Source organism: Streptomyces melanogenes (assembly GCF_014649795.1).
GTDB classification, from domain to species: domain Bacteria; phylum Actinomycetota; class Actinomycetes; order Streptomycetales; family Streptomycetaceae; genus Streptomyces; species Streptomyces noboritoensis.
Genome location: NZ_BMTS01000007.1, coordinates 115,344 through 173,014, shown reverse-complemented (window position 1 = coordinate 173,014; position 57,671 = coordinate 115,344). Strand labels below are relative to the sequence as shown.

General features: G+C 71.2%; 46 protein-coding genes (2 of these 46 cut by a window edge). 30 read left to right on the top strand and 16 right to left on the bottom strand.

Going from position 1 to position 57,671, the window contains the following annotated elements; translation table 11 throughout:
- Both IE252_RS17390 and IE252_RS17385 read right to left on the bottom strand, forming a co-directional pair.
- Window positions 1–692: the 5' portion of a condensation domain-containing protein gene (locus IE252_RS17390; RefSeq protein WP_190090336.1), read on the bottom strand. 742 nt of this gene lie to the left of the window's left edge; the window shows 692 of its 1,434 coding nt (coding positions 1–692); the start codon lies at window positions 690–692; the stop codon falls past the left edge of the window.
- Between the two features lie 388 nt (window positions 693–1,080).
- On the bottom strand, window positions 1,081–1,707 hold the full coding sequence (locus IE252_RS17385; RefSeq protein WP_190090335.1) for a helix-turn-helix transcriptional regulator: 627 nt from the start codon (window positions 1,705–1,707) through the stop codon (window positions 1,081–1,083).
- Window positions 1,708–2,560: 853 nt separating this feature from the next.
- Here IE252_RS17385 and IE252_RS17380 point away from each other — a divergent pair.
- From IE252_RS17380 to IE252_RS17370, 3 genes are read left to right on the top strand one after another with little or no spacing between them, the layout of a single operon-like run.
- Window positions 2,561–4,420: an ABC transporter ATP-binding protein gene (locus IE252_RS17380; protein ID WP_190090334.1), complete on the top strand. Its 1,860-nt coding sequence runs from the start codon at window positions 2,561–2,563 to the stop codon at window positions 4,418–4,420.
- Window positions 4,420–6,330: an ABC transporter ATP-binding protein gene (locus tag IE252_RS17375; protein ID WP_190090333.1), complete on the top strand. Its 1,911-nt coding sequence runs from the start codon at window positions 4,420–4,422 to the stop codon at window positions 6,328–6,330. The genes IE252_RS17380 and IE252_RS17375 overlap by 1 nt, the downstream gene beginning before the upstream one ends.
- Window positions 6,314–7,849: a class I adenylate-forming enzyme family protein gene (locus IE252_RS17370; RefSeq protein ID WP_190090332.1), complete on the top strand. Its 1,536-nt coding sequence runs from the start codon at window positions 6,314–6,316 to the stop codon at window positions 7,847–7,849. The genes IE252_RS17375 and IE252_RS17370 overlap by 17 nt, the downstream gene beginning before the upstream one ends.
- Here the strand turns inward: IE252_RS17370 and IE252_RS17365 are convergent.
- The 4 genes from IE252_RS17365 to rph form a co-directional block, all read right to left on the bottom strand.
- Entirely contained in the window at window positions 7,846–8,592 is a 747-nt protein-coding gene (locus IE252_RS17365; protein WP_190090331.1) for an endonuclease/exonuclease/phosphatase family protein, read from the bottom strand. The two genes, IE252_RS17370 and IE252_RS17365, sit on opposite strands and share 4 nt — an antisense overlap.
- Window positions 8,593–8,726: 134 nt before the next feature.
- Window positions 8,727–9,095, bottom strand: coding sequence for a DUF6247 family protein (locus IE252_RS17360; protein ID WP_190090330.1), 369 nt, complete (start codon window positions 9,093–9,095; stop codon window positions 8,727–8,729).
- A 212-nt stretch (window positions 9,096–9,307) separates the two neighbouring features.
- On the bottom strand, window positions 9,308–9,538 hold the full coding sequence (locus IE252_RS17355) for a DUF7489 domain-containing protein (protein WP_190090329.1): 231 nt from the start codon (window positions 9,536–9,538) through the stop codon (window positions 9,308–9,310).
- A 158-nt stretch (window positions 9,539–9,696) separates the two neighbouring features.
- Complete coding sequence (rph, locus tag IE252_RS17350; RefSeq protein ID WP_190090328.1) at window positions 9,697–12,303, bottom strand: rifamycin-inactivating phosphotransferase; 2,607 nt, start codon at window positions 12,301–12,303, stop codon at window positions 9,697–9,699.
- A gap of 644 nt (window positions 12,304–12,947) precedes the next feature.
- Between rph and IE252_RS17345 the strand changes: the two genes are divergently transcribed.
- The 22 genes from IE252_RS17345 to IE252_RS17240 all read left to right on the top strand — a co-directional run bounded on the left by IE252_RS17345 (window position 12,948) and on the right by IE252_RS17240 (window position 42,025).
- Entirely contained in the window at window positions 12,948–13,799 is an 852-nt protein-coding gene (locus IE252_RS17345; RefSeq protein WP_190090327.1) for a class I SAM-dependent methyltransferase, read from the top strand.
- A gap of 729 nt (window positions 13,800–14,528) precedes the next feature.
- Entirely contained in the window at window positions 14,529–16,007 is a 1,479-nt protein-coding gene (locus tag IE252_RS17340) for a sugar transferase (protein WP_190090326.1), read from the top strand.
- 73 nt (window positions 16,008–16,080) lie between these two features.
- Window positions 16,081–17,397, top strand: a complete 1,317-nt coding sequence (locus IE252_RS17335) for a nucleotide sugar dehydrogenase (protein WP_190090325.1) — start codon at window positions 16,081–16,083, stop codon at window positions 17,395–17,397.
- On the top strand, window positions 17,387–18,637 hold the full coding sequence (locus IE252_RS17330; protein ID WP_190090324.1) for a glycosyltransferase family 4 protein: 1,251 nt from the start codon (window positions 17,387–17,389) through the stop codon (window positions 18,635–18,637). Before IE252_RS17335 ends, IE252_RS17330 begins: the two co-directional genes overlap by 11 nt.
- Complete coding sequence (locus IE252_RS17325) at window positions 18,627–19,994, top strand: Wzz/FepE/Etk N-terminal domain-containing protein (protein ID WP_190090323.1); 1,368 nt, start codon at window positions 18,627–18,629, stop codon at window positions 19,992–19,994. The genes IE252_RS17330 and IE252_RS17325 overlap by 11 nt, the downstream gene beginning before the upstream one ends.
- Window positions 19,991–21,526, top strand: a complete 1,536-nt coding sequence (locus IE252_RS17320) for a Wzz/FepE/Etk N-terminal domain-containing protein (protein ID WP_190090322.1) — start codon at window positions 19,991–19,993, stop codon at window positions 21,524–21,526. The genes IE252_RS17325 and IE252_RS17320 overlap by 4 nt, the downstream gene beginning before the upstream one ends.
- 3 nt (window positions 21,527–21,529) lie before the next feature.
- Window positions 21,530–23,464, top strand: a complete 1,935-nt coding sequence (asnB, locus tag IE252_RS17315; protein ID WP_190090321.1) for an asparagine synthase (glutamine-hydrolyzing) — start codon at window positions 21,530–21,532, stop codon at window positions 23,462–23,464.
- A gap of 18 nt (window positions 23,465–23,482) precedes the next feature.
- Entirely contained in the window at window positions 23,483–25,651 is a 2,169-nt protein-coding gene (locus IE252_RS17310) for a bi-domain-containing oxidoreductase (protein ID WP_190090320.1), read from the top strand.
- Complete coding sequence (locus IE252_RS17305) at window positions 25,651–27,609, top strand: alginate lyase family protein (RefSeq protein ID WP_190090319.1); 1,959 nt, start codon at window positions 25,651–25,653, stop codon at window positions 27,607–27,609. Before IE252_RS17310 ends, IE252_RS17305 begins: the two co-directional genes overlap by 1 nt.
- Before the next feature lie 9 nt (window positions 27,610–27,618).
- Window positions 27,619–29,157, top strand: coding sequence for a right-handed parallel beta-helix repeat-containing protein (locus IE252_RS17300; protein ID WP_190090318.1), 1,539 nt, complete (start codon window positions 27,619–27,621; stop codon window positions 29,155–29,157).
- Window position 29,158: 1 nt separating this feature from the next.
- A complete protein-coding gene (locus IE252_RS17295; RefSeq protein ID WP_373298562.1) occupies window positions 29,159–30,451 on the top strand; it encodes an O-antigen ligase family protein in 1,293 nt (430 codons plus the stop codon).
- A gap of 2 nt (window positions 30,452–30,453) precedes the next feature.
- Window positions 30,454–31,698: a glycosyltransferase gene (locus tag IE252_RS17290; RefSeq protein WP_190090317.1), complete on the top strand. Its 1,245-nt coding sequence runs from the start codon at window positions 30,454–30,456 to the stop codon at window positions 31,696–31,698.
- Window positions 31,695–32,930 carry a class I SAM-dependent methyltransferase gene (locus IE252_RS17285; protein WP_190090316.1) on the top strand — a complete coding sequence of 412 codons (1,236 nt, stop codon included), beginning with the start codon at window positions 31,695–31,697 and terminating at the stop codon, window positions 32,928–32,930. The genes IE252_RS17290 and IE252_RS17285 overlap by 4 nt, the downstream gene beginning before the upstream one ends.
- On the top strand, window positions 32,927–33,721 hold the full coding sequence (locus tag IE252_RS17280; protein ID WP_190090315.1) for a glycosyltransferase family protein: 795 nt from the start codon (window positions 32,927–32,929) through the stop codon (window positions 33,719–33,721). The genes IE252_RS17285 and IE252_RS17280 overlap by 4 nt, the downstream gene beginning before the upstream one ends.
- Complete coding sequence (locus IE252_RS17275) at window positions 33,718–34,365, top strand: PIG-L deacetylase family protein (protein ID WP_190090314.1); 648 nt, start codon at window positions 33,718–33,720, stop codon at window positions 34,363–34,365. The genes IE252_RS17280 and IE252_RS17275 overlap by 4 nt, the downstream gene beginning before the upstream one ends.
- A 3-nt stretch (window positions 34,366–34,368) precedes the next feature.
- A complete protein-coding gene (locus tag IE252_RS17270; RefSeq protein ID WP_190090313.1) occupies window positions 34,369–35,394 on the top strand; it encodes an NAD-dependent epimerase/dehydratase family protein in 1,026 nt (341 codons plus the stop codon).
- Entirely contained in the window at window positions 35,382–36,665 is a 1,284-nt protein-coding gene (locus tag IE252_RS17265) for a DUF4910 domain-containing protein (RefSeq protein ID WP_190090312.1), read from the top strand. The genes IE252_RS17270 and IE252_RS17265 overlap by 13 nt, the downstream gene beginning before the upstream one ends.
- Window positions 36,666–36,669: 4 nt before the next feature.
- Window positions 36,670–37,980, top strand: coding sequence for an MATE family efflux transporter (locus IE252_RS17260; protein ID WP_190090311.1), 1,311 nt, complete (start codon window positions 36,670–36,672; stop codon window positions 37,978–37,980).
- Window positions 37,977–38,924 carry a glycosyltransferase family 2 protein gene (locus IE252_RS17255; RefSeq protein ID WP_190090310.1) on the top strand — a complete coding sequence of 316 codons (948 nt, stop codon included), beginning with the start codon at window positions 37,977–37,979 and terminating at the stop codon, window positions 38,922–38,924. Before IE252_RS17260 ends, IE252_RS17255 begins: the two co-directional genes overlap by 4 nt.
- Window positions 38,921–40,144, top strand: a complete 1,224-nt coding sequence (locus IE252_RS17250) for a polysaccharide pyruvyl transferase family protein (RefSeq protein WP_190090309.1) — start codon at window positions 38,921–38,923, stop codon at window positions 40,142–40,144. Before IE252_RS17255 ends, IE252_RS17250 begins: the two co-directional genes overlap by 4 nt.
- Window positions 40,141–40,692 (top strand): dTDP-4-dehydrorhamnose 3,5-epimerase, encoded by a 552-nt coding sequence (rfbC, locus tag IE252_RS17245; RefSeq protein WP_190090308.1) that lies wholly within the window; start codon window positions 40,141–40,143, stop codon window positions 40,690–40,692. The genes IE252_RS17250 and rfbC overlap by 4 nt, the downstream gene beginning before the upstream one ends.
- A 7-nt stretch (window positions 40,693–40,699) precedes the next feature.
- Complete coding sequence (locus IE252_RS17240; RefSeq protein ID WP_190090307.1) at window positions 40,700–42,025, top strand: glutamate-1-semialdehyde 2,1-aminomutase; 1,326 nt, start codon at window positions 40,700–40,702, stop codon at window positions 42,023–42,025.
- A 7-nt stretch (window positions 42,026–42,032) separates the two neighbouring features.
- Here IE252_RS17240 and IE252_RS17235 read toward each other — a convergent pair whose 3' ends face one another.
- The 5 genes from IE252_RS17235 to IE252_RS17215 all read right to left on the bottom strand — a co-directional run bounded on the left by IE252_RS17235 (window position 42,033) and on the right by IE252_RS17215 (window position 49,136).
- Complete coding sequence (locus IE252_RS17235; RefSeq protein WP_190090306.1) at window positions 42,033–42,827, bottom strand: phosphatase PAP2 family protein; 795 nt, start codon at window positions 42,825–42,827, stop codon at window positions 42,033–42,035.
- A gap of 83 nt (window positions 42,828–42,910) precedes the next feature.
- Window positions 42,911–43,804 carry a glycoside hydrolase family 19 protein gene (locus tag IE252_RS17230; protein ID WP_190090305.1) on the bottom strand — a complete coding sequence of 298 codons (894 nt, stop codon included), beginning with the start codon at window positions 43,802–43,804 and terminating at the stop codon, window positions 42,911–42,913.
- A 130-nt stretch (window positions 43,805–43,934) separates the two neighbouring features.
- The gene (locus IE252_RS17225) at window positions 43,935–44,603 is read right to left on the bottom strand and encodes a helix-turn-helix transcriptional regulator (RefSeq protein ID WP_190090304.1); all 669 of its coding nucleotides are present in this window, start codon (window positions 44,601–44,603) and stop codon (window positions 43,935–43,937) included.
- Window positions 44,604–44,745: 142 nt separating this feature from the next.
- Window positions 44,746–45,993: a lanthionine synthetase C family protein gene (locus IE252_RS17220; RefSeq protein WP_190090303.1), complete on the bottom strand. Its 1,248-nt coding sequence runs from the start codon at window positions 45,991–45,993 to the stop codon at window positions 44,746–44,748.
- Window positions 45,990–49,136 carry a lantibiotic dehydratase gene (locus IE252_RS17215; protein WP_190090302.1) on the bottom strand — a complete coding sequence of 1,049 codons (3,147 nt, stop codon included), beginning with the start codon at window positions 49,134–49,136 and terminating at the stop codon, window positions 45,990–45,992. The genes IE252_RS17220 and IE252_RS17215 overlap by 4 nt, the downstream gene beginning before the upstream one ends.
- A 217-nt stretch (window positions 49,137–49,353) precedes the next feature.
- On the opposite strand from IE252_RS17215, the gene IE252_RS43970 reads away from it, so the two are divergent.
- On the top strand, window positions 49,354–49,485 hold the full coding sequence (locus IE252_RS43970) for a hypothetical protein (RefSeq protein WP_268248408.1): 132 nt from the start codon (window positions 49,354–49,356) through the stop codon (window positions 49,483–49,485).
- A gap of 72 nt (window positions 49,486–49,557) precedes the next feature.
- On the opposite strand, the gene IE252_RS17210 is transcribed toward IE252_RS43970, so the two are convergent.
- The 3 genes from IE252_RS17210 to IE252_RS17200 all read right to left on the bottom strand — a co-directional run bounded on the left by IE252_RS17210 (window position 49,558) and on the right by IE252_RS17200 (window position 52,147).
- The gene (locus IE252_RS17210) at window positions 49,558–50,349 is read right to left on the bottom strand and encodes a JmjC domain-containing protein (protein ID WP_190090301.1); all 792 of its coding nucleotides are present in this window, start codon (window positions 50,347–50,349) and stop codon (window positions 49,558–49,560) included.
- 275 nt (window positions 50,350–50,624) lie between these two features.
- The gene (locus IE252_RS17205) at window positions 50,625–51,578 is read right to left on the bottom strand and encodes a DUF4349 domain-containing protein (RefSeq protein WP_190090300.1); all 954 of its coding nucleotides are present in this window, start codon (window positions 51,576–51,578) and stop codon (window positions 50,625–50,627) included.
- Between the two features lie 194 nt (window positions 51,579–51,772).
- The gene (locus tag IE252_RS17200) at window positions 51,773–52,147 is read right to left on the bottom strand and encodes a hypothetical protein (RefSeq protein ID WP_190090299.1); all 375 of its coding nucleotides are present in this window, start codon (window positions 52,145–52,147) and stop codon (window positions 51,773–51,775) included.
- A gap of 223 nt (window positions 52,148–52,370) precedes the next feature.
- Here IE252_RS17200 and IE252_RS44265 point away from each other — a divergent pair, with 223 nt between their 5' ends.
- Window positions 52,371–52,667 (top strand): response regulator transcription factor, encoded by a 297-nt coding sequence (locus tag IE252_RS44265; RefSeq protein WP_190090298.1) that lies wholly within the window; start codon window positions 52,371–52,373, stop codon window positions 52,665–52,667.
- Window positions 52,664–53,845 (top strand): sensor histidine kinase, encoded by a 1,182-nt coding sequence (locus tag IE252_RS17190; protein WP_190090297.1) that lies wholly within the window; start codon window positions 52,664–52,666, stop codon window positions 53,843–53,845. The genes IE252_RS44265 and IE252_RS17190 overlap by 4 nt, the downstream gene beginning before the upstream one ends.
- A gap of 95 nt (window positions 53,846–53,940) precedes the next feature.
- On the opposite strand, the gene IE252_RS17185 is transcribed toward IE252_RS17190, so the two are convergent.
- Window positions 53,941–54,111 (bottom strand): hypothetical protein, encoded by a 171-nt coding sequence (locus IE252_RS17185; RefSeq protein ID WP_190090296.1) that lies wholly within the window; start codon window positions 54,109–54,111, stop codon window positions 53,941–53,943.
- A 12-nt stretch (window positions 54,112–54,123) separates the two neighbouring features.
- The gene (locus IE252_RS17180) at window positions 54,124–55,320 is read right to left on the bottom strand and encodes an FAD-dependent monooxygenase (protein ID WP_190090295.1); all 1,197 of its coding nucleotides are present in this window, start codon (window positions 55,318–55,320) and stop codon (window positions 54,124–54,126) included.
- Between the two features lie 85 nt (window positions 55,321–55,405).
- On the opposite strand from IE252_RS17180, the gene IE252_RS17175 reads away from it, so the two are divergent.
- Both IE252_RS17175 and IE252_RS17170 read left to right on the top strand, forming a co-directional pair.
- The gene (locus IE252_RS17175; RefSeq protein ID WP_190090294.1) at window positions 55,406–56,020 is read left to right on the top strand and encodes a TetR/AcrR family transcriptional regulator; all 615 of its coding nucleotides are present in this window, start codon (window positions 55,406–55,408) and stop codon (window positions 56,018–56,020) included.
- A gap of 343 nt (window positions 56,021–56,363) precedes the next feature.
- Window positions 56,364–57,671: the 5' portion of a M4 family metallopeptidase gene (locus IE252_RS17170; protein ID WP_190090293.1), read on the top strand. 861 nt of this gene lie beyond the right edge of the window; 1,308 of the gene's 2,169 nt are visible here — the first part of the coding sequence; the start codon lies at window positions 56,364–56,366; the stop codon falls past the right edge of the window.

The following is a 57,671-nucleotide window of genomic DNA, read 5'->3' as shown; positions in this document are numbered from 1 at the left end:
CCGGCTCCGTTCCGGGGCGGGAACAGGGTGGCGGGCGCGCTGGCGAGCTGGCGGCTCCAGTAGGCGCGCGCCCGCTTCAGCAGGGCCCGGCCGCGCGGAGAGTGCTCCAACTCCGCCTGCTCGACGAGCTGCCGTGCCGGTGCGGCGGGTGGCAGGGGGCGACCGGCCACCCGGGCGTCGAGCAGCCGGGTCACCTCGTCGGCCAGGAGGCGCAGGGACGTCAGGTCCACCACGAGGTGGGAGACGCAGTACGCGGCGAACACTGGTGCGCCGTCGGCGACGATCACCATGAACCGGATCAGCGGGGCCCGCGCGGGCTCGAAGGGGGTGTGCCGCATACGGCTCTGCCAGGTGTGCAGCACACTGTCGGCGTCCTCGTCGCGCGTGAGGGTCCACACCTCCGTCTCGAACTCAGCTGAGTCCGTGACCTGTTGGACCAGAGAGCCGCCTGCGTCCCGATGGAATGAGGTACGCAACGACTCGTGGCGCCTGAGCAGTTCGGCGAAGACGTCGAGCAGGTCCTGTGCGGTGCCGTGGCCGGACAGCGGCACCCAGTAGCACACGTCGTAGAACGCGGCGTCGGGTAGTTGACGCTGCATCAGGTTCCAGATGTGCCGCTGCGCGCAGGTGGCCGGCGCTGTGACGGCTCGTCCTCCACTGAGGGGGGTGCAGTACCGGACGAATTCCGCCACGGCTCGCTCCTTTCCAGCACGGTCAGGCGTGGTGAGGGGAGGTGGGGGTGTGCGTGCACCGCCCCGCCAGGCCGGTGCGGCCGGCCTGGATCCGGGCGATGTCGCGCAAGGGGTTTCGGCGGGCTCCGCGCCCGAACCGGCGGTGAGCCGCCGCGGACCGCACGCCCGGGATCACCGTAGCGCCGGCGCCGCGAGAGCGTCACCCGGCGCTTCGGGTCTGCCCGTTCGGGCACACTCGCCTCCATGGGACTGCCCGTTCGGGCACACCGAACGGGCGCCCATGGGAGGCTTCACAGGCCGCTCGGGCACGGTGAACATCGATACATGCGGCTTTCCATTCCACCGAGCGGGCAGGGACATCGCGACCCTCGGACGAGCGCGGGGCCGATCAGTAGGCAATGAGACCGTTCTGTATGGCGGTGACCACCGCGGCCGTCCGGTTGGGCGCTCCGAGCTTGAGCAGCAGGCTGGCGACGATGCGCTTGACGCCATGACTGGAGATGCCGAGGCGCCGGGCTATCTGCTTGTTGCTCAGTCCCTCGGCGAGCATCGGCAGCACCTCGTTCTCCCGGCCGGTCAGGGGGACGTCGCGGCGCCAACGCTGCTGTTCCGGCTCACGGACGCGATCCAGCAGGGCCCGGGTCACCGAGGTGGGCATGGGCACCTCCCCCACCACGATCCGCTGGAGCGCCTCCTCGACCGCGGTGGCGGTCAACTCGCTCTCGACCAGAAATCCATCGGGGACCGAGGGCCCCGCGAGGACCTCCTCGGACACGTCGCTGCTGCTGAGCAGCAGCAGTATTTTGGGGCGCCGGCGTCGGGCGTCGGCGAGCACACCTCGATCAGGGCTGCAGTCCTTCTCGTGCAGGACCAGGACGTCGACCTTGTTGGCACACAGCGTGTCCTCCAACTCGCTCCAGTCACCGCAGTGTCTGACCTCCCTGACCAAGGGGGTCGTCGACAGCACGGCTCGCAGCCCGAGCTGCAGGAATCCGTTGCGCACCAGAGTGATCACACCGAGCTGTTCTCCTTGAGACGGGGGGTGGCACAGCGTCTGGCTCACTCTCACTCCTCCTCACTGTCGCCACGCGCTCCGGCGTAGCCAGCACGGGGAGATGCCGCCGCCCCGTGCCGTCCACTGTCAGGCTGTGGCCGACTCGCCATCGCGTACATGCAATAGCGGCTCACTTGAACACCCGTTACAGCACTGGAGCTCATCACAGTACCCACACGATTCGAGTGAGATCAACCATTCAACTTGACGCATCCCATTCAGGCCAGGCGGCCCGAAAATGTCGATTGGGCGCCCCTTCGGGTATTTATTTAATTTTCAACAACTAGCTGTTTGCGCAACCCGGGGGCGGACTTTCGTTTCGCCCTGAAAACAAGTAGCTTCCATGCCACGGCACGCCCCAAGACCGTTCGCGTGCCAGGGAAATCCATGATGCCGAAGATACGACCTCCGCCCTCAATGCCACTTCCCTGAACAGGGACGATCCTCATCCGACCGAGCTCGCCGAAGACTTCGGCCACACCACCTCAATGCCTCGGTCACACCGCCTCAATACGCGCCGGGTGCGCACACGTGCACCTATACCCGGGGCAGCCCCTTTGCCCGAACCGTACGCCCGTATGCCCCATCCGCACGCCCGTTTCCTGCCCGCGAACACGCCTGCGGCGCACCGATCGCTTCCCCGTGGCACCCCTCTGCCGACCCAGCCGAATTCACACGACGGCCCGGAAATCACCAGCGCGCCACGCACCCGGAAATTCGTTAAACCCTGGCCGAAAACCATGCGCCGATTGTCTTTACCGGCCCCCTCCGGGTCCGAGGACACCACGGCCCCCGACACAGACAAGGAGAGCCGATGACCGCCGAGACCATCCCGGGCGGGGAGGATCCGGCCGACACCAGTGCCCCTCCCCGACCGGCGTCCGGCGCAGGCGCTCAGGACAGCGTGCCCCGCTGGCTGCTCGCGCAGATGCGGCCCTTCAGGCCGTACATCGCCCTGTTCCTGCTGGGCAGCCTGGCCTGGCAGTCGCTGACCGCGGCGATCCCCCTGGTCACCGGTCTGGCCTTCGACGCCATCCTCGACCAGGACGACGGGACGCCCGACTTCGGCTCCTTCCACGCCATCGTCGCCGCACTCCTCGCCCTCGTGGTCGTCCGGGCGCTCGGCGGCATCATGGCCACCTACTGCCTGGAGTCCTTCGCCAGCGGACTGGAACGCAACGCGCGCGCCCAGGTCTTCGCCAGCCTGCTCCGCAAGGGCCAGAGCTACTTCAACCGGCGGCGGGTCGGCGACCTGTCGGCCCGGGCCACCGGCGACGCCGAGTCACTCAACCTGATGGTGTCGCCCGGCTTCGACCTGGCCGTCGACCTCGGGCTGAACATCCTGATGCCGATCGTCTTCATCGCCCTGGTGGATCCGCGGCTGCTGGTCTCCCCCGTCGCCTTCGTCCTGCTGTTCGCCGTGGCCCTGGCCGAACACGGACGGCGCCTGGAGCCCGTGTCCGATCTCGCGCGGGAGCGATTCGGCGATATGACCGCCCAGGCCTCGGAGAGCATCGCCGGGATCGAAGTGGTGGGGTCGACCGGCGGAGCCGACGAGGAGCGCGCCCGGTTCGCCGCACTGGCCAGGGCCTACCGGGACGCCTCCGTCCACCAGATCCGCACCCAGGCGCTGGCCCTGGCCCCGCTGCTGCTGACCTTCGCCACCGTCGGCGCCCTGGTGCACTCCGTGATCCTGCTGCACGCGGGCTCCCTCACCATCGGCGAACTCGTCGCCGTCCTGGGGCTGATGGGCACCCTGCGAGCCCCCACCCAGCTGGCGTCCTTCAGCCTCGGGCTCATCTACCTCGGCATGGCGGGAGCACAGCGCATCAAGGAGGTCGTCGACGACCCCGAGAACGAGGACGAGCGGGGCGGCCGGCACATCGCGCCCATCGCCGGCGAAGTCGCCATGGACAACGTCACCTTCGGCTACGAACCCGGCAAGCCCGTGCTGCGCGACGTGTCGTTCCACGTGGCCCCGGGCACCACCGTGGCCATCGTCGGCGCCACGGGCAGCGGCAAGTCCACCCTGCTGCACCTGCTGAACCGCACCTACGCGCCGGACGAGGGGCGCGTCCTGATCGACGGCGTGGCCACCACCGACTGGGACACCACCTCGCTGCGCTCGCGCATCTCCGTCATCGAGCAGGACGTGGTGCTCTTCTCCCGCACCATCGCGGACAACCTCAGCCTCGGATCGGACACCGGCACCGACCACGCCCGCCTGGAAGCCACGGCCCGCATCGCCCAGGCGCACGACTTCATCATGGCGACCGAGGACGGCTACGACACCGTCGTCGGCCAACGCGGTGTCACCCTCTCCGGCGGACAGCGCCAACGCCTCGCCATCGCCCGCGCGTTGGTCGCCGATCCCCGGATCCTCGCCGTGGACGACGCCACCAGCGCCGTCGACAGCGCCACCGAATACGAGGTGCAGCGCGCCATGCGCCAGGCCTCGGCCGGGCGCACCACGTTCCTCGTCACCCCCCGGCTGTCCCGCATCCGGGCGGCCGACCACATCCTCGTCCTGGACGCCGGCCGGATCGTCGACCAGGGCAGCCACGAACACCTCCTGCGGGACTGTCCCCTCTACCGCCGGATCTTCGCGCCCTACCTGAGCAAGCCGGCGCCCACCGGCCCGGACACCGCGGGCGCCAAGGAGGAGAGCCACTGATGGCCCATCTGCTGGAGGGCATCGAGCCGGACGGCTACGACCGCCGCTACGGCGACCGCGAGCTGACCCGCCGTATCGCTCCGTACTTCCGCGGCAGGGGCGGGGCGGTGACCTTCGTGACCATCGCCGTGATCATCGCGGCGACGGCGGGCAGCGCTGTACCCCTGCTGCTGGCCCGGACCGTGGACTCGGCCGTGGACGACGACGGCGACGGCCGGCTGACACTGCTGGTCACGGCCATCCTCGTCGCGGGCATCACCGCCTGGCTGCTCACGCTCCTCCAGGAGCGCACGACCGGGACGCTGGCCGGGGACGTGGTGCTCAAGCTGAGGGAGCAGGCGTTCGCCGCGGCCATGCGCCAGGACATGACGTTCCACGACGCCCACCCCACCGGTGTGGTGGTCAGCCGCGTCACCAACGACACCCAGGCGTTCGCGACGCTGATCAGCCTGGCGCTCAGCCTGCTCGGCCAAGTACTGATGATCGTGATCCTGCTGACCGCCCTCTTCGTGATCAATGTGCCGCTGGCCCTGGTGACGGCGCTCGTGGCGGCGCTCATCGTCGCCGTCAGCCTCGCCTTCCGCCGTGCCGCGCGCAACGCCTCAAGGCAGCAACAGCAGGCACTGGCCGAGGTCAACGGATACGTCCAGGAGACCCTGCGGGGCATCGCCGTGGCGCGCAACCACAGCCACCAGGAATCCGCGCAAGCCGAGCTGCACGCGGTCAACCACCAGTGGTTCCGGGCCAGTGTGCGACTGAACCGCCTGTTCAGCGGTATCTTCCCGCTGCTGATCTCCCTCACGGGTCTGGGCACGGTCGCCGTGGTCCTGGTGGGCGGGCACGGCGTCGACGCGGGGTCCGTGTCGGCGGGCGAGTGGGTGCTGTTCCTGGAGGCCCTGGCCCTGTTCTGGTCACCGCTCACCAGCATCGCCTCCTTCTGGAGCCAGCTTCAGCAAGGCCTGGCCGCGGGAGAGCGGGTCTTCGCGCTCGTCGACCGCGAGCCGTCGGTGCGCCAGCGCGACCGGGTCCCGGTGCCCCGCCTGCGCGGTGAATTCACGCTGCGCGACGTCCACTTCGGTTACGACGCCGACCATCCCGTACTCAAGGGCGTGAGCCTCACCATTCCGGCGGGCCGCACCGTGGCGCTCGTGGGGCACACCGGGGCGGGCAAGTCCAGCGTGGTGCGGCTGATCATGCGCGCTTACGAATTCCAGCAGGGCAGCATCGACGTCGACGGCCTCGACGTACGCACTCTGGACCTCGAACAGTACCGGCGCCGCCTCGGCGTGGTGACGCAGACGCCGTTCCTCTTCTCCGGGACCGTGGCGGACAACATCGCCCGTGGCCGGCCGGGCGCCGGGCGGGAGGAGATCGAGGCGGCCGCGCGCGCGGTGGCGGGCGGCGACTGGCTGGCACCGCTCTCGCAGGGCCTGGACACCCCCATCGACGAGGGCGGGCGCAACCTGTCCACCGGCCAGCGGCAGATCGTCGCCCTCGTCCGCGTCTTCCTCCAAGACGCCCCCGTACTGATCCTCGACGAAGCCACGGCCAGCATCGATCCCCTGACGGAGGCCCAGATCCAGGAGGGCCTGGAGGCACTCGCCGCGGACCGTACGACCATCGTCGTCGCCCACCGGCTGCCCACCGTCCGCAAGGCGGACACGATCGTCGTCGTCGACGACGGCCGGATCATCGAGCAGGGCGACCACACGACCCTGCTGGCTCGCGGCGGAGCCTACCGCCACCTCTACGACCGCTACTTCCGCCACCAGCAGCCCGACGACGACCCCGCCGACGACCCCGAGCGTCCGGTCCACACCCCCGCGCCGTACGCACGAGCGGTGACACCGGCGAACGGACTCGCGGACCGGAACGGAGAGGAGAGCGTGATCGATGGCCACCGCGTCTGACACCGAAGTGAACCAACTTCCCACCACCCTGGGGGCGTTACTCGACGACGCCTCCCGAACCCGCCCGCACGCCGTCGCCGTGCGCTGCGAGGACGACGTCCTCACCTACGGTGAACTGCACGCGAAGGTACGAACCACCGCGCGCCGCTTCCGCTCTCACGGCCTCACCGAGCAGGTCACGACGGGGTTGCTCCTGGAGAACACCCCGGACTGCGTCGTCGCCTTCCTCGCCGCCGCACACCTCGGACTGCGCGTGGTCCCCCTGGAACCAGGCACACCCCATTCTCAACTAACCCTCGTACGAGACAAGTTGGGCCCCATGCCTGTCGTCGGTCACGCGGCGAGGCTCACCGCGCTGAACGGCTTCAAGGACCAGGACCCGCTCGACCGCGCCTTCGTCCCCGTGGAGGACCCGGGCGACACACCCTCGCGGGAGGCCGACGGCAACGAGCCACCGACCAGCGCCGCGCCCGACGCTCCTTTCCTCCACCAGTACACCTCCGGCTCGACCGGAGAGCCGAAAGCCGCCGTCCACACGCAGCGCAACCTCGCCAACGGCGGCGACCTCTACACACGCGCCTACGGCATCACCGAGGACGACCGCATCCTGGCCGCCGTCCCGCTGCTGCACTCCTTCGGCATGGTCGCCGGACTGGTCACCGCCCTGCGGGCCGGGGCGCAGCTCGTCCTCCTCCGCCGCTTCTCCCCCGCACAGCTCCTGCGGGCCCTGGACCAGCACGGCTGCACGGTGCTGGTCGCCGCCCCCATGGTCTACGACCTCACGACGCGCGCGGCGGCAGCGGGCTCGTCTCCCCCGCGCCCGCCGGACGCCCTGCGGCTGTGCCTCTCCTCGGGGGCGGCCCTGCCACCCGCCGTGGCGCAGCGGGCCAGGGAGCGGCTCGGGCTGGACATCCAGCAGGTCTACGGCTGCACGGAAGCCGGAGTCATCGCCGCGCGGCGACCCGAGGACGGCGTCGGCGCGGACCTCGGCGTGGGCCGCCCCATGCCCGGCGTGCGGGTCCGGGTCGTCGACGAGCAGGGGCACGAGGTGCCACGAGGCGAGGAGGGGGCGCTGCTGGTACGGACACCCGCGATGTTCACGCACTACCTCGGCCACCCCGAGGCCACCCGGCGGGCCTTCCGCGACGGCTGGTACAAAACCGGCGACGTGGCTCGCCTCGGCCCCGAAGACCATCTGCATCTGGTCGGACGCAAGGACTCCTTCATCAATGTGGGCGGCAAGAAGGTGAACCCTCTTGAGGTGGAGCAGATCCTGCTGGCCCACCCGTCGGTCGCCGAGGCGGTGGTGTGGGGCGAGACGACCGACGACACCGGCGAGCGTGTACGGGCCACCGTCGTCGCGGGAGCCCCGCTCTCCGCGACGGAGCTGACGTCCTACTGCCGCGCCCGGCTCCTGCCGCACCAGGTTCCCACCGAGGTCCACTTCGTGGCTTCGCTGCCGAAGAGCTCGATGGGCAAGGTCAGGCGGGCCGCGGTGCCCGGCGAGAATCCGCGCTAGGTAGGGGGCACCCTCAAAGCAGCCAGCACCGGCAAGTGATCGGTGGCTGCCCGCAGGTCCCGTTCCTCGACTCCGCTGAGCCCCATCGGCACCCCGCACCCCAACACCTGAACCCCCTCCGTGGCGAAGACGACGTCGATCCGCTGCAACGGATCGCCCAACCGGGTGGTGTGCTCCCGCCCCCACGGCTTCGTCGCCCAGCCGTCCTGGAGAGTCTCGGCGAGTAGGCCGAAGGTATGCCCGTCGGGCCGGTCGTTGAGGTCACCCGCGGCGACGGCGTGCGGCACGTCCATGGCGGCCAGCTGGTCGAGGAGCAGCCGACCCTGCCCGTAGCGCTCCCGGTCGTCGATGCTCAGATGACAGCTGAGCACACCGAGCCGGACCCGCCCGAACCGCAGCACGGCGGTCGCGAAGCCGCGCTGGTGCAGGCCGGGGGTGCGGGGCAGCAGGACGTCCTCGGTGCGCTCCACGTGGGCGCGGAGCGAGGACAGGATCATGGGGCCGGAGGCAGTGGCACCGCCCGTAACGTAAACAAGCCCAGAAGTCCTCGCGAGACGGGCAGCGGCCTTGCGCCAGCGAAAGAACCGCGGCGCCTCCTGAACACACACCACGTCGGGCCGACAGGCCCGGATCACCCGGGCGAGCGCGCCGACGTCGTCGCGCATCGAGCGAACGTTGTAACTGAGCACGCGCACGACCACACAGCCGTCAGGCTCGGAAGCCGACGTGGGCAGATCCTCCACGCTTTCCCTCTCCACGCTTGTCTCTCCCACCGCGACGGACCCGGCCTTGACCTCTCCGAGAATGTCCTCCGGCACAGAACCCGGCAACCACGACGGGCACGATCCCCGTCACGATGGGCCGGGAAATGCATCGGTCACTGGCCGGGCTCCACTGCAGCCGCCTGGCGGCGCAGACGGCTGTACTCGGCCAGCATGCGGGTGGACTCGGCAGGATCCTCGGACGTCGCCGCGCGGGCCTCGAGGTCGCGCAGGTGGGCTTCCAGGTCGGGGTCACGGGCGATGGCGTACTGGGTCCGCCACAACCGCATGAAGGCCGGGACCGGGGTGAGGTCGAAGGCGTCGCCGATCGCCCGGCGCCAGTGGGCTTCGAAGTCCGGCAGCAGGTGGGGGGCGTGCTCCTGGATGGCCAGGCGCAGCGCCTGGGGGGTGCGTTCGGGCATCGGCGGCACCCGGCGGGGCTCGTCGCCGCCGGGACCGTCGAAGTGCAAGGGCTGAGCGGTCATGACGCAGGCTCCCTCTTCGCGCGGCCGGGCGAACCGCACGGCGCGCAGGCTCTGGACGAAGCCGACGCCACGCGCGCGACGTAGCTGGCGCGTCGTCGGCGCGGCCGGACGTTCAGCGTCATCGCCTCCGAAGCCTGTCGTTGGCTCGCCGAACCGGTCAGCCAACCTGCCTCATCGCCGACCGGCACATCCAAGGCCCGTGTCGCGAGCTCCTATTGAGGTGCCTTTGCCGGAGCCGGGGAACCTGGTTCCTTGACGAGATGGTCGCCCGTGTTGAGCGTTTCCCAGAGGGCCTTCTCGATGCGGGCCTTCTTGGTCGTGCCGTCCTGCAGGCGGACCTCGACGTAGTGGTACAGGTTGGAGCCGTCGGTCATCCCACGGGTTTTGTCGATGACGACGCCGTCCCAGGCGTCTCCTTCGTGCACTTTGCGAGACTTGAACATATCGCCAGGGTAGCCCTCTAGCCTTGATGTCTGGTGCGACCTGGCGCTGTTCGCCAGGCCGTACCACCGGCGCGCAAGCGGCGACCTCGCTGCCCCCGATCGCATGTGCACGTCCGGCACCCCGTGCCAGAGGTGGCACCTCCCTCCGGTGTGACCGGTCAAGGCAGGATCTCGACGTACCCGTCGGTCCCGTGCACGCGGATCCGCTGCCCGTCCCGGATCAGGCGAGTGGCCTGCTCCACGCCCACGACGGCGGGCAGGCCGTACTCCCGGGCGATCACCGCGCCATGGGTCATCAGGCCGCCCACCTCCGTCACCAGGCCCGCGATTCCGACGAACAGCGGTGACCAGCTGGGATCCGTGTAGGCCGTGACCAGGATGTCGCCCGCTTGGAGATCGGCCTCCGCCATGTCGAGGATGACTCGGGCCCGTCCCTCGATGGTTCCCGCGGAAACCGGTAGGCCGACCAGGGCGCCGGTCGGCACGTCGTCGCGCCGGTACGCCCCGGTGAGGGCCTCGCCGTCCGAGGTGAGCACACGGGGCGGTGTGAGCGCGTGGTACGAGCGGAACGCGTCCTTGCGGTCCTGGATCAGCTGGTCATCCACCTGATTCGCACACACGGCCTCGTGGAACTCCTGGAACGTGAGGTAGAAGACGTCCTCCCGCTCAGGAAGCACACCGGCCTGTACGAGGCGTTCGGCCTCCTTCAGCAGGGCCTGCTTGTAGACGAAGTAGCGGCTGATGATGCCGTACTTCGGGTACTCCCGGTACCCGATGAAGGTGCGGACCCGGTCGATCATCCGCTTGGCCTCGTCGGCCTTCCGGTCCCCGTCCGGCAGGGCACGCAAGCGTGACAGCACGTCCTGTTCCTTCTGCTGCGCCTTCTGGCGGCCTTCCTCGAAACGCCGCTCGGCGGCGCCCTGCTCGAAGTTCCTGACGTTGTCGAGGATCACGGGCACAAGTGTGGTCGGGCGCTCGCGCCAACGCGGCCTCGTGATGTCGATCTCGCCGACGCAGCGCATGCCGTACCGGTCGAGGTAGGCCTCCACGGCGTCGCGCGCTTCGGTGCCGCCCGCGAGCTTCGCCAGTTCCTCCAGGAAGGCCGTGTCTTCGAGGTACTCGACGCCCTGCAGGAACTCCACCACCTCCGGCCGCCGACGGATCACGTCCGCGACGTCCAGCAACGCCAGTCCCATCTCCGACGTGACGTTGCCGGGAGCCGAGAGCGTGAGCGTGTCCGCCGCGTTCTTCTCCCCCAGCCATTCCCCCAGCTTGTCGTTGAGCCACCAGGTGGCCTCCATCCCCGCCATGATCGCCTGCATGCTCAGCGGATCTCTGAGGACCCGCTTGTGCTCCTCGAAGGCCTCCGGCAGGAAGTCGAACAGTGCCGGTCCGGTCTTCGTATGGATGTCGCGCCGCAGGGTCTCGATGGACGTCTGGCTGCGCTCGATCAGCTGGGTGACGATGGCCGGATCGGTCTCGATCGGGGCGGGCGCGCCACTGGTCGGCGGCCCGCCGGGCCCCGCGTCAGGGAGCGACGGGACGAAGTCGTCGCGGTCGAGTACGGTCTCCAGCGCGTCCCGCACCAGCGGATCGCCCCTCCCCATGAGGTCCAGGAGGGCGGCGCGGCTCGCGGGCGAGGCCAGGCGCCGGGTGACGTCGACGAACAGCCGCCCGCCGGCCTCGTGCATCGGCGCCATGGCCGTCAGCTGCCAGATGGAAAGCCCCAGGGGCTTCATGGGGTCGGTCATCATCTGCTGATGGCCGACGGAGACGTAGAGGTGATTCTCCTGGTCGTCGGTCTCGGGGACGGGGAACAGCGTCGTGATCGGCCGGCTCTGAACGATCTGGAAGCCGTCATCGGCCAGGCACCATTCGATGTCCTGAGGACGGCCGAAGTGCGCTTCGATCCGCCGCCCGAGCCGCACGAGCTCCACTGCCTGCACATCCGTCAGCGCCGGCTGCTCCTGCCGCTGCGCGTCGATCGCCACCTCCTCCGTGCCACCGACCGGAAGGGCGTGAACGGCACACTTCTTGGCGGCGATCGCTTTGGCGACGACCTCGCCGTCTCGCACCTTGAACACATCCGGGTTCACCAAGCCGGAGACCAGGGCCTCGCCGAGGCCCCAACCGGCGTCCACCGTGGCGACCTTCCGGTTGCCCGTGACGGGATCGGCCGTGAACAGGATGCCGGCCGCACGCGGGAACACCATCCGCTGCACGACCACGGCCATGTGGACCGCGCGGTCCTCGATGCCGTTCCGCCGACGGTAGGTCACCGCCCGCTCGGTGAACAGCGAGGCCCAGCACCGGCTGACGTGCTGGAGGATCGCCGTCGCTCCCATGACGTTCAGGTACGTGTCCTGCTGACCGGCGAAGGAGGCCGTCGGCAGGTCCTCCGCCGTCGCGCTGGACCGGACGGCGTACGCGGTTTGCTCGCCGAACGGGGTGAGCGCGCCAACGATGGCCGCCGAGAGATCACCCGGGATGGCGATCCCCTCGATGCTCCGGCGGATCTGCGCGCTGAGTGTGCGGATCTCCTCCCGGTCGTCCGGGTTCAAGCGCGACAACTGATCGAGCCGGTCCTCGATCGACGGCACCTGGGCCATGACCCGCCGGAAGGCGTCCGTCGTCACGCAGAAGCCGCCCGGCACGCGAACGCCTTCGATCCCCGACAGACCGCCCAACTGCGCGCCCTTGCCACCCACGACCGCGATCTGCGTCGCGTCGACCTCTTGGAGATCCACCACGTACTGCTCAGTCATTGCGATACCTCCGAGGCGGCGTGTTCCGTTGCACTGCGGTGGCCCATCGAATCACCAACGCCTCCAGATCCGTCGAACTTGCCGAGCACGTCCTCGTCGCCGGTTGCCTTCCCACCGACGGGTCGGCCGACCCACCCCCTCGGCCCGGAGGTCGCGTTGAGGATTTCGGCGATATTCACCAGTCGTTTGGAGGCTGCCGTGCCAGACCCATCCCGGTGTGGTGAGGCGGGGTCATGTTCGCGGCGGATGCACAGTAGACACCGAGGCGGCATTTTCCGGCCGGGTCGTATTCGTGGGTCGAGCATGAGTGAAACACCAATGCGCCGTTGACCTGCTTGGACCATCTACCGCTCTAACGCCCCATCAGTCGCGGCATCCTCACCAAATCCCAAGCCCCGCTGTTCATCAAGTCAAGACCCGACAAAACCCGCTGGAGTAACCCTGACCGAAGGCTCACATAACGACTTCTCGCCACCAGGCGACGGTCTCGCCCTGTACGCTCACTCCCCGGAAAGGTGCTTCGACTCTCGCACCGGATACGCACTCAACTCCCCACATCCTTGCAGGTCAGCGGCGCCTTTCGTGCATCGCAGCATCCGATCAACGGATTCAGCGCAATACCCGAGGAATGAAGGGGAGCAGCAATGGCGCCATCCAGGATTGCATGGGCAAATCGCAGTACCGGAAGTCCGGCACGCGACGCCGCCGTAGTCGCGCAGTATCTGACCTCCGACAACGCGACAAGTTATGCCGCGTCATACGAGGGCTGGCGGCCGGCGGCACGGTACTACCGTTCCCGACTGTACGCGATCGACGAGGCACTTCGCGCCGGACCGCAGGGCCGTCTGCTCGACGTGGGTTGCGGGCCCGGCATGCTGGTGCGGCATCTCCTCGACACCCGCCCCGAGAAATTCCAGATCACCGGATGCGACCAGTCCCCGGCAATGATTGATGCCGCCACCGCTCGCTCGAAAGGCTCCAGCAACGTCGAGTTAACCGTGGCGCGCGTCGAGAAGATGCCTTTTCCCGACAAACACTTCGATGTCGTCGTCGCGATGGGCGTGCTCGAGTACGCCGACGCCGCCGACGGGCTGCGCGAGATAGCGCGCGTGGTGCGGCCGGGCGGGCTGGTCGCGGTGACGATGCTCAACCCGCTCAGCCCGTACCGCCTGGTCGAGTGGTGCCTCTACTGGCCGTTACTGCGTGTGCTCGGCCGCGTCGAGCGACTCCTCGGCACACCGCGGCACGCCGCGGACGTGTCCGGTATCCGAGCGATCCGGTTGGCCCGACTGCGCCGGATGATGCGCGAGACCGGGCTGGCACCGCAGGACGCGGTGCACTACGACGTGACACCCCTGGTGCCGCCACTGGACCGGCTGGCCCGCCGCTGGAGCCGGACGTGGCGCGACCATCCCGAACGGACAGTGAGAAGGGGAGCGCGCCCCTGGCCCGGCACCGCCTACCTGGTGACGGCACGGCGCCAAGCCGACGCGTAGCTGGTGAGCACCCACGGCGGGTGGCGTTCATGGAGCACGTCGCCATGGAGGATTGACATCATTGCACCGGCCGTTCATGTCCTGTGCGCGCTTTTGGACATGCCGCCGAACACCGACGCGATCAAGTCAATCACCCCACCCGCTTCGGGCGCCGTCCAGCGGTACGTCATAGTGCGCGAGCAGCGGGAAGTCGTGGTCGAACTCGGCTCCGTAGAAGCCTCGCCGCAGCTCAATGCCCCTGCCGGGCAAAGGCTGTGCCCGGGACCGGGCAAGCCGCCGGAGCGAGCGATGGCTTCACGTCACCTTCCGGTGCTCACCGGTCGGTTGATCCAGTCTCAAAGGCGAGCACAAATTACACACATCCTCTCTACACAACGGCTGCGATGGTCTAGAGTCCGTGCGTCAGCTGCTCAGGTACGAGGCGACCAATAATGATCTTTAGGTCGGGCGCTGGGGACAGCCAGAAGTCGCGTCCCCGGCACCGGACCAGGGGGGATCAATTCTCGGCTCCCGACAGGGACTTTGGGTGCGGGGAGCACCCGGGGTTTCGACGGGTCCCGTGCACCCAGAGAATCCGGCAGGACCCATGGGTCATGCCGCCGGGGTGGGTTGTTCGCATAGCACTTGGAATAGCCGGGATGTGATGCGCGGGAGGCGGGGGGCTGCCTTCCGAGGGGGAGGAACAGTGTTTGACGAACCCGTCGAACCACTGGTGACCTGGGGGGGCCTGTGCGCCAGGAGGGATTAGTCAGCCCGTATCCACCGGCGCGAAGACGCCTGGAGAACGGGACAATCAGCCAAACCGAGATCGACTGGGAACAGCGGTACCGCCGCGCTGTGATCACCAGCGACACCCTGGCAACCGCTTTCGTGGTGGCGGGGATCGGTATCTTCTTCGGAGCCCGCGACGCGGCCAACTGGCACGAGAAGTGGAGAATTCTCGCCTTCGGCACCGAGTTGCTGGTCCTGGGGGCGCTCGCGGTGAGCCGGGCATGGGCTCCGGCCGTACTCGGCCAGGGCGCCGAGGAATTCCGCAGACTCGGGCGCTCACTGTGCACGGCGGCCGTCGTCCTGTCGCTCGGCGGGATCGCCCTCGCCTCGCGCAACATCAAGCTCTGGATCTTCGTCGCGATCCCCGCGATCGCACTCGTCACCATGACCACGCGCTATCTGCTGCGCCTCTGGCTGCACAAGCAGCGCAAAGACGGACGGTGCCTGCGACCGGTGCTCGCCGCCGGCAGCCCGGACACCGTACGCGACCTGATCACCCGCACCCGCAAGTTCCCGCACCTCGGCTGGCGCATAGACGCGGTGTGCACGACCGACGGTCGCGGGCTCGACACCGACCAGCTGGACGGAGTGCCGGTCGTCGGTCAACTGGGAGACGTCGCCAAGCACGTCCGCCACGACGGCTACCGCGTCGTCGCCGTCACACCGGACCCGCACTGGTCACCGGACCGGCTGCAGCGGCTGGCCTGGAACCTCGAAGGCAGCGACGCCGAGATGGTCGTGGCCCCCGTACTGATGGAGGTGGCCGGCCCGCGACTGCACGTCGACGCGGTGCTCGGGATACCGCTGCTGCGGGTCAGCATGCCGACCTTCACCGGAGGCCGCCGAGCGGTCAAGGGAGTCGTCGACCGGCTCGGCGCTGCCCTCCTGCTGCTGCTGTTCGCACCACTGATGGTGTTCGTGGCTCTGGTCGTGCTGGTGGACAGCCGGGGTGGGGCGTTCTACCGCCAGCGCAGGGTCGGCAAGGACGGCCGCGAGTTCACCATTCTCAAGTTCCGCACCATGGTCGCCCGGGCCGACGAGGCACGTGCCGAGCTGGCCGACCGCAACGAAGGCGCGGGCCTGCTGTTCAAACTCCGCCGGGACCCGCGGGTGACCCGGGTGGGAGCGGTGCTGCGCCGGTACTCGATCGACGAACTCCCACAGCTGTTCAACGTGCTCACCGGATCCATGTCGCTCGTCGGCCCACGGCCTCCGCTGCCGGAGGAGTCCGCCGCGTACGGCCCGGACATCCGGCGGCGTCTCCTCGTCAAGCCCGGGCTCACCGGCCTGTGGCAGATCAGCGGACGCAGCGACCTGCCGTGGGAGGAGGCGGTCCGCCTCGACCTGCGGTACGTCGAGGACTGGTCGCTCGCCCTGGACACCGTCATCTTGTGGAAGACGCTGCGTGCGGTGCTCTACGGACAGGGGGCCTACTGATGCGCGGGAACCACTGTCCGGCCGACGCAGGGACCGCAGGCCGCAAGGGTCTGCGCGGGGGGAGGAACGGGTCATGAGGGTCAGCGTTTTCGGGCTCGGCTACGTGGGCTGCGTGTCGGCCGCGTGCCTGGCCAGCTTGGGGCACGAGGTCATCGGGGTGGACGTCAGCCAGGTGAAGGTCGACCTGGTCAACGACGGCAAGGCCCCGGTGGTCGAGGAGCGGATCGGCGAGCTCACCGCCGAGGTCGTACGCAGCGGTGCGCTGCGCGCCACCGGCGACGTCCGCGAGGCGATCATGGGCAGCGAAGTGTCGCTGATCTGCGTGGGCACACCGTCGGAGCCCAACGGCAGCCTGTGCACCACGTACTTGGAGCGGGTCACCGAGCAGATCGGCGCCGCACTGGCCGAGCGGGGCGGGCGGCACACCGTCGTGTTCCGCAGCACCATGCTCCCGGGCACCTGTCTGAACCTGCTGGTCCCGATCCTGGAGAAGTACGTCGGCGGCACGGCCGGGGTGGACATCGGGGTCGCGGTCAACCCGGAGTTCCTGCGCGAGGGCACGAGCGTGCGGGACTTCTTCGACCCGCCCAAGACCGTCATCGGCGAACTCGACCGAGCCAGCGGCGAAGCGGTGGCGGCGCTGTACGACGGCCTGCCCGGCGAGGTGTTCCGGGTGCCGGTCCCGACGGCCGAGGCGATCAAGTACGCGGACAACGCGTTCCACGGCCTCAAGATCGGCTTCGCCAACGAGCTGGGTGCGGTGTGCCAGGCGCTCGGGGTGGACTCGCACCAGGTGATCGACGTGTTCCTGGCCGACCGCAAGCTGAACATCAGCCCCGCCTATCTGCGGCCCGGCTTCGCCTTCGGAGGCTCCTGCCTGCCCAAGGACCTGCGCAGCCTGGTCCACGCGGCGCAGCGGGCCGACGTCTCGGTGCCCATCCTCTCCCACGTGCTGCCCTCCAACTCCGACCATCTGCAGCGCGCGGTGGACCTGGTCGAGCGCACCGGCAGACGCCGGGTGGGCCTGTTCGGTCTGTCCTTCAAACCCGGCACCGACGACCTGCGCGAGAGCCCGCTCGTCGAGCTGGCGGAGCGGCTCTTCGGCAAGGGATACGACCTGCGGATCTACGACGCCAACGTGAGCCTCTCCCGGCTGATCGGCGCGAACCGCGAGTACATCGAGTCCCGGCTGCCGCACCTCGCGCAGCTGCTCGCGGACTCCGTCGACGAGGTCCTCGAACACGCCGAGGTGTGCCTGGTCGGGACCAGGGATCCGGCCGTCCTGTCGGCGCTGCCCCATGGCGACGGCCCGGTGCTGATCGACCTCATCCACCTTCCCGACGCCGATGCGCGCCGGACCGAACCTGGGTACGTGGGCCTTGCTTGGTAACACATCGTCCGAAGACACCACCGCCGGCGCGCGGCCGGGCCGGCGCGCGCTGATCCTGGTGGAGAACCTGTCGGTGCCGTTCGACCGGCGGGTGTGGCAGGAGTGCACGACGCTGCGCGACGCGGGCTGGGACGTGCACGTCATCTGCCCCCGGGGGGAGAAGCGGGACACGGAGGCGGAGGCGGAGATCGACGAGGTGCGGATCCACCGCTACCCGCTGCGCGCGGCCACCGGAGGTCCGGCCGGGTACCTTCGGGAGTACGGATCGGCGCTGTGGCACACGGCCCGGCTGGCCCGCAAGGTCGGCCCGGTCCACGTGGTCCACGCCTGCAACCCGCCCGACCTGCTGTTCCTGGCGGCGCGGTGGCTCAGGCGGCGTGGCGCGCGGTTCGTCTTCGACCAGCACGACCTGGTGCCCGAGCTGTACCTCTCCCGGTTCGACCGCGGCGAGGACCTGCTCTACCGCGCCGTGTGCGCGCTGGAACGGCGGACCTACCGGGCCGCGGACGTCGTGCTCGCCACGAACGAGAGCTACCGCAACGTCGCGATACGCCGTGGTGGTATACGGCCGGAAGACGTCTTCGTGGTGCGCAGCGCACCCCAGGTCGACCGGTTCCAACCGGTGCCGCCCGAACCGGAGTTGAAGCGCGGCAAGCCCCATCTGCTGTGCTACCTCGGCGTCATGGGCCCGCAGGACGGCGTCGACTACGCCTTGCGCTCTCTCGCCAAGCTGCGCGACGAGTTCGGGCGGGACGACTGGCACGCGGTGTTCGTCGGCGCGGGCGACGCCTACGACGCGATGGTGGAGCTGTCCCGGCAACTGGGCCTCTCCGACCAGGTGCAGTTCACCGGGCGTATTCCGGACGCCGATCTGGTGCGCTACCTCTCCACCGCGGACGTGTGCCTCTCCCCCGACCCGCGCAACCCGCTCAACGACGTGTCGACCATGAACAAGGTCCTGGAGTACATGGCGATGGGCCGGCCGATCGTCTCGTTCGACCTCCGGGAGGCGCGCGTCTCCGCAGGGGACGCCGCCGTATACGCACCGGCCAACGACGAGGCCGAATTCGCCAAGCTCATCGCGCTGCTCCTGGACGATCCGGAGAGACGGGCCCGGATGGGCAAGATCGGCCAGGAGCGGATCAGCGGGCAGCTTTCCTGGCGCAACTCCCAGGAATCGCTGCTCGCCGCCTACGCCGCTGCCTGCGCACAGGTAGGAGGCCGCACCATTGAGCGATGACACGATACGCCTGGTCACCATCGGGCGGATTCTCCGTCGGCGCTGGCGGCTCCTCACCCTCCTCACCGTGGTGGGCGCGCTCCTGGGCTACGGCACCTCCATGCTCAATCCGCCCAGTTACACGGCGTCGGCACCGGTCCTGCTGCCCGGGCAGTGGGAGGAGCGCGAGCTGCTCACCCAGGCACAGATCGCGACGAGTTCGGCGGTGGTCGACCGCACGGCCGCCGCGCTCGGCTGGAAGGGCGTCAAGGGCAACGACCTGCGGGGTCGGGTGAGCGCCAAGGCCGCCGACGGAAACATCATCAAGATCTCCGGCACGGCCGACACCCCGGAGCGCGCCCAGCGGCTCTCCGACCAGCTGGCCAAGGAGTTCGTCACGTTCGCCGCGCGGATCTCGGGCAGCAACGCCGACACCGACGCCGCCACCAACTCCGAGGCACTGCGGCAGAAGGTCGCGGAGGCCAGCCGCCGCATCACCGACCTGTCCAACGCGGCCGACCCGGGCAAGACCGTGGAGAGCGTGCAGGCCCGCACCGAACTGGAGAAGATGCGCACCGCGCTGCAGGACGCCATGAAGAAACTCGACGAGGCCAACCCGACGGCCACCAAGGCCGGCATGGTCGTCATGGGGCCCGCGCCCCGGCCGACCAGCGAGGCACCGCCGACGAGGACGCAGCTCATCGCCGGCGGGGCACTGCTGGCCTTCCTGCTCGCGGTCATCGGCCACCTCACCGCCGCGCGGATGAACCGCCGGCTGCGCACCGAACCGGACATCACCGCGGCCCTGGGCGCAACCCTCCTCGGCACCGTCGACGTACCCGGCGAACGGCCCGCGCACCGGGCGGAAGAGCGCGGCCCGCGGGCCGTGGTCCGCCGGCTCCTCGGCCTCGACACCCGGTGGGACGTACCGGTCCCGCAGATGTCCGGCGACGAGGACAGCAGACGGACCCGCTACCGGCGGGTGTGCGCCCGTCTGCGGGACCAGTTGCCTGCTCCCCGGCGGCTGCTGGTCGTCGTACCGCACGGCGACGCAACCGCCCGGCTGGCGGCCGAACAGCTCGTCGCCGAGGCCGAGCACGGTCCGCTGCTGCGGGTGGTGGGCGTCGAGGTGGCGCAGCCCCTGGTGCCGGACCGCGACACCGAATCCGGTGCCCTGGTCGTGCTCAGCGCGGGCAGCTGGACCGCGGACGAGCTCGCCGGCATCGCCGAGGCGTGCGCGGACGCGGGGCACGAGGTCGTCGGCACCGTCGTCGCCGTCACCGTCCGGACCCGGACGACGCGAACCACCGCTCCGTCTCCGGACGACGCCGCTCCGGAGCCCGCGGTGCACGGCCATTCCTCGGGGGGTTCCGCGTGACGACCAGCAAGACTTCGGAGCCGTCGGCCGCCGCTCCGCTGATCGACCTGCAGCCGCTGGTGGTGGCGGTGCGCAGGCGCCGCCGCCTCTGGGCCACCCTGGCGCTGCTCGGGCTGCTGATCGGCGCGGCGATGTCGGTCGTGATGGTGCCGCCCCCGACCGCGGTGACCAAGCTGCTGGTCGCGCATCAGGAGGACCAGCCCAACGACTCCGGAACACTGATCCGTACCGACGTCCAGCTCCTGGGGACCACGCGGATCGCCGCCAAGGCCCTGCAGTCCCTCAAGTCCCATGACAAGCCGGAAGACTTCATCGCGGACTACCGGGGCACCGGCGTGACCAACAACCTGATGCAGATCGAGGTGAAGGGCGCCAGCGACACGGAGGCCGTGGCCCGGGCCAAGGCGCTGGCCGACGCGTTCATCGCGGACCACGTGCAGCGGATGCAGGAGACCGCGAAGGCCGAGGCCAAGGCCCTGCTCGACCAGCGCGACCGGATGAAGGACGAGCTCGCCCAGGTCAACAAGTCGATCGGGAACCGCCCCCCGACCAGCGACCCGAAGGCGTCGGCGAACAGCGAGTCGCTCTTCGCCCGCCGGGCCGAACTCACCTCGCGCATCTCCGACTTCGACCAGCGCGCCGCGGAGGCGCGCACCGGGGCGCCCAAGGTCATCTCCGGTACGCAGATCGTGGACGCCCCGCGCGCGGTGCCGCACTCCGTGCCCAAGGCCGCCGCCACCAACGCCTTGATCGGGCTCGTCCTCGGGCTCGTCGTCGGGCTGGCGATCTCCGCGGTCACCGCGGTGGTCGCGGACCGCCCCGTGCTGCGCCGGGACATCGCGGCGAACCTGGGCGCCTCGGTCATCGCGGAGCTGCGCCGCACGGCCTTGCGCCCGCGCCGCCCGTGGCAGCGCAAACGGACCCGGGCGGCGCGCGAACGGCTCACCACGAGCCTGGCCCGTACCGTACGCGGCTCCACGGAACCGGTGTCGCTGCTGGAACTGGGCTGCGCGCGCAGCACGAGCGTGATCGCCCTGGACCTCGCCGAGGCACTGGCACCGGACGGGCCCGTGGTGATCATCGACGGTCTGCCCGGCCCGCAGCTGGCCGATCACGGCAACAAGCCGGACGGCCCGACCGTGGTCAGCGGCAAGGACGCCGCCGAGATCGCGCCCACGCAGCGCCGCTTCGGCGTCGGCTCGGTCGCGCCCGGCACGGCGTGGACCGACCTCCAGTACCTCGGTGACCAGACCGTGCTCGTCGTGCGCGCCGGGCACGGCAGCGCCGCCTGGCTGCACACCGTGGCGCGGCAGCTAGCGGACCTGAACATCCCGGTGATCGGCGTGGTGCTGATCGACCCCGATCCGCGTGACCGCACCGACGGCACGCTCTGGGACGGGCTGCACACCGCGCTGCGCGGCCACACCGAGCGGCTGTCCCGGCAGAAGCAGAACGGGACGGGCCAGCGGTGGTCGGAGCGACTGCAGATGTGGGCCACCCGGGTCCCGGACAGCGGCCAGGAGGCGCACTAGAGCATGTGTGGCATAGCAGGCACCTACCAATGGCCGGACGGGAAGGCCGTCACCGACCGGCTCACCGACACCCTCGCCCACCGCGGACCGGACGGGGCGGGCCGGTACAGCCATCGCGCCGGTGACGGCGAGGTCCACCTCGGACACCGCCGACTGGCCATCATCGACCTGTCCGAGACCGGCGCCCAGCCGATGGTCTCTGACGGCCTGTCCCTGACGTACAACGGCGAGCTGTACAACGCCCCCGAACTGCGTGCCGAACTGGAAGCCGCCGGGGTGCGCTTTCGCGGTACCTCCGACACCGAGGTGCTTCTTGAGGCCTGGCGGCGCTGGGGCACGGACTGCCTGCCCAAGCTGCGCGGCATGTTCGCGCTCGGGATCTTCGACGAGCGCACCGGTGAACTGGTGCTCGCCCGCGACCAGTTGGGCATCAAACCGCTGTTCCTGCTCCGGCGCGGTGCGGGCCTGGTGTTCGCCTCCGAGCTCAAGGCGCTCGCCGCCGCCACCGGCGGATCCCTTGAGGTGGACCATGCGGCGCTGGTGGCCTCGCTGCTGTACTACTGGGTGCCGGACTCGCGCTGCGCGTTCCGCGAGGCGGAGAAGCTGCCACCGGGAAGCTGGCTGCGATGCCGGCCCGACGGCCGGGTGGAGCGCGGCGGGTTCTGGAACCTGAAGGACGTCGCCGCCGAGGGCCAGGAGCGGGCCCGCAGCGGCGAGCGGCCGGACGTCGCCGCCATCGTCGAGGAGTCGACCCGGCGCCACCTGCTCTCCGACGTCCCCGTGGCGACCTTCCTCTCCGGCGGGCTCGACTCCAGCTATCTGACCGCGCTCGCGGCCCGCGACCGGCCGGGGATCTCCGCCTATACGATCGGGTTCCGCGCCGAGGACGCCAAGTTCGAGGCGATGCCGGACGACCTGCGCTATGCCCGGCAGGTGGCCGAGCGGTTCGGCGTCGACCTGCACGAGATCGAGATCGCGCCGAACGTGCTCGACCTGCTGCCGCAGATGACGTATCACCTGGACGAGCCGATCGGCGACCCCGCCGCCATCAACACGTACCTGATCTGCCAGGCCGCCCGGGAGGCCGGGGTCAAGGTGATGCTCTCGGGGATGGGCGCCGACGAGCTGTTCGCCGGTTACCGCAAGCACCTGGCCAACCTGATCGCGCTGCGCTACCAGCGCGTCCCGCGGCCCCTGCGGCGCGGCCTGTCCAGGGCCGTGGACCGGCTGCCGGTCGCCACGGCCCGCCGGGGGTACCGGTCGGTGCGGTTCGCCAAGCGGTTCCTCTCCTTCGCCGATCTGCCGGAGGAGACCGCGTTCCGGCGCAGCTACACCATGTACGACCAGGACGAGCTGCTCGCCCTGGTCAACCCGGACCTGGCCGGGACGGTCGACGACGTACTGACCGAGCACGCGGACATCTACGAGGACAACGAGCTCGACGACTTCGTCAACCGCATGTGCCTGGGCGACGCCCGGATGTTCCTGCCGGGCCTGAACCTCGCCTACACGGACCGCTCCAGCATGGCCGCCTCGACCGAGGTGCGGGTGCCGTACGTGGACGTCGAGGTGGTCAAGGCGGCGTTCGCGGTGCCCGGCGACCGCAAGATCGTCGGGCGGCAGGGCAAGGCCGTCCTCAAGGAGGCGGCCACCTCGATCCTGCCCCGGGAGATCGTCTACCGGCCCAAGGGCCTGTTCAGCGCACCGCTGCGGGCCTGGATGAGCCGGGATCTGGCGCCGCTGGTGCGCGAGGTGGTCAACGACGGGGTGCTCGTCAGCTCCGGGTTCCTGCGCCGCGACGCGCTGGCGCGCATGGTCGCCGAGGACGCCGCCGGGCAGCGGGACTTCTCCAAGCATCTGTGGCATGTGCTGACCCTCGAGTACTGGTATCGCGATGCGGCCTCTGGGTCCGGCCAGAGCACTCGGTTAACGGCTTAGGAATTCAGAGGAGTTCGGGTGAAGCAGGTTGTTCAGAACTACAAGAGCGGCGAGCTGGCGGTGCTCGACGTGCCCGTACCGGGGTGCAAGCCGGGCGGTGTGCTCGTCCGCACCGCCTACTCGCTCATTTCCACCGGGACCGAGCTCATGAAGGTGTCCGAGGCCGGCATGTCGATGCTGGGCAAGGCCCGCTCCCGCCCGGACCAGGTGGCCAAGGTCATGCAGAGCGTGGCCACCAACGGCGTGCCCGCCACGTATCGCAAGGTGATGGGCAAGCTCGACTCCTACACACCGCTCGGCTACTCGCTGTGCGGGGTGGTGGAGCAGGTCGGCGCCGGGATCGAGGATGTGAAGGTCGGCGACCTCGTGGCCTGCGCGGGCAACGAGCATGCTTTGCACGCCGAGTTGAACTGGGTGCCGAAGAACCTCTACACCCCGCTGCCGGACGGCCTCGCGCCCCGGCACGCGGCCTTCGGCACCGTCGGGTCGATCGCGATGCAGGGCGTCCGCCAGGGCGAACCGCAGCTCGGCGAGGTGGCCCTGGTCATCGGCCTCGGGCTGATCGGACAGCTGGTGGCACAACTGCTCACCGCCTCGGGAGTGCGGGTCGTCGGGGCCGACCCCGACCCGGCGCGCTGCGAGCTCGCCGAGCGGCTGGGCGCCGCGGCCTGCGGCGATCCCGCCTCCCCGGCCGTGGAATCCGCGGTCGCCGAGCTCACCGGCGGGCACGGTGTGGACCAGGTGTACCTGGCGGCCGGCGGCGGCACCAACCAGCCCGTCGAGCTGGCCGCCCGGCTGAGCCGGGACCGGGGCCGGGTCGTCGATATCGGCAAGTGCCGTCTGGACCTGCCGTGGAACGCGTACTACGAGAAGGAGCTCGACGTCCGCTTCTCGCGCAGCTACGGCCCCGGGCGCTACGACCCGGAGTACGAGCTGGACGGGCGGGACTACCCGATCGGCTATGTGCGCTGGACCGAGCGCCGCAACCTGGCCTGCTTCCTCGACCTCCTGGCCCGCGGCCGCGTCGACGTGGAGCCCTTGGTCTCCCACGTCGCCGCCTTCGACGACGCCGTCGAGACGTACCAGCGCCTCAAGGACGGTGACCTGAAGGCCGTGGCCGTGCTGTTCCGGTACCCCGAACAGGCGGTGGAGGCCGAGGCTCCTGAGGTGGCCGTGCCCCCGGTGAACGTGAAGCGGAATCCGGCCCGGGCCGTCAGGACACCGGTGCGGCTCGCGTTCGTCGGCGCGGGCAACTACGCGACGTCGATGCTGCTGCCGCATCTGACCGGGCGCGACGGCGTCGAGCTGTCGACCGTCGTCACCACGACGGCGCTGTCCGCGGCCAACGCCAAGCGGAAGTTCGGCTTCGCCGAGGCGACCACCGATCTCGACGCCGTGCTCGGCGACAAGTCCATCGACGCGGTGTTCGTGGTCACCCGGCACAGCTCGCACGCCGAACTGACCCGGAAGGCACTCCTGGCCGGCAAGTCGGTGTTCGTGGAGAAGCCGCTGGCCCTCACCGAGGACGAGCTGGCCGGGGTGCTCGCGGCAGTGGAGGAGTCCGGCAACGACCGGCTCCAGGTGGGCTTCAACCGCCGGTTCGCGCCGCTGCTCCAGGAGGCCAGGAAGCGGTTCGGCGCCCGGACCGGTCCGGCGAGCCTGCGCTACCTCGTCAACGCGGGCCGGCTCCAGCACGGCAGCTGGTACCTCCAACAGGGCACCGAGGGCTCGCGGTTCGCGGGCGAGGGCGGACACTTCATCGACACGGCGAGCTGGCTGCTCGATGCCGACCCGGTCTCGGTGTACGCGGTCGCCTCGTCCGGCAACGAGGACCTGCAGGTCGTGCTGCGCTACCTGGACGCCTCCACCGCCACCCTCAGCTACGTCACCACAGGTGCGTCCGGCTTCCCCAAGGAGACGCTGGACCTCGTCGCGGACGGCAAGGTGCTACGGCTCGACGACTTCGTCCGCGCGTCGGTGTACGGCCAGAAGAAGTGGGTCAGTTCGCGGCTGCCCAAGGCCCGGGACAAGGGCCAGAACGCCGAACTGGCCTCGTTCATCAAGGCCGTACGGACCGGCGGGCCGATGCCGGTGCCGCTGGAGTCGCTGGTCGCCACCACGGCGGCCACCCTCGCCGTGCAGGCCAGCCTGGCCGGCGGCGTGCCGGTGACGCTGGCGAGGGCGTGATGACCATGAACGCGGGCTGGTACCTGCGGCGGCTGTCCCGGATGGGGCCGAGCGAGGTCGGCGGCCGGGTCGGCGACGCGGTGCGCAGGCGGCGCTGGCGGTCGGCGCGGCCCGACTGCCCGCGCGTGACCGGCGCCCGGTTCACCGCCGTACTGCCCGGCCAGGCGATCGCCGCGGTGCCACCGGACGCCGCGAAGCGTCTCGTCGCCGAGGCGGACCGGCTGATGGAAGGCCACGCCGAGTTCTTCGGGGTGGCCCGCCACGACCTCGCCGACCCGGACTGGTGGTGCGACCCGAAGACCGGGCGCCGGGCGCCGTGGGGCTACGCCTTCGACGTGCCGTACCGCGACGAGGACGCGGTCGGGGACATCAAGCAGATCTGGGAGCCGTCCCGGCACCAGTACCTCACCGTGCTCGCCGCCGCCTACGCGCTCACCGGGAACGAGCGGTACGCCGAGCGCGTGGCCCAGCACCTGCGCTCGTGGTGGACGGCCAACCCGCCGCTGCGCGGCGTGCACTGGATCAGCGGCATCGAGCTGGGCATCCGGCTGCTGTCCTGGGTGTGGATCCGTCGGCTGCTCGACGGCTGGCCGGGCGCGGCCGACCTGTTCGAGGACAACCCGGTGGCGCGCAACCAGATCTGGCACCACCAGCGCTGGCTGGCCGCCTTCCCCAGCCGGGGGTCCTCGGCGAACAACCACGTCATCGCCGAGGCCGCCGGGCAGTTCGCCGCGGCCTGCGCGTTCGGGTGGTTCCCCTCCTCGGCCAGTTGGCGCGCCGACGCGCTGCGGTCGCTGGAGCGGCACCTGCGGAGCAACACCTTCGTCTCCGGCCTCAACCGCGAGCTGGCCTCCGAGTACCACGGGCTGGTCCTTGAGCTCGGTCTGGCCGCGGTGGCCGAGGCGGACGCCGCCGGCGTGCCGGTCCCCGCGTCCGTCCGGCTGGTGCTGCTGCGGATGACCGACGCGCTCGCGGCCGTCGTGGACAACCGGCTGCGGCCACCGCGCCAGGGCGACGCGGACGACGGCCACGGTCTGGTCGTGGACGGCGCGGGCACCGACCGCTGGGCCTCGCTGCTCGCCACCGGGGACGCCGTGTTCGGCCGGCTCGCCTGGTGGCCGGAGGTGACCGGCACCGATGTGCGCACCCCGCTGCTCGCCGCGCTCATCCGGCCGTACGCCAAGAACGGGACGGTGACCCGCCCTGCGAGCCGCCCGGCCCACTTCGCCGACGCGGGCATGACCATCCTGCGCGCGCCGGAGGAGACAGGAGAGATCTGGTGCCGCTGCGACGGCGGTCCGCACGGCTTCCTGTCCATCGCCGCGCACGCCCACGCCGACGCGCTGTCCGTGGAGGTCCGGCACGACGGCGTCGACGTGCTGGCCGACCCGGGGACGTACTGCTACCACGGTCAGCCCGAGTGGCGGCAGTACTTCCGCTCCACCCTCGGCCACAACACCCTGGAGCTGGACGGCGGTGACCAGTCCGTCTCCGGCGGCCCGTTCCTGTGGACCCGCCATGCCCGCAGCCGCGTCCTGGTCGCGGACACCTCCGACGCGGGTGCGGTCCGGTGGTGTGCCGAGCACGACGGTTACGAGCCGTCCGTGCACCGCCGCCGGGTGGAGCTGATCGCCGCGGCCAAGGAGCTGCGCGTGGTCGACGAGGTGCGCGGCGATCGCCGGGCGGTGCGCCTGGCGTTCCACCTCGGCCCGGCGATCACCGCGGACCTGGTGGACAACCGGGCCGTGCTCACCTGGACCCGGGACGGCGAGGACCGCTCCGCCGAACTCGACCTGCCCGGACAGCTGGTCTGGCGGGCCCATCGCGGCGAGACCAACCCCCCGCTGGGCTGGTACTCGGCGGGCTTCGGGCGCAAGGAACCCACCACCACGCTGGTCGGCACCGGCTTCGCCGACGGCGCACAGGGGTTCACCACCGTGCTCAGGTTCCGCGGCTAGGGGGCACGCGTGGTGATCAAGAGGCGGCACTGGGCGCCGGCGGCGGCACCGCTGGTGCTCGTCCTGCTGGCGGCGGCCGGCTGTACGAGCAGCTCGGACGCCCCGGCGAAGCCTGGCCGTACGTCCGCCACGTCCGAGGCGTCCGCCACGACCGCGGCCCAGGTGTGTGCCACACCCGCCGCCGGGCCGTCGCAGCCGCCGCCGGGAGCGGTGGCGGTCGACCCCGCGGTGGTCGGTGACCTGGAGGCGAAGAGCAAGAGCAGCCCTGCGGGCACCACGTTCTGGCTCCGGCCGGGCACGCACAAGCTCCTGCCGGAGCAATACGCCCAAGTCATGACCAAGCAGGGCAACACCTACCTCGGCGCGCCGGGCGCGGTGCTCGACGGCCGCAAGACCAACAACTACGCGTTCAGCGGCACCGCCCCCGACGTCACCATCCGCTACCTCACCGTGCAGGGTTTCGTCGCGCCGCACGACGAGGGCGTCGTCAACCACGACATGGCCGACGGGTGGAAGATCGAGCACACGACGATCCAGAACAACTCCGGCGCCGGGCTGATGGCCGGTGCCCGCCAGCAGGTCCGCGCCAGCTGCCTGCGCGACAACGGCCAGTACGGAATGAACGCGTACAAGACCGGCGACACCATCACCGGCCTGGTCGTCGAGGGCAACGAGATCGTGGGCAACAACACCGACGACTGGGAGAAGAAAGAACCGGGCTGCGGCTGCACCGGCGGCATCAAGTTCTGGGCCGTCAACGGCGCCGACATCCGCGGCAACTGGGTGCACGACAACCGCGGAGCCGGGTTGTGGGCGGACAACAACAACAACGACTTCCGCATCGAGAACAACCTGCTGGAGGCCAACGACGGTGCCGCGCTGATGTACGAGACCAGCTACAACGCGGTCATCCGCGACAACACGATCCGGCGGAACAACTGGGTCGAGGGCCGCAAGCACGCCGCAGACGGCGACACCTTCCCGTACGCGACCATCTACGTGTCGGAGGCGGGCGGCGAACCACGGGTCCCGGCCCGCACCGACAAGATCGAGATCTACCGGAACGTCCTGGAGAACAACTGGTCCGGGATCACCCTGTGGGAGAACGCCAACCGGTTCTGCAACAGCCCGGCCAACACCTCCACCGGCTACTGCACCTTGCTGGTGAAGGACACCCACCGCTGCGCCCAGCCGTCGATCTCCACCGCACCGCTCTACACCGACTGCCGCTGGAAGACCCAGCGGGTCGACATCCACGGCAACCGCTTCGTCCTGGACACCTCCGTCGTCAAGTGCACGGTGGCGTGCGGCCTCATGGCGGTGCTGTCCAACTACGGCACCTACCCGGACTGGTCGCCGTACAAGGGCAAGCTGGTGGCCGACGCGATCATGCTGAAACAGCAGAACCGCTGGCACGACAACGTCTACCGCGGACCGTGGACCTTCGTCGCCGACGACCCGGACCGCAAGCTCGACTCCGTGCAGTGGCAGAGCCCGCCGTACCGCCAGGACGCGGGCAGCACCTTCGGCACACAGGCCGGTGGTTGAGATGGACGGGACCCCCATGCGCGGCGGGCTGCCGGACACGACGGACACGCACACCGAAGCCGAACCGCCCTCCACCGGCACGCCGAAAGCCGTCTGGATCGTCTGGGCACTGCTGGGCCTCAACACGCTCGGCTCCGCCGGGAAGACCATCGTCACGCTGCCCCGCTCGCTGATCCAGATGGCCACCATGGGCGCGCTGGTCGCCGCGTTCGCGCTGGCGCTCCTGCTCAACCTCCGGCTGCGCATCCGGCCCAGCGCCTTCGTGTTCCTGCTCACCCTGCTGCTGGTGCCGAGCGTGATCTCCAGCATGCACCTGGAGGTCGGCCTCGGCGCGCTGTTCCGCTGCTTCCGGCTGACGCTCTTCGTCGGCACGCTGTGGCTGCTCAGCCGCTGGTGGGACGGCAGCCTGACGTTCGTCCGCTACCACATCCGGATGTACTTCGCGGTGCTCGGATCGGTGGCCGCGGGCCTGGTCATCTCACCGGGCACCGCCATGCCGGAGTACTACGGCGGACGGCTGGTCGGCGCGCTGTGGCCGCTCACCCCGCCGCAGATCGGACAGTACTCCGCGGTGATCATCGGGCTCACGGTGCTGCTCCTGCTGGGCCGCCGCACCACCGGGGCGAGCGCGGCGCTGATCATCGTGCCGACGTTCGTCCTGCTCGCGATGACCCACACCCGGACGGCCACGATCGGCCTGCTCCTCGGGTTGGTCCTGGCGATCGGCTCGCTCATCCTGACCAGCGCCGCCGCCCGCCGGTTCTTCACCTGGTCGGTGCTGTGCGCCACGGTGGCCGCGGTGGTGTTCGCCTCCGCGCTGCAGACGTGGTTCATGCGCGGGCAGGACAAGGAGAGCTTCTCCAACCTCACCGGCCGGGCCAAGGTCTGGGACGCCCTGCTGGCGGAGCCCCGTTCCGTGCCGGAGAAGGTGTTCGGCGTGGGCCTGGGCGACAAGTCGTTCGGCGGCCTGCCGATCGACAACAGCTGGCTGGCCGTCTACAACGAGCAGGGTCTGATCGGCGTCGTCCTCGTGGCGGCAATCATCATCGTTCTCGGCGGCGTCGCGCTGCTGCGCCCGCCGTCGCTGCAGCGGGCCTGCGCGATCTTCCTGATCAGCTACGTCGCCATCTCCTCGTACACCGAGGCCGGTCTTGGCGACGCCTCGCCGTATCTGCTGCACCTCGCCCTGGCCGCCTCGCTGCTCGCGGCACCTGGCGAAGCCACACCCCTGGCACCGCCCGCGGTCGCCCGACGGGGCATCCCACGCCGAGCCCGGAACCGGGAGGTGACCTGACCATGCACGTACTCGTGGTGCACAACCGCTACTCCTCGGCGCAGCCGAGCGGGGAGAACAGGGTCGTCGACGAGGAGGTGGGACTGCTGCGCGCGGCGGGCCACCGAGTCGACGTCTTCGAGCGGCGCAGCGACGACATCGCCGCCCGGTCGCTGCTCGGCAAGGTCGCCGTGCCGCTCCTCGTGCCGTGGAACCCGGCGGTCCGCACGGAGCTCGCCGCACGGCTGCGCAGCGAACGGCCTGACGTGGTGCACGTCCACAACGTCTTCCCGCTCCTGTCACCGGCGGTCCTCGCCGCCTGCGCCGACGCGGGCGTGCCCGTCGTCGCCACGCTGCACAACTACACCCAGGTCTGCCCGCCCGGCACGCTGCACCGCAACGGCCAGTCCTGCACCGAGTGCGTCGGGGCCAAGGCACCGCTGCCCGCCGTCCGGCACGGCTGCTACCGCAACTCGCGGCTGGCGACGGTCCCGCTCGCGGTCAGCATGTCCGTCAACCGGCGCCGGTGGTGGACCGGCGTGGAGCGGTTCTTCTGCATCTCCGCGGCCCAGCGCGACATCCTGGTGCGGTCCGGCATGCCCGCCTCACGCCTTGCGGTGAAGCACAACTTCGTGCCCGACCCCGGCGCCCGCCGCACGGACGACGGCGAGCACCTGCTCTTCCTCGGCCGGCTCGCGGAGGCCAAGGGCGTACGGCTGCTCATGGCCGCGTGGGACGAGATCACCGCGGCCGGCGGTGTGGGCGTCCCGCTCGTGCTGGCAGGCGCGGGGCCGCTGGAGCGGGAGGTGACCGCCTGGGCCCAGGGCCGGGACGACGTGCGGTACGTCGGCCTGTACGACCCGGAGCAGTGCCGCCAGGCCCTCGCCCGGTCGGTCGCCGTGGTGGCTCCCTCGATCGCCCTGGAGACGTTCGGCCTGGTGGTCGCGGAGGCGATGGCGGCGGGGGTCCCGGCCGTCGCCGCCGGTCACGGCGCCTTCGTCGAACTCGTCGACGAAGGGGTGACCGGGCTGCTGCACCAGCCGCACGAGCCCGCCTCGCTCGCGTCCTGCATACGCCGGATCACGGCCGAGCCGGACCGCAACCGGGAGATGGGCCAGGCGGCCCGGCGCCGTTACGAACAGGGGTTCAGCCCGGCTGTGGGCCTGGACCGCCTGGTGGAGGAGTACCGCACCGCGATCGCGGGACGGTCAGCACTGGCTCGCAGTGGGGACACCCACGCGAGCAGGGGGGATGGGGACGGAAAATGACAGGATGCCGACTCTGCGGCTCGGAAGCGATGACGAGCGTCGTCGACCTCGGGGCGACGCCACCGTGCGAGAGCTTTCTCGCCGCGGACCAACTGGACAAGCCGGAGCCCGCGTACCCGCTGCACCTGCGGGTCTGCACCGACTGCTGGCTCGCACAGATACCGCCGCTGATCACGCCGGAGGAGACGTTCAAGGAGTACGCGTACTTCTCCTCGTACTCCACCTCCTGGGTGGAGCACGCGCGCACGTACGTCGCCGACGCCGTACAGAAGGTGGGTCTCGGTCCCGACGCCTTCGTGGTCGAAGTCGCCAGCAACGACGGGTACTTGCTCAAGCACGTGGTGGACCGGGGGATCCGCTGCCTGGGCATCGAGCCGTCGGTGAACGTGGGCGCCGCGGCGCGGGACGCGGGTGTGCCCACGCTCACGGAGTTCCTGAGCCCGGAGACGGGCGCCGCCGTCCGCGCCGAGCACGGCCCGGCGGACCTGGTCGTGGCCAACAACGTGTACGCGCACATCCCCGACGTGGTCGGGTTCACCCAGGGGCTGCGCGCCCTGGTCGCCGACGACGGCTGGGTCTCCATCGAGGTGCAGCACCTGCTGACCCTGATCGAGGAGAACCAGTACGACACGATCTACCACGAGCACTTCCAGTACTACACGGTCGCCTCCGCGATCCGGGCGCTCGCGAGCGGTGGACTCGCCCTGGTGGACGTGGAGTTGCTGCCCACGCACGGCGGCTCCATCCGGCTGTGGGCCCGGCCTGCAGAGGTGGCCGGTGCACCGTCCCAGCAGGTGGCCGCCGTCCTCGACCGGGAGAAGGCCGCCGGGCTGCAGGAGCTGTCCGGGTACACCGAGTTCTCCGCCCGGGTCGCCAAGGTGCGCCGGGACCTTCTCAAGTTCCTCATCGAAGCGGCCGAGCGCGGCGAGACGGTGGTCGGCTACGGCGCCCCGGGCAAGGGCAACACCCTGCTCAACCACTGCGGCATCCGGCCCGACCTGCTCGCCTACACGGTCGACCGCAACCCGTACAAGCACGGCAGGTTCACCCCGGGCACCCGCATCCCGATCCTGGCGCCCGAGCAGATAGCCGCGGACAAACCCGACTACGTACTCATCCTCCCGTGGAACCTGCGGGCCGAGCTGGTCGAGCAGCTGTCCTTCGTGCACGACTGGGGCGGCCGACTGGTCTTTCCCATCCCGGAACTGAGCATTGTCGAGGTCAAGCGATGAAGGTCGTCCTGTTCTGCGGCGGTTACGGGATGCGCATGCGCAGCGGAGCCTCCGACGACGTGCCCAAGCCGATGGCGATGGTCGGGCCGCGCCCGCTGATCTGGCACGTCATGCGCTACTACGCGCATTTCGGGCACAAGGAGTTCATCCTGTGCCTCGGCTATGGGGCCCATCACATCAAGGACTTCTTCCTCAACTACGAGGAGACGACGTCCAACGACTTCGTGCTGCGGGGCGGGAAGACCGAGCTGCTGTCCACCGACATCGCCGACTGGACCATCACGTTCGTGCAGACCGGTGTCGAGTCGCCGATCGGTGAGCGGCTGCGCCGGGTGCGGCAGCATCTGGAAGGCGAGGAGATGTTCCTCGCCAACTACGCCGACGTGCTCACCGACGCCCCGCTGCCGGAGATGATCGACCGGTTCGCCCGGCGCGACGCCGGTGCGTCGATGATGGTGGTGCCGCCGCAGTCCTCGTTCCACTGCGTGGAGCTGGGCGAGGACGGCCTGGTGGGGGGCATCACCGCGGTGAGCGACATGCCGCTGTGGGAGAACGGCGGCTACTTCGTGCTCCGCCAGGAGGTCTTCGACCACATACCGGAGAACGGGGACCTGGTCGCCGACGGATGCGGCCAACTCGCCAAGCAGGGACGCCTGGTGGCGCATCAGCACCGCGGCTTCTGGAAGCCGACCGACACCGTGAAGGAGCGGGCCGCGCTCGACGACGCCTACGCCCGGGGCGACCGCCCGTGGGCCGTGTGGGAGCGGGACAGTGCGGGGGCGCGGGCGTGATCCGGCTCGGGGCCGGACCCCTGGACCGGATCGTCGCGGTGGGCGCGCACTGCGACGACATCGCCATCGGCGCCGGCGGCACTCTCCTCACGCTCTGCCTCGCGCGGCCGGGCATACGGGTCGACGCGCTGGTGCTCTCCGGCGGCGGCAGCGACCGCGAGGAGGAGGAGCGGGCCGCGCTCGCCGCCTTCTGCCCGGGCGCCGACCTGCGCCTGACCGTGCTCAAGCTGCCGGACGGGCGGATGCCCGTGCACTGGGACGAGGCCAAGGCCGCCGTCGAGGAGCTGCGCGGGCAGACCGATCCGGATCTGGTGCTCGCGCCGCGTACCGACGACGCGCACCAGGACCACCGCGGCCTGGCGAAGCTGATACCCACCGCGTTCCGCGACCACCTCGTGCTCGGCTACGAGATCGTCAAGTGGGACGGCGATCTCGGCCGCCCGTCGGCGTACCAACCGCTGTCGCCGGAGACCGCCGAACAGAAGGTGCGGCTGCTGCAGGAGCACTACCCCTCGCAGCGGCACCGGCCCTGGTACGACCGGGAGGCCTTCCTCGGCCTCGCACGCATCCGGGGCATCGAATGCCACGCGCGCTACGCCGAGGCGTTCGCCGTCACCAAACTCACGCTCAATCTGGGGGACTGAACTGTGCGCGTACTACTGACCGGACACCAGGGCTATCTGGGCACCGTGATGGCCCCGGTCCTCACGGCCGCCGGGCACGAAGTCGTCGGCCTTGACTCCGGCCTGTTCGCCGACTGCGTCCTGGGCCCGCCGCCCGGGGACCCGCAGGGGCACCGGGTGGACCTGCGCGACGTCACGGCCGAGCACGTGGCCGGGGTGGACGCCGTGATCCATCTGGCCGCGCTCTCCAACGACCCGCTGGGCTCGCTGGCGCCGGAGCTCACGTACGACATCAACCACCACGCGTCCGTACGCCTCGCCCGCCTGGCCCGCGAGGCCGGAGTCAAGCGTTTCCTGTACGCGTCGACCTGCTCCGTCTACGGCGCCGCAGGCGGCGACGAGCTGGTGGCCGAGGACGCCCCGCTGCGCCCGGTGACGCCGTACGCGGAGTCCAAGGTGCGGGTGGAGGACGATCTGCACGCGCTGGCCGACGACGACTTCACCCCGGTGTTCATGCGCAACGCCACCGCCTTCGGCTACTCGCCCCGGCTGCGCGCCGACATCGTGCTGAACAACCTGGTGGGCCACGCGCTGCTGTCCGGCGAGGTCCTCGTCCTCTCCGACGGCACCCCCTGGCGGCCGCTGGTGCACGCCGCCGACATCGCACGGGCCTTCACGGCCGCGCTGACCGCGCCCCGCGAAGCGGTCCACGACCGGGCGTTCAACATCGGCAGCGAGACCAACAACGTCACGGTCGCCGAGATCGCCGAGCAGGTCGCCGAAGCCGTGACCGGCGCGAAGGTGCGGATCACCGGGGAGAACGGCGCCGACCCGCGCTCCTACCGGGTGGACTTCTCCCGGTTCCGCGCCGCGATCCCCGGCTTCGCGTGCGAGTGGACGGTGAAACGGGGCGCGCTCGAACTCGCCGAGGCCTACCGGAAGTTCGAGCTGACCCGGGACGACTTCGAGCGGCGCTTCACCCGCCTCGCCGTGCTGCGCGCGGCATCCGACGCCGGTACCGTCGACGACACCCTGCGGTGGCGCCGATGACCTCGACCGGCGAGGAGATGCACGCCCTGGTGGAGCGGCTGTACCCGCTCTGCCGGAGCATCACCGGCGACGGCGTGCGCGCCACCCTGGACATCGTCGGCGAGTACGTCCCGTTGCGGGTGCACGAGGTGCCGACCGGAACGCAGGTGCTCGACTGGACGGTGCCGCAGGAGTGGAACATCCGGGACGCGTACATCGCCGACAGCGCCGGTCGCCGGGTCGTCGACTTCGCCGCGTCCAGCCTGCACGTGCTCGGCTACAGCGTGCCGGTGTCAGAGACCATGCCGCTGTCCGAGCTGCGCGCGCACCTGCACACCCTGCCTGACCACCCGACCTGGGTGCCGTACCGCACCAGCTACTACAAGCCGGAGTGGGGGTTCTGCCTGGCCCAGGAGACCCTGGACGCGCTGCCGGAGGGCGAGTACGAAGTACACATCGACTCCACCCTCGCCGACGGCCACCTCACCTACGCCGAGCACGTGGTCCCCGGGCAGGTCGCCGACGAGGTGATCGTCTCCTGCCACGTCTGCCACCCGTCACTGGCCAACGACAACCTGGCGGGCATCGCGGTGGCGACGTTCCTGGCCCGGGCGCTGGCCGAGCAGACTCCGTACTACACCTACCGGTTCATCTACGCGCCCGGCACCATCGGGGCGATCACCTGGCTGGCCCGCAACGCGGAACGGATCGACCAGGTCAAACACGGTCTCGTGCTGGCCTGCGCGGGCGACCGGGGCCAACTGACGTACAAGCAGAGCAGGCGCGGTGACGCGGAGATCGACCGGGTGATGCGGCACGTGCTCGCCGCCTCCGAACGCCCGCACGGCATCAACGAGTTCACTCCGTACGGCTACGACGAGCGGCAGTACTGCTCCCCCGGGTTCGACCTCGGTGTGGGCTCGCTCAGCCGGACCCCGTACGCCGGGTACCCCGAGTACCACACCTCGGCGGACAACCCGGACTTCGTCTCCCAGGAGGCGATGGCGGACACGCTCGCGGTCTGCCGCGAGGCGTTCGCCGTGCTCGACCGCAACCGGCGGTACGTCAACCTCAGCCCCTACGGCGAACCCCAGCTGGGACGGCGCGGGTTGTACGACGCGCTCGGTGGCCGCAGCGACACCAAGCAGGCCCAGATGGCCATGCTCTGGGTGCTCAGCCTCTCCGACGGCGAGCACAGTCTGCTGGACATCGCCGGGCGGGCCGGGCTGCCGTTCGACGCCGTCGCCACGGCGGCCGACGCCCTGCGTGGCGCCGATCTGATCAAGGCATGACGCCGTGACCACCGAAGGGGAGAAGGCGACGGTACCGGCGGCCGTGCCCGGACCCGCGCCGAAGACCGCCAAGCGGGCCATGGTCGGCCGACTGTCCTGGGGACTGGCCGACCAGGCGGCCTCCAGCATGAGCAACTTCGCGGTGGGCATCTACGTGGCACGCTCGCTCGGGCCGGCCGCGTTCGGCGCGTTCAGCCTGGCCTGGGTGACCTACGGCGTGGTGCTCAACGTCTCGCGCGGGCTGGCCACCGACCCGCTCGTGGTGCGCTTCAGCGGCGTGCCGGAGCCGGCCTGGCGCTCGGCGGTGGCCCGCTCCTCCGGTACCGCGCTCGGCGTCGGCACCAGCATCGGCGCCGCGTGCGTGCTGGTCGGCCTCGCCCTCGGCGGCAGCGTGGGGGCCGCGTTCGCCGTCCTCGGCGTCGTGCTGCCGGGGCTGCTGCTGCAGGACGCCTGGCGGTTCGCGTTCTTCGCCGCCGGCACCGGGCAGAAAGCGTTCGTCAACGACCTCGTGTGGGGCGTCGCGCTCGTTCCGGCCCTGGTGGTGGCGGCCCATGTGGGCACGGTGGCCGCTTTCGTGCTGGCCTGGGGCGCGTCCGCCGCGGTGGCGGCGGGGTACGGCTGGCTCCAGTCCGGCATCCGGCCCCACCTGGGCGGAGCGCGCGGATGGCTGCGCGAGCAGCGCGACCTCGGGTACCGGTACCTGGTCGAGAACGTCAGCCTCAGCGGCGCGAGCCAGCTGCGGGCGTACGGGCTCGGCGCGATCGTCGGGGTCAGCGCGGTGGGTACGGTACGCGGCGCCGAGTTGCTGCTCGGCCCGTTCCTCGCCGTCCTGATGGGCCTGTCGCTGGTCACCGTCACCGAGGCGGCACGCGTGCTGCGGCGCGCCCCGCACCGCCTCGGCACGTTCTGCCTCCTGCTGGGCGGCGGCCAGGCCGTCGGCGCGCTGCTCTGGGGCGGGGCGCTGCTGCTGGTGCCGGACCGGCTCGGCGACCTGGTCCTGGGCGGCGTCTGGCACTCCGCCTCCCAGCTCATCGTGCCGGTCACCCTCTCCGTCGCGGGCGCGGGCCTCGGCACCGGCGCGGCGGCCGGGCTGCGGGCGCTGGGAGCGGCCCGGCGCAGCCTGCGCTGCCAGCTGTTCGCCTCCGCCTGCTACGTCAGCGGCGGGCTCGGCGGGGCGGCCGTGGGCGGCACGGTCGGCTCGGCCTGGGGCGTCGCCGCCGCGACCGTCGGCAGCTCGACCGTGTGGTGGCTGGAGCTCCGCTCCGCCCTGCGCGCGCACCACCAAGACCCGATCCGCGAAGTGAGGACCACATGACCGCCCAACCCCGGCTGAGCATCGGCCTACCCGTGTACAACGGCGAGGAGTACCTGGCCGAGTCGCTCGACGCGCTGCTCGGACAGACCTACGAGGACTTCGAGCTGGTCGTCTCCGACAACGCCTCGACCGACGGGACCCAGGACATCTGCCGCAAGTACGCGGCGCGGGACTCGCGCATCCGGTACATCCGGCTGCCCAGGAACATCGGCGCCGCGCCGAACCACAACTACGTGTTCACCGAGTGCCGGGGCGAACTGTTCAAGTGGGCCTCGCACGACGACCTGTACGCCCGGGACCTGCTGCGGCGCTGCGTCGAGGCCCTTGACGAGCGGCCGGAGGTGATCCTCGCCCACGCCGACCAGGCGGTCATCGACGAGAACGGCCAGGTGAAGGTGCCGTACGCGTACACGCTCGCCACCGGCTCGCCGCACGCGCCCGAGCGCTTCCGCAGCATGCTGTTCGAGCCCGGCGGCGACGACTTCTACGGGGTGATGCGGGCCGACGTGCTGCGCAAGGTGAAGCCGCACGACAGCTACCACCACGCGGACCGCACGTTCGTCACCGAGATCGGGCTGCACGGACCCTTCCACCAGGTGCCGGAGCTGCTGTACTTCCGCCGCGACCACCCCACCCGCGCCGAGCGGGCGAACCCGTCCAAGCGCTCCCGGTGCGTCAACCTGGACCCGCGCCGGGCGGGCCCGCTGCACCCGACGCCCCGGCTGCTCGCCGAGTACGTCTGGGGCTTCGTCTCGGCGATCGGGCGGGCGCCGCTGTCCTCGGCCGACCGGCGCGCGTGCCACCGCCACCTGGCCGCGTGGATGACCAGCCGCGCCCGGCCGGGCGCCGGGGAGCGGGTCGAGGACCGCGCCCCGGTCGACCCTGCCAAGCTCACCGTCTCCGTCGACGCCCTCGTCGCCGGACGTGAGGGAAGGCAGACGTGACATCTGCGGACGGAACTCCGGTGCGCGTCGGGGTGTTCGGCCTGCTCGGCTCCGGCAACCTCGGCAACGACGGGTCGTTGGAGGCCGTGCTCGGCTACCTCCGCGCCGAGCACCCGGACGCGGTCGTGGACGCGCTGTGCGGCGGACCCGAGGTCGTCGCGACCCGGTACCGCATCCCCGCGACGCGGCTGCACTGGTACCGCGGGGAGTACCGGACCGCGTCGCGTGCGGGCGCGATCGCGGGAAAGGGGCTGGGCAAACTCGTCGACGTCTTCCGCACCGCCGCCTGGGTGCGCCGGCACGACGTGGTGATCGTGCCGGGCATGGGCGTCCTGGAGGCCACGCTGCCGCTGCGGCCGTGGGGCTTCCCGTACTCGCTGTTCCTGCTCTGCGCGTCCGGCCGGCTGCTCGGCACCCGGGTCGCGCTGGTCAGCGTCGGCGCCGCCCCGATCGGCAACCGGCCGACCCGGGCCCTGGTGCGCTGGTCGGCGCGGCTGGCCGCCTACCGCTCGTACCGGGACGCCCCGTCCCGCGACGCGATGCGGGCGATGGGCGTGGACACCGCGCGCGACAAGGTCTACCCGGACCTCGCGTTCGCCCTGCCGACGCCCTCCGAGAGCCCGACCCCGGGCCTGGTCTGCGTCGGCGTCATGGCCTTCCACGGCGGCAACGACGACCGCGCCCGGGCCGAGGAGATCCACCGGTGCTACCTCGACGGGACGACTCGCTTCGTCCGCACGCTGGTCGAGGACGGCAGGCCGGTCCGGCTGCTCACCGGCGACGAATGCGACGCGCCGGTGGTCGCGGCCATCCTCGACGCGGTGGACTCGCCGCTGGTCACCGCCGCCGAGACGGCCTCGCTGGCCGACCTGATGAAGGAGACGGCGGCCGCCGACACCGTGGTGGCGACCCGCTACCACAACCTGATCTGCGCACTGAAGGCCGGCACACCGACGCTCGCCGTCAGCTACGCGGCGAAGAGTGACGCGCTCATGGACCGGATGGGCCTGGGCACGTACTGCCACCCGGCCCGCGCGGTCGACTCCGACCGACTGCTCGAACAGTTCCGGGAGTTGGAGAAGCAATCGGCAAAGCTGCGGCGGACCCTCACCGAGCGGAACCAGGAAGCCGCCCGCCAACTCCAGGACCAGTTCACCGACTTGACCACGGCCCTGTTCCCTGCGGCCGACCACGCCCATGCCCTGCGGAAGGCCCCATGAAAGCGACCGAAGTCCCGGAGATCACGGGCGCGTACCTCTTCGAGCCGACGCCGTACGCCGACGAGCGCGGCTTCTTCTGCCGCACCTTCGACGCCGACGTGGTCCGCTCGGTGGGCCTCGACCCGGACGCCTTCATCCAGGACAGCGTGTCCCGCTCGGTCCGGGGCGTGCTGCGCGGTCTGCACCTGCGCTCCGGCAACGGCGAGGCCAAGCTGGTGCGCTGCTCGTACGGGAGGATCTTCGACGTCGTCGTGGACCTGCGGCCCGACTCGCCGACCTACCGCAACGTGGCCACCTTCGACCTGTCCGGCGAGACGCAGGCGACCCTGTACATCCCGGCGGGGTGCGCGCACGGCTTCCAGGCGCTCACCGAGACCGCCGACACCTCGTACCGGATCGACCGCCCGCACGATCCGGCCGAGGACGTGACGATCGCCTTCGACGACCCGGAGCTCGCCATTGGGTGGCCGCTGCCGGTCACGTCGATGTCCCAGCGGGACCGGGAGGCGCCGAGCCTCGCCGAGGTCCTGAAGCAGAAAGAGAGCTGAAGTCACCGTGGACACCGAAGAGTTCCTCCTCCCCCGGTCACAGCTCGCCAACGAGCGGCTGCACGCCATGATCCCCGGGGGCGCGCACACCTATGCCAAGGGCGACGACCAGTACCCCGAGAACCTGGCCCCGGTCATCAGCCACGGCCGGGGTGCCCATGTGTGGGACGTGGACGGCAACCGGTACGTCGAGTACGGCTCCGGACTGCGGTCGGTCAGCCTCGGCCACGCCCACCCGCGCGTGATCGAGGCGGTACGGCGGGAACTCGACCGCGGCAGCAACTTCGTCCGGCCCTCCATCGTGGAGGTCGAGGCCGCGGAACGCTTCCTGGCCACCGTACCGACCGCCGAGATGGTGAAGTTCGCGAAGAACGGCTCCGACGCCACCACCGCCGCGGTGCGCCTCGCCCGCGCCGCCACCGGCCGCCCGCGGGTGGCGATCTGCGCCGACCATCCGTTCTTCTCCGTCGACGACTGGTTCATCGGCACCACCCCGATGCCCGCCGGTATACCGACGGCGACCACCGAGCTCACCGTGACGTTCCCGTACGGGGACCTGGCCGCCACGGAGGAACTGCTCGCCCGGTACGAGGACGAGGTCGCCTGTCTGATCCTGGAACCCGCCACCCACGCCGAGCCTCCGCCCGGATACCTCAAGGGCCTGCGCGAGCTGGCCGACCGGCACGGCTGCGTGCTGATCTTCGATGAGATGATCACGGGCTTCCGCTGGTCCGAGGCGGGCGCCCAGGGCCTGTACGGCGTCGTCCCCGACCTCTCCACGTTCGGCAAGGCGCTGGGCAACGGATTCGCGGTCTCCGCCCTGGCCGGGCGCCGCGAGCTGATGGAGCTGGGCGGGCTGCGCCACTCCGGCGAGCGGGTGTTCCTGCTGTCCACCACGCACGGTGCGGAGACGCACTCGCTGGCCGCCGCGATGGCCGTGCAGACCACCTACGCCGAGGAGGGCATCACTGCACGGTTGCACGCCCTCGGCGATCGGTTGGCCGCCGGTGTCCGCGAGGCCGCGGCCAGCATGGGCGTCGGCGACCACGTCGTCGTCCGGGGCCGGGCCAGCAACCTGGTCTTCGCCACTCTCGACGAGAAGGGGCAGCCGTCGCAGCCGTACCGCACGCTGTTCCTGCGCCGGCTCCTCGCGGGCGGTGTGCTGGCCCCGTCGTTCGTGGTGAGCAGCGCGCTCAGCGACGCCGACATCGACCGCACCGTCCATGTGGTGGCCCAGGCGTGCGCGGTGTACCGGAAGGCACTGGACGCCGCCGACCCGACGCCCTGGCTGGCCGGACGGCCGGTGAAGCCCGTGTTCCGCCCGTTGGCATGATGTGACGTCAGGGACGCTCCCGCCGACCGGCGTCGGCCAGCCGGTCGGCCGCGCGGTCGACGAGCCACGCCGTCGCCGGTACCACCGCCAGCGCGGTGCACCAGCCGCCGAGGGCGTCGGTCGGGTAGTGCGCGCTCAGGGCGACCTCCGCCCAGCCCATGGCGGCGCCCGCCACCAGCGCCGCCGCGAGCACGAGTGACATACCGGCCGTCCTACCGAGGCCGAGCCAACCGGTCGCGAGCAGCGCCACCGCGAGGGCGAGCGCGGTGAAGAAGGCGGTGTGCCCGCTCGGGTAGGACAGGTTGCCGGCGCCGTGGATGGTGCGTCCCACCACGTGCTTGAGGAGTGTCGCCGTCCCGACGCTCATGACGACCCCGGCAGCGACGAGCACCGCCGCGCGAGGACGCCGAATTAGCAGACAGCCCGCCACGATGGCCCCGACCAGCATCAACGAACCGGCAGGCTCCCCCAAGAAGTCCAAGGCCAGAGCGGTGCGCCGCCACGGCGGCCGCACACTGTCCGCCGTCGGCTCGACGAACCACCTGTCCACCCTGCCGGACTCGCTGTGACCGGCGTACAGGACCCCGAGCAGGGCGATCACCATCGCGGCGAGCACCGCGGTCAGCCCGAGCCACGCGCGCAGCGGTGCGGGCAGCAACGCGGACGCCGACCCGCCGGTCGCACGCGCGGCGTGTCCGGTCGGTCGGCGGTGGCTTTCCGCGATCGGTAAGTGGTGTTCCGGATCTTGGCTCGGTGAGGCGGGGTGAGAGTGCGCCCCTTCGTCCGACCGGTGGGCAGCCATGCGTCAGCGCCTTCCTGTTTCCCGCTCTGCTTGCCACCCTAACCAACTACGCGGCCGCGCGAACAGGTTCACAGTGATCGCTGTCAGCAGGACAGGTTGGAGCCGGTCGGGACGCCCAGGATCGAGGTGAAGCTCTGGTAGGCGTTGATCCGGCTCTGCACCTGGGCCGGGTTCTTGCCGTCGCACTCCAGGGAGCCGTTGATGCTGCGGATCGTCTGGCCGAAGCCCGCGCCGTTGACCATGGCGTTGTGCGCGGTCATGGTGCCGGGGCCGTTCTGGGTGTTCCAGTACCAGAGGCCGGTCTTCCAGGCCACGGCGGCGTCGGTCTGCACCAGGTTGGGGTTGTGCAGGAGGTCGATTCCGAGCGCGTCGCCGGCCGCCTTGTAGTTGAAGTTCCAGCTGAGCTGGATCGGGCCGCGCCCGTAGTACGCGGCCTGACCGGCCGGGCACCCGTAGGGCTGCGTGGTGTCGCAGTAGTGCGGGTAGTTGGCGGTGTTCTGCTCGACGATGTAGACCAGTCCGCCGGTCTCGTGGCTGACGTTGGCGAGGAAGGCCGCGGCCTCCTGCTTCTTGCCCGTGTCGCTGCCGGTGTTGGCGAAGCCGGGGTAGGCGCTGAGTGCGGCGGTCAGACCGGAGTACGTGTAGAAGGAGTTCCGGTTCGGGAACATCTGGTTGAACTGGGCCTCGGAGACCACGAATCCACCGGGGTTGGTCGGCGGGGTGGAGCCGCCGCAGTCGCCCTGGTCGGCCCAGACGCCCGAGCCGCCGGTGCTGGGCGCCTCCCCCTGGGTCCACCACTTGGCGGACCAGTTGTGGCCGCTGTAGGAGGCTGTCATGCCTCCGGTATAGACGGCGGAGGCCGAGTAGGGGGCGGCGCAGCTCGCCGCGTACGCGGGCGAGGCGAGCGGGAGGAGGGCGGCGAGACCGATGGCGGAGACCGCCGAGGCCAGCGTCGCGACGATCCGGCGTAGGGACATGTGCCACTCCTTGTGGGGGGGATGAAGTGGGGGCACCAGGCACTCAAGCGGAATGGTCCAGACCTGTCAATAGGTCTGGACCATAAGAGGGTTGATCGTCTTTCACAGCCGCGCGGGGCAGCCGTCGCCCCTAGATGTAGCCCTCGCGCAGCGCGTACGCGACGGCATGCGCGCGGTTGCTGAGCTGGAGCCGGGTCGTCAGCGCGTGCAGGATGTTCTTCACGGTCCGCTCCGAGTACGCGAGCTTCTCGGATATCTGCCGGGTGTCAAGGCCGTCGGCGACCAGGCGCAGCACGTCCACCTCGCGCGGCGCCATGCCGAGCAGGGGTGCCCCACCTCCCGGGCCTGTCGTGGGGCCCGACTCCGAGCGGTGCAGCCGTCCCACCTGTGTCAGCAGCCTGCTGAGCAGGTCGGGCGGCAGCTCGCCCTCGTCGCGCGCCGCGCTGTGCACAGCCCTCAGGAGCCGCTGCCCGGTGACCTGGTGGCGCCAGAGGATGGCCCGCACCCCGCACTCCACCACCGTCAGCAGATCCGACTCGCGCAGCTCACGGGTGACCAGCACCACCCGCTGTTCCCCACCCTGCACGACCCGCCGCAGATCCGCCGGGACCGGCTCGTCGAGCCGGTCGGCGAGCATCACGGTGACGCCCCGGCCGTCGGGCCGAGCGGTCGGATCGGCCCGCCCGCGGGTGTCGTCCACCACCTCGATCGACGGCTGGTGTCGCAGATGACTGATCACTCCGGCCCGGCTCAGCGGGTCGGATGCGCGGACGGTCACTCTGACACGCTTCGTGATCACGTGTGCCACCTGTCCTTTCCTGTACGTGTACTGGCCCCGTATGTGCTGGCGTACAGGCTGACCCGACCGACTCAATAGCGGGTAAACGACCCTTGAGGCCGCCCCACAGGAACCACGAATCCCCCTCGTCCACGAGCTCACATCAGGACGTCAGCAGCGCCGCGTCCCAGGACAGTCGACCGGCGTCCGGTCGCTGGGCGTAGGTGTGCAGGGCGAGGGCCGCGCCCGCCGCGCCTTCCAGGAAGCCGGGCCCTTCCAGAGCGTCGAGTCCCGCGCGGACTTCGGCCGCGAGCGCGGGCAGGCCGGCGGCGAGTTCCTCGTCCGCCGCGTCGTACGCGACGAGCGCGGCGATGTGGAGCAGTCCGCCGGTGCCGTGGCACAGCCCGGCTCCCTCCAGCGCGCGCGTGGCGGCGGGCCGGGCGAGTGCCGCGTGCAGGGCGCGGGCGGCCGTCCGGCGCCACCCGGGTTCGCCCAGCGCCCGCCCGGCGAGGAAGAGCGCCCGGGCCACACCGGGGCTCCCGTAGCACCAGGCGGCCCGGGTGGCCGGGGACGGCGGAAGGACGCCCGCGAGCTCGTCCTCCGGGCGCAACACCATCGCCCAGTACGGTCCGTACGCGTCCTCGCTGCGGCGCCGTGCCAGCCAGTCGGCGAGCCGGGCGACGGCCTCCTCCTGACCGGGCACCCGGACGCCCTGCTCAAGGGCGAGGGCCAGGACGGCCAGCGGGCCCGGAATCCCGTGCGCCAGGCCCAGGTTGAGGTGGCCGCGCGGGAAGTCGGAGGAAGGGGTGTCGCGGCCCGGCCCGCCCGCCGACCACCAGCCCGGCAGGGTGCCCTGCCCGGTGGCGGTCGGTTCGGCGAGGTCGGTCAGGGCTTGGAGGCAGTGGCGCAGCGCCGGGCCGCTCGGGTCGAGGGCGAGCAGCAGCCGGGCGAGCCCCGCCACCCCGGACACCACGTCGTACTGGTGCGACGCCACGCCCGTACCGGCTTCGCGTGCGGTACGCAGCTGGCGCGCCCGCCGCACGGCGGCGTCGGCGATGCGGGGGGTGAGGGTGGCGAGGAGCGAGCGGTAGGTGTCGGGGCCGGTGGCCGCGAGGCGGGCGGCGAAGGCGACGGCCGCCATCCCCGTGTAGAGACCGGCGGCGTGCAGCCCGCCGTCGACGCGTGTCGCGGCGGCGAGATGGCCGTGGGCGACGGTCCGGGCGTCGCCGTCCCGGTCGGCGGCGAGCGCGGTGAAGAGCAGCGCGACGCCCGGGTGTCCGGCGGCCAGCGAGTCGGCCCGGGTGCCGGAGGCGGCGACCGCCTCGGGGGTGCGCAGCCGCGCGGCCACCTCGTCGACTGCCTCCCGGGCCGCGCCGACCGACAGGCCGGGGGACGAAAGCGAGGGGTTCATCGCTGCTCCTGGGCGCGTCGGCGGGCACGATGCGCCTCGAAGGCGCCCCGGGCGAGGGCGAGGGCCCGGCGCTCGGCTTCGGGGTCGATGCCGATCAGCCGGTTGTGACTCATGTGGATGAGGCTGCCCGCCACCGGCGCGGGCGGCGTCCGCTCCGGGTCACGCTCCCTCAGCTCGGCCAACAGCGCGCCGTGGTCGGCGAGTCGGGCGGCGCGTCGCCGCCAGGCGAGGGCCAGCTCGGGCGAGGAGAAGGCGGGAGCAGGTCCGTCGGGGCCGATCGCCCGCAGCACGGCGGCACGGTTGTCCCGGAAGGCGCGGTGGTCGTGCTCGGACTTGGGGTAGGCGGCGGGCAGCCAGACGTCGGCGGGCGGGCCGCCCGCGCCCGCCAGGAAGTGCCGGGCGATGTCGGCGGTGTTGACCGCCGAGAACAGGTCGCGGTCGGGGCCCGGCAGGCCGCGAGCCGCTCCGGCGGAGAGGGCCACCAGGCTGTCGGCGTGGAAGACCCGCTCGGCGGCGGCCATCGCCTCGGGGCCGCCGTAGCGTTCGAGCTCCGGGTCGTACGTCTCCAGGCGCAGCCCCGAGGCGAGGTGGGCGGCGCGGAGCTCGGCGGCCCACTCGCGTACGACGGTGAGCAGGGCGGCCGTCCGCGCGGGCGACTCGCCGTGGAAGCGGATCCTCAAGTGCGGCTGGGGGTCGCGGTAGCGGATGAAGAACCAGCGGTCGATGCCGTCCGGGAGCGCCGCGGCTAGCTGCGGCAGCCACTCCTCGATGACGGTGTCCTGCCGGGCTTGCGGGGTGTCCACGCGGGCGTACAGCCAGCCGCCCCCGGGCAGCGAGACCGTCCCGGGTGTGCGGCGCACGGCCATGGGCGGCATCTGGGGCCGGGGCGCGGGCTGCTCCCTCGCGTGGAGCGCGACGACCAGCTCGGCCGTGTGGGCGCCCTCGGGGCTCCGCAGCCAGCCGGACCCGGCGGCCGCCGGGTCCTCCTGGAGGAGCGTGATCTCGGCGGTGCGCGCATGGGCGTACAGCAGCCGCTGGTGCCAGGGAAGGCCGAGGTCGAGCGTGATCCGCTGGTCGCCGGTCACGAGGCGCACGGCGGCCGGTACGCCCCAGCGCCGCCGCCACTGAGGCAGGGCGGCACACCACTCTTCGAAGGCGGCGGTGGGCAGGGTGAGCCGCCAGGAGGCCGGGGCCAGGATCGTGCGCCCGTACCGTACGCGGGGCAGGGCGGGGTTGGTGGCGGCCGCGCCCCAGTCCCAGGGCTGCCAGAGCCGGTGGCCGCTCAGCCGGCCCACCTCGTGCAGGAAGCGGGCCACGTTGGGGGCGCCGGTGCGCTTGTTGAGCACGTGGTGGGCGGTCACCCGTACCGGGCGGCCGAGGCTGCGGGAGCGGATGCTCAGCCGCTCCGGGTCGGCGTGGACCACCAGGTCGTCCAGCGGCAGCACCTCGGGCCCCGCCGCGTCCGGGAACGCGCCGACGACGACGCGGTGGCCGAGCCAGCGCGGGGTGCGGGCGATGTTGGCGTGGCGCGGCCGGACCGGGGTGAACTCCAGGTGCACCGGCATCGGCTCGCCGTCCCCACCCGTCGGGGCCTGGGCGCCGCTGACGCGCGCCATGAGCTCCGGCCCGCCCAGCTGCGCGGCGAAGCGGCCGAAAGTGGCTCCGGCCACGTCGCTGCCGACGACCGGGGAGAGCGCGATCCTGAACTCCCCGGAGTCCAGTCGCCCGGCGGACACCCCGACCAGCTCCGCGTACAGCTCCAAGGTATCCGGCAGGCGGTTGGCGGCGGTGCCGTCCGGATCGGGGCCTGCGAGGCGGGCGAAGAGCGCCTCGTCGAGCACCACCTCGGGGAGCGGTGCGCCCGGGGACAGGTCGGCGAGCGCCCCGGCGGCGAGTTCGGCCAGGAGCCGTCGGCGCTCCGCGTCCTCAAGGTCACCGTCGTGCGGTTCCGCGTCGGCGCCGGGCCGGGGGACGGCCGGGTGCTCGTATCCCCCCGGCGGCCCCAACCCATCGGCGGGATCGAGGAGTTCGGACACGGGCACGGCGCGTTCCATGCCGTACCGCTCGACGAAGGCACGGTGGTAGGCGCGCAGATGGGCGGGGGCGGTGCGGGGCGGGGAGAGCCGCCACAGGGCGGTGGCCGCGCGCTCGAACTCCTCGCGCACCGCCTCCGGCAGCACCACGTCCGCGTCCAGTACGAGGTCGACGTGCAGCACCTGGTCGCTCGGGCACAGCGCGGTCATGTGCTCCCGGGTGACTTGCAGCGCTTTGAGACGGGCGCCGTCGCCACCCGCCTCAAGGTCCTCGCACCGCAGCAGCTCGGAGCGTATGCTCTCCAGTTCGCCGCGCAGGGGAAGGTCTTCGGGCAGCCGGTCCCGTACATGGCCGAGGGGGTCCGTGCTGTCCGGGGCGGGGAACAGGTCGGTGTGCAGGAAACCGCGGGCGACCAAGGTGCGCACGAGATTCACCACGGCGTCCGAGGGTGCTGCAGGGAAGGCCTCGGACACCCCTGCCAGCAGCTCCGCAAAGGGGACCGGAGAAGCGGCGTTGCGCAACACCTCGGCGACGACGGGAGTGTGACGGACACTCACCTCCTCCAGGGTGTCGTCACCGTCCCTGGGCACATAGGGCAGCACGAGCCGGGAGCCGCGTACCACGCATTGCTGGTCGGCTACGAGCAGCAGGCCGGGCAGGACCGCCGGGTCCTGGTGAAGGCGCTTCACCACCTTGGCCAGCCAGCCGAGGTCGGGTCTTACTGAGGCGCGGTGGTTGCCGCCCCAGCGGACGGATGTGGCCTCGCCGAAGCGGGCGAGGCCGACCCCGGCGAGCAGGCCGAACGGGGTGGGCCGGGTGGTCATCCGCAACCGGTAGCGGCCCACGGCGTTCGCGGCCCGACGCAGCGCGTCACCCGCCAAGGGCCGGTCGGCGGCCAGGACACGGGCCAACGAAGGGCTGGACAACTCGACCGCCTCGCGCAGCAGGGGGTCGAGTGCGGCCTCGGCCACGTACCGCGCGAGATCGGCCTCGGTGGGGCCGGCCGGGCTGTCGGGGCGCTCGGGCAGGGGCTGGGCGGGAGCCCTCAGAAGCACCGGATCGACGGCGGTGAAATGGCTGCCCCGCTGAGTGCCGTGCTGTCCGCCCATGCTTCTCCCCGTCGTCGTACGACTGCCATACCTCGCTCCTGTGTAACGGAGATTCCGCAGGTAGCGGCCGTTCCGCACCGGGAGGTGCCCGAAGAGGCAGCCCCGGTTGCCTCTTCGCGCGCCGTCGCCCGTGAGGTGTTGACGGGGCCGATACGCCCCTGCCTACCGTCCGTTTCGTTCCGTCGCGAACCACGCGGCCATGACGAGAGGAATTCTCATGAACAACGAGACGATGCAGGACCTGTTCGACCTCGATGTGCGCGAGGTGGTGGCGGGGAGCGAGGCCGACCAGAGCGCCGGCATCAGCGACTCCTGTGACGGTTCCTGCCACCGCCCGTTCTGCATCTGATCCTGACGGATAGCGCGCACAAAGCGGCTGCGGTGGCCCCGGCCCACCGCAGCCGCGGTGTTTTTCCGCCGGTTACGCGGTGGGCCAGTCGGCGCGCGGCGCGGCGCCGGGAACATCCGGCAGGGGACCTCGGGCCCGGGCCAGCAACTCCTCGGGCGTCACCTCGTCGAGCGCCTTGCGCGCCGCCTCGATCGCATCCCGCACGGAGTCCAGGAGCTGACTCTCCGTCAGTGGACGTGCCGACCGGCCCCCGGGATCCTCGGTCAGCAGCGCGGCCAGCGCCTGGCGGATCCGCGCTGTGCCCGCCTCGCGTATGGTCAGGGCGATGTGGACGGAAAGCCCTTCGTCGCCGGTGGCGGTGTGTGGGGCGCCGCGCGGGACGTACAGCACATCGCCCGCGCCGATCACGGTCCGCAGCACCGGTTCACCCGGCTCCGGGACCGGGCCCGGGCGCCAGTGGCCGTTGGCCGGGGCCCCGTACACGGTCCACTCCTTGCGGCCCGCGACCTGCACCACCAGTACGTCGGCGTCGTCCCGGTGCACATCGAGCCCACGCCGACCGGCCATGGTCGCGAAGCAGAAGGCCTCCACCCGCCGGCCCACGTCGTGCGCCAGCCGGGCGGTCAGCTCCCCCACCGAGGCGTGCCACTGGTCGAGTTGGGGCAGCAGCAGGGTCGCCCCCTCGCCGAGCAGCCGCATGACGCGCTCCGGGTCGGCGAACCCCTCCGCGACCCGCCCGGCGACCACGCGCTCGGCGCAGAACTCGTGCGCCTCGACGACCGAGCCCTCGCGCACCATCTCGACGTACGGCGTCCGCATCAGCCCACCGCGCAGCGCGTCCCCCAAGTCAACGAGCCCCGGCACCTCTTGAGGCAACACACCAGGGTGGAACACCTCCGGCATACCGCGCCGACACCGCTCGAAAAACCTCTCGGGCTCCCCCACCAACCGGTCCAGCACTCCCCAACCCATACCTGCTCCCCGTTCCTCGCGTCCGGTACGCGGTACCGGGTGTACCGCGGTAAGCCGAACCTAGGGGATGGGGTGGCCGGTGACGGCATGGTGTCTGCGGAGTGGTGTCGGGTGACTTGACCGACCATCAGGCAGAGCCTGGCCCCGGCGGCTCCGCGCGGCGAAGCTCAGCCGGTCCCGCTCTTCGTCTCGGAGGAGTCGTCGGCAGTCGGCGCGGACGCGGCGCGCCGGGGCAGCCGCGGCCGCACCCCCCACCACCACACCGCGTACACCGCCGCGAGTGCGCCTGCGAACGGCGCCGCCGCGCCCAGGGCCATCACCAGCCACCGCACAGCGGTGGCGAAGGCGTGCCACCCGCCCGTGACGGCGTCCAGGACGCCCGGGCCGCCGTCGTCGGACTCCTTCGCGGGCACCGACGCGGTAAGGCCCAGGGTGATGGTGGCGAGGCTGGTGCGGTCCTTGAGGGATGCCTGCTGCGCCAGGAGCGCGTCCAGGTCGGCCTGGCGGCGGCTCAGTTCCCCCTCCAGCGTGACGACGTCACTCAACTGGCCCGCCCGGTCCATCAGTTCGCGTACGCGCGCGACGCTGGAGCGCTGGGTGGTGATCCGGCTCTCCACGTCCACCACCTGATCGGTGACGTCCTGGGCCTTGGCCTTGCGGCCGAGCAGCTTGCCGGTGCCCGAAAGGCGCGCGAGGACGCTGTCGTACTTCGCCTCCGGGACGCGCAGCACGACATGCGAGACCACATGCCCCCGCTCGTCCCGCTCGGTGGTCTCGTCGCCGACGTACCCGCCCGCCTCGTCGGCCGCCGCACGGGCCGCGGCGAGCGCCTTGGCCACGTCGGGCACGTCGAGCGTGAGCTCGGCGGTGCGGATGACGTGCGAAGCCGGGGGCAGCGCGGGTTTCGCGGGCGGCTTGCGCGCCCCGGCGTCGCCCGGACGCGAGGCCGCGTCACCCGCTGCCCCGCCCTGCGGTGCGGCGGCGCCCTTGTCCGCCTTGCTCGCCGACTTCGCGTCGTCGGACCGGCCCGCGCTGCATCCGGCAAGGGCCAGCGAGGCGGCGAGGAGAACGGCGCCCACAGCCGCGAGGGGTCGGTTTCCGGTCCCGTGTCGTACTCGCATGTCGGCTCCCTCGGAGGGTGGGTGGTCATTGGCGTCGGCTGGACGGGCTCGGCACGGGCGGAGGTCGCTACCGGGGCGGCCCCGGCCGACAGCGGGTCGGCTGTCGGCCGGGGCCGCCCCAGTGGGCGACGGTTGCCGGATGCGCTGCGGGTCGGTTGTCCTTGCGGACCCGCGCTCGGATGCCGGGCGCGGGGTTACAGCGTCCTGGAGCTGCGGCCGTTGTACGAGACCCAGTCGCCGGACTGGCTGACCGGAACGCTGATGGTGACCTTGCGGTGCTGGCCGTTGTCCGCGTTGACGCCTTCGATGGTGGTCCCGCCCTTGAACCACCATCCCGTCTGACCGTGATAGCCGCTGCCGGGGGTGTCGAACCACGGCGTGCACACATGCACACCGTGCTGGTTGACGCCGCACACCCGCGCGTAGTCGGAGTAGTACGTCGACACACGGACCTGCTGGCCGTTGCTGCCGGCGGAGGCGGAGCCGCTGGAGGCCATGACGCCGGTGACGGCCGCCAGGGCCGCGGCGGACACGCCGATCGTGGTACGGATACTGCGCTGCAGCTTCATGATGAACTCCTTCCGATTCGGGATTGCTTGCCGTCGAACCTCAGCCAGCCCCGGCCGCCGCCCGCATCCGGCGGCATGCGGCACCGCGTGGGGGCCGTGGCCGCCCACTCGTCCCGAGCTGGCGACGAGGATGCTGCCAGCACATGACTGAAGGGAACCTGAAGCCTCCTGAAGGTCCTTCAGGAACCCGTGCCTGCCCTGCGGGATACGGCATCGTGTGGGCATGCGCATACTGGTAGGGGAAGACGACCAGCGATCGGCCGAGCCGCTGCGCCGCGGCTTTGCCGGCGACGGATTTGCGGTCCATGCCCTGGTGCCCCGTCTCAACGGTTTCCGCCTGCGCGCCCTCATCCGGCGCACCAAGACCGAGGCCCTCGATCACGTCCGGGATCACGCCTTCGGCGGCGACATCGTCGAGGTCCATGTCTCCACCCTGCGGCGAAAGATCGACACCTCGTTCGGCAGCCGCACCGTCCGCGGCGTCGGCTACCGCCTCACCCCTGGCAGGACCCCCGCATGAACCGACCGGACTTCTCCCGCCTGCTCCACCCCACCACCGTCCGCGCCCGCCTGACCCGACGCGCCGCGACCCTCACCGCGCTCGGCACCATCGCCCTGACGCTGCTCAGCCTGCTGTTCAGCGCGGCAGGCGACTTCACGCCCGACGCCAGCCACGACGCGTCAGCCCCAGGGCGCGAGGATTCCCCGATCCGGCAGATGTGCCGGAACCTGGGCCTCGTACCCGCCGACAGCACACAGTCGCACCCCGCCATCACCGGCTCGATGTGGCTGGGCGCCCTCATCGGCGTGACCGCGGTGGCAGCCCTCACGGCGTGGCTCGCCCTCGGCAGCGTCCTACGGCCCGTGGAAGAGGCCCGCAGTCACTTCGCCCAGCTCACCGCCGAGGACTCCAGGCACCGGGTCCCCCTCCCCCAGACCGGAGACGAGATCACCGAGCTGGTCCAGACGATGAACACCGCCCTCAACCGGCTCCAGAGCACCGTCGAGCAGCAACGGAGGTTCGTCGCCGACGCCTCCCACGAACTGCGCAACCCCCTGGCGGCCCTCCAGGCCGAACTTGAGATCGCCCTGACCCACCCCGGCCGGGCCGACTGGCCCGAGGTGGTGCGCGCCGCTCTCGGTGACACCCGGCGTCTTGAGCGCCTCACCGCCGACCTGTTGCTGCTGGCCCGCCTCGACGTCGAGAAACCCGCCGGGTCCCAGCCTATGGAGAGGGTCGACCTGACCGACCTGGTCCGCGAGGAAGCCGCCCGCCACCGCCCACCCGCCCACCTCGCGATCAGCCTCGACCTCCCCGCCGACCACCCCCTGACCGTCCGCGGCCACCCCGCCCTGCTCACCCGTGTCCTGGGCAACCTCCTCGAGAACGCCGAACGCCATGCCACCACGAGCATCACGATCCGTCTCACCCACGACACCGAGAACCAACTGGCCGTCCTCGACGTCGTCGACGACGGCCCCGGCATCCCGCCCAGAGACCACGCCCGTGTCTTCGAACGCTTCACCCGCCTCGATAGCGCCCGCCCCCGTCACACCGGCGGCACCGGTCTCGGCCTCGCCATCGCCCACCGCATCACCACCCTCCACCACGGCACCCTCACCATCACCCCCACCGCTCGCGGAGCCCACCTCACCACCCGCCTTCCCACCACCCGACACCCCCGCAACATCGGATAGCGGCCCACGGCAGGTAGCAAGGAAGGGGCCTCCGCTTTCGAGCGGAGGCCCCTTGCACGCGGGAGCGGTGTGTGGCGGTGAGTCCTCGCGCTGCGTCAGGGCAGCGTGCAAATGACGAACGCGCTGACCTTGGCCGGCTCGGTGGCGTGGGTGTTCCTTCCGCTCCAGTACCAGGTCGATCCGATGGCGAAGGACCGGGACACGGTGAAGTAGACCGTGGTGCTGTAGCCACCGCCGCCCGTGGGCACCTCGTCGCCTTGCCGCATCACCCGAATCAGTTACATCGCTGCGCCCGTTGAGCCAATGTGAGCCACGGGCACACCGTTCATGCCGCCGAAGAGGTCGTCCATCGCCCGCCGCGTGGTACGGGCCGGGGTGGCGCGGACGGCGAAGTCGCGGGTGGCCACCGCGAGGGGGTGGGTGACAGCGGCGATCCGGCCCGCGCGGCGGGACCGGACGCGGAGGGCGTCGGTGCGGGCGCAGCGGGCCGCGCTGTAGGCGGTCAGGGCGGCGGGTATGTCAGTCACCTCGGTGCCGTCCAGGACGTGGGCGAGGACGACGGCGTCCTCGATGGCCTGGCAGCCGCCTTGGCCGAGGTTGGGGGTCATGGCGTGGGCGGCGTCGCCGAGCCAGGCGATGCGGCCGTGGTGGTAGCGCGGAAGCGGGGCGGCCAGGTCGTGGAGGTCGTGCCGGAGCACGGCCGCCGGGTCGAGCCGTTCCAGCAGCGCGGGGATCGGGTCGTGCCAAGTGCCGTACCGGCGCAGGAGTTCGGCGTGGAGGTCGGTGGGGCGGTACCCCTCGGGGGCGACGGCGGTCGCGTAGACGTAGACCCGGCCGTCGGCGAGCGGGACGACGCCGAAGCGCTCGCCGCGGCCCCAGGTCTCGGCGGCCGCCGCCGGGGCCGGGCCGTCGGCGGGCAGGACGGTGCGCCAGGCGGTCTCGCCGCTGTAGCGGAGGCCGGGGTGCGCCGGGAAGTACCGGCGGCGCAGCGGACTGTGGATCCCGTCGGCGGCGACCACGAGGTCGGCGGTGAACTCGCCCGACGCGGTACGGACCAACGGGCGGTCGCCCGTGGCCTCGGCGTCATCCACAGCGGCGCCGTAGCGGATCGCACCCTCGGGGAGCTCGGCGGCCAGGGCCTCGGTCAGGGCCGCACGGTGCACGGCCAGCGGAGGAGTCCCGTAACGGGCCGTCATGGCGCCGGTGTCCGCGCGCTGCAGCCAACGGCCGTCGGGGCGGCGCAGACCGAGCGCGGCGGGTGAGGCGCTGCCCGCGGCCCGCGTGACGTCGAAGCCGATGATGTCGAAGGCGCGCAGGGCGTTGGGGGCGAGGACGATCCCGGCGCCCACGGCGGTCGGTTCGGCCGCCCGCTCGCAGACGGTGACCTGCCAGCCGCGGCGGTGCAGCGCCACGGCTGCCGTGAGCCCGCCGATCCCCGCGCCCACCACGACCGCACGACGCTGATTCCCTGACATGTCGCACCACGTCCTTCCCGCCCCAAGTAGCCCTCTACACCTGTAGAGGTGACATGAGCTCACTCTACATCTGTAGAGTGAGGCCATGTCCACCCCTCGCACTCCTTCCTCCGCACCGGACCGCCGCACGGTGATCGCGGACACGGCGATCAACCTCGTGGCCACCGCCGGGCTGCGCGGCCTCACCCACCGCGCCGTCGACAGCGCGGCGGGGCTGCCGACGGGCAGCACCTCGTACTACTTCCGTACGAGGGCGGCGCTGATCGGCGCCTGCTACCAGCGGCTGGCGGAACTCGACCTCGGTGACATCGAAGGCGGCGGCGCCCTCGCCGCGGCGCCTCCGGACCGGGAGGCGGTCGCGGCGGTCCTGGCACGACTGCTGCACCACTGGCTGACAGTGGGGCGCGAGCGCCAACTGGCCCGCTTCGAGCTCAGCCTGGAGGCGGCCCGCAACCCCGAGCTGGCGCCGGAGCTCCACCGGGCAGGACAGGGCGCGCGGACCCGGGCCGCCGAACTCCTGGCCGCACTCGGCACGGACCGGCCCCAGGAGGCCGCCGAACTCCTGGCGGCATGGACGGACGGACTGCTCTACGACAGGCTGGCCGGAGCCCTCGCCCACTCCCGCCCGGCCCCCGACCTGGCCGAACTGACCGCGACCACCCGCCGGATGATCGACGCGGCCCTCACCGACACGCCCTGACGCGTTCACACCGCACGATTGGCGGCGGTGTCGGCGCGCATCGCATCGCGGCACCGCCCCCGACTCCCCTTTAGCCATGACATTGCGGGCATAACTGGTTTGTCATGCCCTCATCACTCCCTCAGGGTTCCCGATAGGGAAACCCCTCGCCCTCAGCCCAGTGCCTGGCACCCGCGCCCACCCCTTCCGGACACTCATACGTCGGCGCCGGTCTCCCCAAGAGCAGCGTCATCAGTACAGCCACAGGCGTCCGCCGCCTCCCCGGAACACCCTGCGCACCATCGGCGGATACCTGTGCGCGCGAGCCGCCCATCTGTACGAAGTGAAAGGAACCCCCACTTCCATGGACATACGAAGAGCCGCGAGGCTCTTGACGGTCACGCTGGCCTGCGTGTCCGCGTCCGCCATCGCCCTGCCCGCCGCCACGGCGGCTCCGGCGCCGTCCCAGCAGCCCGCGCGGGCCGGTGCCGGGGCGTTCGGCGCGGCCGCCTACACGGCCGATCCGCCACCCGCCGTCCGCAGCCGCGTGGTGGACGCCGCGCAGAAGGCGCTGGCGGCTCACCCCAGGGACGCCCACAAGGCCGACGGCGACGCGTTCTCGGTCCGCAACCTGGTGGTCGACCGGGACGGCTCCGCCTCCGTCCGCTTCGACCGCACGTACAAAGGGCTGCCGACCTACGGCGGCGACGTCATCGTGCAGCTGAAGAAGGACGGCGCCTACCAGTCCCTTGCGACCGGTTCGCAGGCCTCCGGGTCGGTCTCCACCGAGCCCCGACTGGCCGCCTCCCGGGCCGCGCTGGTGTCGAAGGCCGCGTTCCGTGGCCGCGTCGACTCTGTCTCCGCTTCGCACCTCGCGGTGCACATGAAGGGCACCGACGCCACCCTGGTCTGGGAGACCGTCGTCGACGGTGTGCGCCCGGACCAGACGCCGAGCCGTCTGCACGTGCTGGTGGACGCCCGTACGGGCAAGGTCGTACGGGCCAGTGACGAGGTGAGCACGTTCGCGGCAGAGGGGGCGGCGAACGGCGGCGCCTCGAAGGTCGGTGCGGCGGCGCGGGCCGCCGCACCGACGGTCGCCGGAACGGGACAGTCGATCTACAGCGGCCGGGTCTCCATCGACGTCACCCAGAGCGGCAGCGGCTACTCGATGCAGGACCCCTCGCACGGCAACGGCTACACCACCAACCTCAACCACGCCACCAGCGGCACCGGTTCGGTCTTCACCAGCTCAAGCGGCACCTTCGGCAACGGCTCCACCAGCGATCCCGCGTCCGCCGGCGCCGACGCGCACTACGGCGCGGCGCAGACGTACGACTACTTCAAGAACGTCCACGGCCGCAGCGGCATCTTCGGCGACGGCCGGGGCGTGCCGTCGCGGACGCACTACGGCAACGCGTACGTGAATGCCTTCTGGGACGGGTCCCAGATGACGTACGGCGACGGCCAGGGCAACACGCGCCCGCTGGTCGAACTCGACGTCGCGGGCCACGAGATGAGCCACGGCGTGAGCGGCGCCCTCACCGGCTGGGACGAGACCGGCGAGACCGGTGGCATGAACGAAGGAACCAGCGACATCTTCGGCACGATGGTCGAGTTCTACGCCAACAACCCGGTCGACAAGCCCGACTACACCATGGGCGAGCTCATCAAC

Coding starts and splice junctions, on each gene's coding strand:
- IE252_RS17380 (WP_190090334.1), top strand. CDS start 2,561: ATGACCGCCGAGACCATCCCGGGCGGGGAGGATCCGGCCGACACCAGT.
- IE252_RS17375 (WP_190090333.1), top strand. CDS start 4,420: ATGGCCCATCTGCTGGAGGGCATCGAGCCGGACGGCTACGACCGCCGC.
- IE252_RS17370 (WP_190090332.1), top strand. CDS start 6,314: ATGGCCACCGCGTCTGACACCGAAGTGAACCAACTTCCCACCACCCTG.
- IE252_RS17360 (WP_190090330.1), bottom strand. CDS start 9,095: ATGACCGCTCAGCCCTTGCACTTCGACGGTCCCGGCGGCGACGAGCCC.
- IE252_RS17355 (WP_190090329.1), bottom strand. CDS start 9,538: ATGTTCAAGTCTCGCAAAGTGCACGAAGGAGACGCCTGGGACGGCGTC.
- rph (WP_190090328.1), bottom strand. CDS start 12,303: ATGACTGAGCAGTACGTGGTGGATCTCCAAGAGGTCGACGCGACGCAG.
- IE252_RS17345 (WP_190090327.1), top strand. CDS start 12,948: ATGGCGCCATCCAGGATTGCATGGGCAAATCGCAGTACCGGAAGTCCG.
- IE252_RS17335 (WP_190090325.1), top strand. CDS start 16,081: ATGAGGGTCAGCGTTTTCGGGCTCGGCTACGTGGGCTGCGTGTCGGCC.
- asnB (WP_190090321.1), top strand. CDS start 21,530: ATGTGTGGCATAGCAGGCACCTACCAATGGCCGGACGGGAAGGCCGTC.
- IE252_RS17305 (WP_190090319.1), top strand. CDS start 25,651: ATGACCATGAACGCGGGCTGGTACCTGCGGCGGCTGTCCCGGATGGGG.
- IE252_RS17295 (WP_373298562.1), top strand. CDS start 29,159: ATGGACGGGACCCCCATGCGCGGCGGGCTGCCGGACACGACGGACACG.
- IE252_RS17290 (WP_190090317.1), top strand. CDS start 30,454: ATGCACGTACTCGTGGTGCACAACCGCTACTCCTCGGCGCAGCCGAGC.
- IE252_RS17285 (WP_190090316.1), top strand. CDS start 31,695: ATGACAGGATGCCGACTCTGCGGCTCGGAAGCGATGACGAGCGTCGTC.
- IE252_RS17280 (WP_190090315.1), top strand. CDS start 32,927: ATGAAGGTCGTCCTGTTCTGCGGCGGTTACGGGATGCGCATGCGCAGC.
- IE252_RS17255 (WP_190090310.1), top strand. CDS start 37,977: ATGACCGCCCAACCCCGGCTGAGCATCGGCCTACCCGTGTACAACGGC.
- rfbC (WP_190090308.1), top strand. CDS start 40,141: ATGAAAGCGACCGAAGTCCCGGAGATCACGGGCGCGTACCTCTTCGAG.
- IE252_RS17235 (WP_190090306.1), bottom strand. CDS start 42,827: ATGGCTGCCCACCGGTCGGACGAAGGGGCGCACTCTCACCCCGCCTCA.
- IE252_RS17230 (WP_190090305.1), bottom strand. CDS start 43,804: ATGTCCCTACGCCGGATCGTCGCGACGCTGGCCTCGGCGGTCTCCGCC.
- IE252_RS17220 (WP_190090303.1), bottom strand. CDS start 45,993: ATGAACCCCTCGCTTTCGTCCCCCGGCCTGTCGGTCGGCGCGGCCCGG.
- IE252_RS17215 (WP_190090302.1), bottom strand. CDS start 49,136: ATGGGCGGACAGCACGGCACTCAGCGGGGCAGCCATTTCACCGCCGTC.
- IE252_RS43970 (WP_268248408.1), top strand. CDS start 49,354: ATGAACAACGAGACGATGCAGGACCTGTTCGACCTCGATGTGCGCGAG.
- IE252_RS17205 (WP_190090300.1), bottom strand. CDS start 51,578: ATGCGAGTACGACACGGGACCGGAAACCGACCCCTCGCGGCTGTGGGC.
- IE252_RS17200 (WP_190090299.1), bottom strand. CDS start 52,147: ATGAAGCTGCAGCGCAGTATCCGTACCACGATCGGCGTGTCCGCCGCG.
- IE252_RS44265 (WP_190090298.1), top strand. CDS start 52,371: ATGCGCATACTGGTAGGGGAAGACGACCAGCGATCGGCCGAGCCGCTG.
- IE252_RS17190 (WP_190090297.1), top strand. CDS start 52,664: ATGAACCGACCGGACTTCTCCCGCCTGCTCCACCCCACCACCGTCCGC.
- IE252_RS17185 (WP_190090296.1), bottom strand. CDS start 54,111: ATGCGGCAAGGCGACGAGGTGCCCACGGGCGGCGGTGGCTACAGCACC.
- IE252_RS17180 (WP_190090295.1), bottom strand. CDS start 55,320: ATGTCAGGGAATCAGCGTCGTGCGGTCGTGGTGGGCGCGGGGATCGGC.
- IE252_RS17175 (WP_190090294.1), top strand. CDS start 55,406: ATGTCCACCCCTCGCACTCCTTCCTCCGCACCGGACCGCCGCACGGTG.